Genomic DNA, 49861 nt, shown 5'->3' with positions numbered 1-49861 from the left:
TCAAAATAATATGGGTCGCGCAACCCCGCCTTTTAAGGCGAAATATTTTTGGAGGTTTGGTCAAATCCCCGACTTCCCCTCCTGGCTCCCCTCCTGGGAGGGGTTAGGGGTGGGTTGGTAGGGGTTAGGGGTGGGTTGGGAGGGGTTAGGGGTGGGTTAACTTCTGACTTTTGACTTCGTTAAAGCCTCACTATTAGGTCTTGTCTCCACTGCTCAAACAATTATGGCACAATCGTGTAATATAGAATCCGGTTATACAGTATATGTTTATAATTCTATCCACACTTCAATATTAAATTTCCCTATCCCCCCATCTCCCCATCTCCCTATCTCCCCATCCCCCCATCTCATATAATAAGTATTCAACCGGATTTGATATAATACCCTAAAATTTCTGTATATAATTTCTTACAATGCCAACTATTCCCTCTAAGTTTGATGTCCTAATTATTGGCTCTGGTGCAGCAGGACTTTATGCTGCTTTGTGTTTGCCTAACCACCTCCAAGTGGGCTTAATAACCAAAGATACTCTGAAAACAGGAGCAAGTAGCTGGGCACGAGGCATTGCTGCAGCGATCGATCCTGCTGATGCACCCCTGTCCCATTGGGAAGATACTCTCAAAGCTGGTGCAGGTCTTTGCGAACCAGAAGCAGTTAAACTTTTAACTGATAATGCTCCTGCAGCGATCGAGTCTCTTCTAGAGATGGGAGTAACTTTTGACCGCAATGGTGAGAAACTTGCCCAAGAGCTAGAAGCTGCACACTCACGCCCCCGTGTCCTCCATTCTGGTGAAACTACCGGAAAGGTGTTGATTGATACACTTACGTCTCAAGTTTTGGAACGCGAAAACATCCAGGTGTTTTCCCAGGCGTTTACCTTGAGTTTGTGGTTGAATGAAGTGACAGGGAGTTGTCAGGGGTTAAGTATCCTCAATCAGGGGTGTATACGCTGGATTAGATCTGCTGCAGTGGTCTTAGCTACTGGTGGCTGCGGTCAAGTTTTTTGCCATACCACAAACCCTACAGTCATTACTGGAGATGGTATTGCTCTGGCTTGGCGTGCAGGAGCTTTAATTCGAGACCCGGAGTTTTTCCAATTTCATCCGACAGCGTTAACAGTAAGCGGAATTCCCCGGTTCTTAGTTACTGAGATTGTGCGAGGGGAAGGAGCGCATTTAGTCGATTCCCAAGGAAAGCGTTTTGCTTTTGATTATCATCCTAGTGGAGAATTGGCACCAAGGGATGTAGTCAGTAGGGCTATTTTCAGTCACTTACAGAAAACGAAACCCGATCCTTATTGTGTTTACCTGGATTTGCGACCGATAAAAGCCGAAAGGATGCGAGAGCGTTTTCCTAGTATTATTCAAGCGTGTCAACAGTGGGGGATTGATTTATTTACACAACCTATTCCTATCGCTCCTGTGGCTCATTATTTTATGGGGGGAATTGCTACGAATTTGGAGAGTTGTACCTCGATCGACGGCCTATATGCTATCGGTGAGACTGCGAGTACAGGGGTGCATGGTGCTAATCGTTTAGCAAGTAATTCTCTACTAGAATGTATTGTTTTTGCTGGTCAATTGTCTCAGTTAACGGTTAACTCGAAGATTAATGGTGATGACGATCCTGGATATTCGTCTCTCCCTGTGAAGAGGGAACAACAGGATTGGGATAACGAGATGGAGAAAGTTAACTCTATCAGAGAAAATTTACCCAAACTTATGTGGGAAAGTGCTGGTATTTCTCGCTCTCAAGCAATACTTGGAGATGGAATATCACAACTGAATATTTGGCGTTCTCAACTAACTGATTTGAATATTATGGGATATTTACTCAAGGCGACACCCAACCAAACAGTGCAATTAAATTCCGATCGGGCTGAACAAAACCTGAGGTTGGCTGCGGAAACTCTCAATTTGACTGATGTTGCTTATTTAATCTTGAAAAGTGCTGCTTGGCGCACCGAAAGTAGAGGCGGACATTACCGCAGCGATTATTCTCAAACCTCTGATGATTGGCAATTGCATACTTTGATTCAGGGAGATTATTGGGGTAAGTCCGCTAAGATTTCTAATTATATCATGTCCGGTTAGAATAGTTATAAATAAGTGGGTAGGGAGTAGGGAAAATATGGTTTTTTTCATAACTTTAGACTTTGACCAAAATCAAATCTTCTTCCTTCTTACCAAATAATTAAGCTTTAAAGCCTCTTTTTATTCAATCCTATCTGTTTTCAAGGAGACGTAATTATTAATTATTAATTATTAATTATTAATTGTTTAATACCTCATAAATTCAGGACTACCAAAAATTAATGCTGCCCTCAATTCAGGAGAACTATTTTCAATTACTGTACGAGTTTGAGCAGAAAAGTTATTACCCAAAGTAGCCATTAATTTTTCCGCACTAATAGGTTTACCTCTACCCAATAAACCACCAGATAAAGGTACGGCTAAACTACTACGTCGAATCATTGTATCTGAGCTTAACCATGCTTCTTTTGTATTTTTATAACCGTCGGGAGTAACACAACCATAAAGAGGCATTCCTAACTGGTCTAAAATGCCATTAATAGGTCGAAAATTATCAACTTCATTACCAATAGCTCTCATGGCAGAAGCTACAAAATGATAAGGATTTTTAAACTTACTATTATGTGTTTCTACTTGCCAAAATTCTGAACTGTTGAAGAGAGTTTTTAATACTTCAGAAATATCTCCTTCACTCTCTAAAAAAATCTGAGCTAAATTTTGAACTAAAGATTCTGGCGGTTGGTCTAACACAAAAGTTTGAGCTAATTTATAACTAATATGTTTAGCTGTGGCAGGATGGTTAGCCAAAATATCTAAAGCAATTTCACCTTCAGCCATACCATTTTCTTTAATTGTTTGTCCGAGAAAAAGTTTATCTTCCGGTTCGTGACGTTTTTCATCAAAATAAAATCCATCTAAATCTTCAGCTCTTTTAACATTAGGAGGTAAACCCCAACCAGTAAAAATTTTTGCTAAAGCAATAATATCATCTTGACTATAGCCTCCATCCACACCTAAAGTATGTAATTCTAATAATTCTCTAGCATAATTTTCATTTATTTTTCCCCGATGACTCCGCCAATTATCCAAATAAATTAACATGGCTGGATGATGAGCAGTAGCACCTAATAATTCTCTAAATTTTCCCAAAACATGAGGTCTAATTGCCTGTTGTTCATAGGAGCTGAAATATAAACGATTTAATCCTTGACGACCAAAAATATTAAAGTGATTGTACCAAAAATCTACCATAACTTCTTCTAAGTGACGCGGACTTTCTAGAGTGCGGAGAAAACGTCCTTTACTAGCTTGTAAAAAAATCTTTTGTTCAAAGCGTCTTTTGATTCTATTTAATCCTCTTTGGTCTAATTTTAATTCTTTTCCTGTTTGTTGAAGTTTTTGTAATTCTGTGATTATTTCACCAGGTTTGAAAGGCAATGTATCGAGATATTCTAGTTTTTGAGTTAATACTTTTGGATAGGGAATAGAATTAGGTTTGAGTTGAGATTGAATATAGACCTCAATACTAATATTTTTAATCTGTTCAACTTGTCCTGGAGTCGGTCCGAAACTGAGGCGATTAATTAGGTGTAGAATTTTAGTATCAGTCATTCTAGTTATCAGTTATTAGTCCAGTAGGTCGGGTAGAACGAAGTGTTAGGGTCGCTTATCCTACGGATAAACCCAACAAAACCTTTTGGTGCTGCATTGTCCGGCAATGTTTGTTGCGAGAACAGTGGGAGCATCTTGCTCCCGTGCCAAGCATTCCTTTTTCCTGTATACCATTACTATGCAGAATTACCAACCTTTTTATGGTTGGGTTTCGTTCCTCAACCCAACCTACAGGAAGCTTATTAGAAAAGAACATTACTTAGAACTCAAGCATTTCAACCCTGCATCTTCAGGTTTTGAATACTTATAAGGAATAAATACGAAGCGATCGCTATTCGTCTTCGTTGGACAAGAAACAACTCGAACTAATTCCAAGGGTAGTTTTTGGCGATCGCCAGTTCCTGGTTTAAATTCAATTTTTCCTGTTACCCCCTCAACATGGAAAGTTTTATCTGCTAACGTTTTCTGAATTCCCCAACGAGTAGGTTGTTGCCGAATTCCTTCAAGGAGAACCCGAGCTGCGTCATAGCTCAAAGCTGTACGACCGCTAACAGGACCTCCCCAAAGCTGCTCAGTGGTCTGAGAAAAATCAGATTTTGGATTACTTAGAGGATGCCAATTAATAGTGACAATAAGTTTTTCCATGAGTTGGGGTTGAGCTATCTTCAGGGTTTTCGGACTGTAAATTGAGGAATCACCAACTATCCAGTTTTGACCACCATTTTCTTTGATGATTTCCAGAGCATTAGCAAAAGAATCAGTCACTTGCCCATCTGGGATGAGAACAATAGCTGAATTACCATATTTTCTGACTTTTTGGATAGCATTTTTAGCATTAAAATCAGACCGAGAAATATCAAATGAATCAATGACATATCCTCCTTTTTCCGAGAGTTTTCGTTTAAAATGTTTTTTATAATCACTAGAATAGGCACTAGCAGGGTTATAAAAAATCGTAGCTTTGTTTTGATTAATTTTATTCATCAAGACATCAACCATTGCTTCTGCTCGGAGATTGTTAGTTGCGGTAATTCGGAAGAAAAATGGTCTAAGTTTTTGTGTGAGTTCAGAAGTGGCCGCACCAGGAGAAACTGATACGAATTGATTTTGGTTATATATATCTACAGTTGCCATCGTCATCTCACTGGTCCAAGAAGCAATAACACCTCGAATCTCTGACCGTTTGACTATTGTATTGGCAACCTTATTTGCCTGAGTCTCTAAGTTAGCATCATTAGCAATGATAATTTTTAAACCTTTTCCATTCAAGCTTTTCGAGTCTAGAAAATTTGCACCCGGTAAAGTCAAATTAGAGTATTTATTCTCATTGAATAAACTCAAGTTAACTTCCATTTGCGCTTGAGCTACTCCCCGCAAGAGTTCTTCAGCGACTTCTGCATTACTCACCTGTCCTGTTTCATCCTGTAAAACTGGAACTACAACTGCAATAGTATAGAAATTAGCTTCTGTCGCTTCTAAAAGAGCATTATTGAGATAAATTAAAGTTTCTGGGTCTCTTCGATCTGTCTTCCAACTTTGCTGAAGATTTTGAACTGCCTCTTGATAAATATTTTTGGTGATCAAACAACCCCTCCATTGTTCTCGAATATGACCGTTCCAAATAGGTAGAAAATAATTCCAGGGTTTTTGGCATTGGGCAACTGCATCCACACCCCTTTGTTTGTCTCGTGGTTGAAATAGTTTGACCAGAATTTCCTCACCTTTACTAATGTTATCTCCAAGCATTTCAGGTTGAGGATAAAACCAACGACAAATTCCCAAAACACCAGCGATCGCCAAGAAAAACAGAATTATGTACTTAGGTTTTATTGGAGATTTGCCTGGATGTTTTTTAGGTTGAGGCCAATATAGTTCAGGTGTAGCAGGATTTTGGATGAGTACAGGTAGTCTAGATGCTCTTGGATAAAACAATTCATTGGGAATAGGAATTTCCAGTTGTTTTAAATGCCTCCGTGCTTCTCGAACAGAGGCGTGGAGAGGTCTACCTTGGGTAAATTCTTCCAGGAAATATTGTAAAAAACGCCGTGCTACTAAATCGGGAACAGGTTCTCGCATCACAATTATATGGGGAATATCAAAATCAGCTAAATATTCAGCAAGACCCAGTCCATCACAGGAATTAAAAATTGCCAGCTTGACTTTTGAAGCGGCTTTCCTCAGAGCTTCTTTTAAAAGATTGATTGGTAAATCTTGACCACGATCGACATGAATATTCCGAGCGGAACTATGTCCTGCATAAAAAATAATATCCCAATTTCCCAGCCAAAGAGTATCAAATAGTTCTTGAGGAGTCAGAGAATTTCCTCTCGCTGGAATAGAGGTAATTTTTGCCCCGTGTTGTTGTAAGTTTTCAATGAGTTCCCGATCTTGTTGCAGTTGTAATTCCCCCTCATTGCTACCAAAAATTGCCAGAAGATGAATCGGTTTCTCCAAGGTTTCTGTTGGTCGATTATATTTAGATAAAAGGGCAAATTCTGCTTGGGGTAAAAAATATGATTTCTCAAATAAATCCCAATAATCCCAGGATAACTTACGCAGATAAGGATTTGATGTATCGATGATCACTCGAACTGATTCATTTGGAGTTCCATCTTTGAGTTGTCCTATAATTCGCGCTGTTATAGCTCCAAAGATAGGTTGTCCTAACCAATTTCTTACATTAGATTCTAGGGCGCGAGTGGCATTTTGACAGCCTTCTAAACTGGAGATGTTGGTAGTTTGCCCCTCTTGCATTTCTATCGCTCGGTCTCCCCCCAACTCAGTATAAATGTTTCTCCATTCATCATAAACTATAGGAAAATCTGGGTTAGGGGGCAATTGAGGACACTTGCGTTCTGTGGCAATGATTCTACCATCTTGCCAAAACTCCAGGATAACAGGAAAACCTAATTCAAAACTCCCTTCTTCTATTTTGATAACAACTTGTCTAGCCATTATGATTAATTCATTGCTTTAGTTTTAATATTATATTCGGTTAAATAGATATCTCCAAAAATTTGCTCTTTGTAGGTTGGGTTGAGGACACGTTAGCGCCAGCTTATATCATGTCCGGTTGAATACTTATTATTAAGATAGTAGGGGAGCGGGGGAGTAGGGGAGTAGGGGAGTAGAGAACCCACCTCTAACCCCTCCCCTCCTGGGAGGGGAAGAAAGGAGGAATACATAGAAAATATTGGAGAAAAGTATTGATAATTTCAGTATTTCTTTGGTACTGTCGGTACCCGGAGTCCTGTAAATAATACTGATGCTACCTGATTAAATATAATGCACTTATCAAAAAAAACATTAGTTATAATTCCCACAGTCCAACCCTGCATCTTCAGATTTTGAATACTTCTCAGGAATAAATATGACGCGTTCCTTATCCTGAACCGTTGGACAAGAAACAATCTTAACTAACTCCAGGGGTTGTATTTTGCGATCGCCTTTCCCCTCTTCAAATGTAATTTCTCCTGTTACCCCCTCAACACGGAAATTTTTGTCTGCCAACGTCTTCTTAATTTCCCGACGATGTTTTTCCCCATTTTCCTCAATCCCTTTGATTAGCACCTGAGCAGCATCATAACTCAAAGCTGTGCGACCACTGACAGACCCTTCCCAAAGCTTCTTGGTGGTTTGAGAAAAATAAGAATCTGGATTGCTTAAAGAATGCCAAGGAACAATTACAATCAGTTTTTCTACGAGTTGAAGTTGAGCAATATTCAGGGTTTTAGGGCTATAAACCGACCAATTACCTACCATCAAGTTTTGACCGCGATTTTCTTTAATAATTTCCAGAGCATTACCGAGAGCATCAGTCACTTGACCATCAGGAATTAAAGCAATTACTAATTCTCCATAGTTACTAAGTCTTTTGATAGCATTTTCAGCATTAAAATCAAGCTGATTAATATGAGAAATATCAGGGTCATCAATGATGTTTTTTTGTTTTCCTCCTTTTTTTACAAATTCTTCTTCAAATCGTTTTTTGTAATCACCGGAGTACTCACTATCAGGATTATAAAAAACTGCTACTCTGTTTTGATTAAACTTATCCATCAAGACATCAACCATTTTTTCTGATTGCCGTCTGTTGGTGATGTTAGTTCGGAAGAAAAATTTTCGAGGTTTTTCTGTGAGTATAGAAGTACTTGCACCAGGGGAAACCATTACTAATTCATGTTGGTTATAGATATCTACAGTTGCCGTCGTTGTCTCACTGGTCCAATGACCAACAACCCCAAGAATCTCTGATCGTTTCGCTATTGTATTAGCAACTTTCTTGGCTTGCTCTTTATTGTTAGCATCATTAGCAATAATTACTTTTAAACCTTTTCCATTCAACCTCTTTGGCGTTAGAAAACCTTTACCTGGTAAGGTGAAATTAGATAATTCTTCCGATAAACTCAAGTTAACTTCTGTTTGCGCTTGAGCTACTCCCCGCAACATCTCTTGAGCAATGTCTGCATTACGAGCCAAAACTGGAACCGCAACTGCAATAGTATCGTACCCAACACCCGTCGCTTCTAAAATTGCATTATTGAGATATATTAAAGTTTCTGGATCTCTTCGTTCGTCATTCCAGCTTTTCTGAAAATCTTGAGCTGCTACCAAATAACTTTTGTTCTTGAATTTTTCTACACCATTTTTTTTGTATGTTTGTTGAGATAGTTTTACCAGAATTTCCTCACCTTCACTGATGTTATCTTTTTTACCGATGTTGTCTTTACTTGGTTCAAGTGTAATGGTTGGTTCAGGTGTACTAGGTGGTTTAGGATTGATTGTTTTACCAATTACCAAAAAAACCATCAAACCGATAAGCATACAAGAAAACAGAACTATTATCTGCATTATCCGCCTGCGTCTTCTTCGCAACTGCCGTAGAAGTTCCGCTTCAGGTTGCGGTGGAGGTTCAGCTTCAGGTTGCGCTAGAGGTTCCGCTTCAGGTTCAGGCCAATAGAGTTCAGGTGCAGTAGGGTTTTGAATTAGTACAGGCAGTTTAGATGCTCTTGGATGATACACTCCATCTGAATTAGAAAATTCCAGTTCTTCCAAACATTCCCGTGCTTCTCTAACAGCAGCGTGAAGAGGTTGCCCTTGGGTAAATTCTTTCAGGAAAAATTGTAAAAAACTCCGTGCTACTAGATCGGGAACAGGTTCTCGCATCACAATCATATTGGGAATATCAAAATCAGCTAAATATTCACCAATATCCAGTCCATCACAGGAATTAAAAATTGCCAGCTTTACTGTTGGGGCTGCTTTCCTGAAAGCTCCTCTTAAAGCATCAATTGGTACATTTAAGGTAGGATTAACATTCACAGTCCGATCAGAACTGTGCCCGGCATAAAAAATAGTATCCCAATTTCCTCGTCGAATAGTTTTATATAGTTCTTGATAAGTCAGAGAATCTCCTCTGGCTGGAATAGAGGTAATTTTTGCCCCATCTCTTTCTAAATTTTCAATCAGTTTCCGGTCTTGCTCCAGTTGTAAACCCCCTCGATCGCTCCCAAAAATTGCCAGAATACGAATAGGTTTTTGCCACGTTGTTATTGGTGGATTATGCTGAGATAAGAGGGTAAATTCTGCCTGGGGTAAATATGGTTTCTCAAATAAGTCCCAATAATCCCATGATAACCTATGCAGATAAGGATTTGATGTATCAATGATAACTCGTACCGATTCACTAGGAGTAAGATTCTGAAACTTTCCAACAATGCGCCCTCGAATATCTCCAAATGCAGCTGCTCCCAACCAATTTCTTTCGTTAGATTCTAGGTTTCGAGTAGCATTTTCACACTCTTCTAAACTGGCGACGTTGGTAACTTGGCCTTCGTTTATCTCTATCACCCGTTCTCCCAATCCCAACCTAGTATAAATGCTTCTCCATTCATCATAAATTCTAGGAAAATCTGGGTTACGGGGCAATGGATGACATTTGCGGTTTCTGGCAATGACTCTATCATTTTCCCAAAACTCTAGGGAAACAGGAAAACCTGATTCAAAACTGCCTTCTTCTATTGTGATAACAACTTGTTTAACCATTATTCTTAATTCATTGTTTTAGTTTTAATATTATATTTGTTTTCAATAGTTAATAACCAAAAATTGGCTCTTTGTAGGTTGGGTTGAGGACAGGAAACCCAACACCTAATCTTAGTTCCACAAAAATATCATAATTGTAAAACTTTTAAGATGGTGTTGCTGAATTAAGGAATGAATATAAGTGGGGTGGGTATCCTGCACATCCGAAAATTTAACGAAGTCAGAAGTTATTTTTGTAACGGGAATTTGATATCATGTCCGGTTGAATAATTAGATTTTGGTGGAACGAAAGCAGAAAGTAGGAGGCAGGAGGCAGAAGGTTTTTTCCTATTGTCACCTGAATTTTATACACAAACTATGCTACCGGACATGATATGACAAAAATATTTCGCCTTAATAAGGTGGGGTTTTAGACCCGTATTATTTTGATAAAAAATGGGCAAGATGCCCATTCCACAAAATATCACAAGTAAGCATTCAGCGGTCAGCTATCAGCTATCAGCTATGAGTTATTAGCTCATTATCGCACCGAAGGAGGAATTAGTCTCCAAGGAGTGATATCATGTCTGGTAGCATCGTTTGTGTATAGAATTAGGTGAAAATTGCGGGAAACCCTTCTGCCTCCTGCCTCCTGCCTTACCTCCTCCAAAGTGTAAGTATTCAGCCGGACATGATATGAAATATGTTTGCTTCCGCATTCCGCACTGAAAGAAAAAGGTTTTCCGATCGCCTTAGTAATTTATTACGTTCAAAAGTTGATAGCTGAATGCTAATAGCTGAATGCTTACCATCACTTTTTTATTCAAATCATAAAGTGCTTTGTCACAGTCGCAGAATTAAGGTTAACTTGAAGACTAAAGCGATCGCCTGGATCGGCGGTAAATTTGAACTGAATATAATCATCTCGTTCTCTTGCACGAATTTCAAATAAAGATTGCCCCATTTCATCTAAACCAATGAGTTTTAAATTTGCTGGTAGAAAACGTTGGTCTTGAAGAGGATAAACTCTCGAAAGAACAGCAAATCTTTGGTTTGGTTTGGGTAAAATGGCTATCATTAGTGCCACCGGAACTCCTGCTAGTTGCATTCCTAGATCGATGGCGCGACGTACACCTGCTGCTGGATGACTAGGGTCAATTTCCCACAACAATTCGGCAATTTGCCAGCGTGTTTCTTCGTCTTCTGTTGTTTGTAAAATCTGTACGAGAGCTTTATTTACTTCTGTGTCTGATAGTTCAAATTGAGATAAATCTGCCTGTATTTTTTCTCTTGGTCTTTGAGTGATTTGGAATTGTTGAAGAAAATTTTGAACTACTTTGGGAGATAATTTTTTTGTTGTTTGATCTAAACTGAAAGCCATTTGTATAGTCGGTTTACGATTTCCTAGAAGTTCTTCTACTGGTTGCCAAGCTTCTGTTAAAATACCTTCTAACCAACTTGTTAATTTTTCCCAAGTTTTTGATTCAGCTAAGGTATTTTTTGGAAGTTTAATAGCTGCCGGACTCAAATATTTCAAATTCAAAATTAAGTGGCTGGAGTCATAATTTAGTTGAGTCAAAGAAAGTTGATAATTTCCTATTTCATTTTTTTGTAAAGACCGATTTTTGAATTGATCGTGCCGTATAAATCCAATTAAAATAGCTTCTTCTTCCTCTACTAATACCTGTATTAATACATAAAAATGGGCAGCAAAATCTGGAGAATAAATCATTTTCTCCGGAATTTCAATTCCTTCATTTACTATATTTTCATTTGTCAGTAAGCAAACTGTAAATCCATTGACTTGCAGAGGGCAAATTGGTTCCGAACTGATAATTTGATGAGGTGGCAAAGATTCAATTGGATTATCTAATGTTAAATGGCGATCGCTCAACCATTTTTTTAGTGCTAATAAACCCAATATGTTCACATAAGCTTGCCATTGTTGGGCTTCGTTATTAAAGCGATCGCTCAAAAGAGTTGCTTCCTGAAAATCTTCAGGTTCTAAATCAATAGTTTCTAAGTGCAATTGTCGGTAATACAGTCTGTTTATTTGCTTAGAATCAGAATGAATATTCATATTTATTCTCCAGGTTATTGTTATAATTTAAAATTTGATTTTTGCGATAATTGGGACAATAAATGTAGTTTTTTGACTATTTATTATTCTGTTAAATAGACTGACTATATTTAAGATAATAGCGCATTTTTTCAGCGAATAAACTTGTCATTCTTTGGTATTTCCTTGCTGTAGAAATTTCCTTGGCTGCCTCTATAAAAACGGTTTCATCTAAATAACGGCTTAATAGTTCAATTAAAGAATCAAAAACATTTGGATCTAAAACCCCTTGACTTGAATTTAACTCTGCTTGATTCAACAAAATTTGCAGCATTTTCTCCATTACCTCTTCTCTAATTTGCTTCAGCATTTGCTTAAGTTTTAAGATGCGACTAACTTGACATTGATTATTCATATTTAATTGTTTAGCTACTTCACTTTGAGATTTATTTTCACAATAAATTAGTCGTAAACTAGGCAAAAAATGAGGAGCAAATTCACTATACCAAGCACTTTTTTGTAGTTTCTGCAAACGTTGAGAAAGCACCCCCTCAATAGCATCCATAATAGCTTGATCGCGATGTTCGTCTAGAAATTCAAGTTCCATTGCTGAAGCATTAGAGGGTGGTGAAATCTCAGTTGGATTTAATATTTGTTCCTGTATAAACTGAGCAATAGTTTTCAATTGCTCAAGTAGTTCATCTGAAGAATTATATACAACTCCCCTGGGAAAAAGGCGATCGCGCATTTCCTGAAGTTGAGACTCAGAAGGTTCAGGACATTTGCCCCTTGCACCCTGTTCTCGTCTGTCGCGCCGATATACTCCATGAAACACCTCTACCACATCTTGTTCTTGAGGTGAAAGAGCTTCCATTTGGTAACGCTTAATATCATTTAGTTTTCCCCAAGGAGTAGTTAAAGATAAACCAAATTCCACCCATAACGTTCGAGTTAGTTCTGGGTGGCGACGGGTGAGTAAATTAGTCCAATTCCAGAGTCCAGCTTTATCAGGATTGAACTTTCTTAAAATGTGCGCCCAAAAATAGGGGTAAGAAGACTGAGAGTTTTCCCTAACTTCCTGAAAACTCTTGATTTTACCATCATCAGTGAGTACCAGGTACAACAAGTCTAAGTGAGAAAAACCATAGCGATCGCCAAATTGTTGAGCCAATTTTTGACAAGCATCAACAATGCCATGAGAAATATAGCAGCGCAAAGAAAGTCCTGCTGTTATGCTGCATTCCTTAGAAGAGGCCGAATTTTGAGATAGAAAGTGAGATAGCAAAGTAGCTTGAATTTTTCGGTCATCTTGGGAGGAGAGTTCTTTGAGTTCAGCAATAGACGGAAACCAGATTTGAAATTGTTGCTGAACAGACAATAGTACCTCCTCTCGATATCCTCTGTGAGAACCAGACACATCATAACTAGCTAAATCAATTTTGCATAATGTCCAGTAGTTATTGGTGAGAACCATTTTTCATCCTCCTATATTCCTCACACACTCAGGACTTACGCACGAACACTAAATCCAGTGAGGGCGAATGCCATTCGCCCCTACATATCGCGTTTTCAAGGTTAATTTGCGTAAGTCCTGACACTATTATTCAACCTTATTCAATTAGTATTAATGCTTATCAGCACTCACAATACGTTTTCCTAAAGGTTCTATTTTACTCTAGTCTCTGATGATTTGAACTTATGCACCTTTTAGGAATATTTTACCGAATAATTAAGGTAAAAATCCTTTCCTTTAAAGGAGAAACAATGAATTAATTTTCCTTTTATTCAATCCTATCCGTTTTAGGGAGAGGTAATTATCAATTATCCACTATCAATTATTGAAATAACCTGCATAAGTTCACCTTGATGGAAGCTAGTAGTTAATGAACAGACCACATCAATTAAGGTGAAACACGATGATGAAAATAGGTGAAATTTTAATCCGAAGACAATTAATTTCGCAAGTTCAACTAAACCAAGCAATAGACCTTCATACTTCATTGCATATGAAACTAGGAGAACTTTTAATGTTCCAAGGTTTGATTCAACCACAAAATTTAGAAGAAGCTTTAAAGGAACAATATTGGCGACAAAATGGTTATTGGATAATTGACTAAGCATCAATTTCAGATTAATAATCTCTCTACTTATCAAGAAATAATTCTGATTTTTCCAGACTTATTTATCTCTATAAATATTGTATTTATACAAAGATTGCGGAGATAAATACACTGAATTTTATTTTGTCTTGATTTGCAACCAAAGTTTTCACTTCGACTAAGGAAAAGAAAAAATGAATGAACTACCAGTTTTGATAGAACCATACTCTCAGAAAAAATCCCGATTTAAACTACGGAAAATATTAACTTTTTTAGTAGCAATATTGATTGGTTTATCTCCAGCATTACAAACCATTGCTCAGGGAACTACTCCTTTTTACTGGGATTTTATCAATGTTGAAATAGATGTGCAAAAAAATGGAGATATGCTGGTCAGTGAAACCCATAAATATGTCTTCACCCAACCCCATACAAACCAAAGATATCGATATATTCCACTAGATAAAGTAGATAAAATTACCGATGTTACAGTTTGGGAAAATCAGGAACAGATTCCTAGTCAAACTGGAATCAAAAATAACCAGATATGGATTAAATGGCAACATAAACTCAATGCTCCTGAAGCTCATACTTTTGTCTTAAAATATCGGGTTATTGGTGGTTTACATATTAATGATAGTGGAGAGAAAGTTTACTGGAAAGCAATATTTGCTAACCGGAGTGCTGTTATTAAGAATGCCAAAATAATAGTCCGACTGCCAGAAGTTTTATCAGAAAAAATTCAAACATATAAAAGTTTTGGATTTCCTGCAAAAGCTCGAAAAATTAATTCAACAACTGTGGAATTTGTAGCTAAAAAAGCGATTCCACCACAACAAGAAATAGAAGTTATGGTGCTATTTCCTCATAATATTCTTGATGTTTCAAAACCCAATTGGCAGCGTACTCAAGCAATTAGTTCTATTTTTTCAGGATTAGCATTATTAGGCTCAATACTTAATATGTATAAGGTATATTTTGGGATATTTCTAATAATTTTAATCATCGCTATTTGTTTTCCTAGTAATCGGAGGAGTCGTAGGGGTAGTGGCAGCTACAGTAGGGGTAGTGGTGGCTACGGTGGCGGTGACTATGGTGGCTACGGTGGCGGCTATGGTGGTGGTGGCTACGGTGGCGGTGACGGTGGTGGCTATGGTGGCGGTGACGGTGGTGGCGGTGACGGTGGTGGTGGTGGTGGTGGTGAATAGTATCAGTTTAACCATTAGGACTACTACCCATTAACCTTACTATATAACGAAATGTTGATGCACCTCACAACCTTGAGATTGCTTCCTTCCACTCCATTCCAGTCGCAATGACGTAGTTGTAAGTTTTCCCACCTCGCTACTTAGCTATTCTCAAGATGGCCATAACTACCGCCCCCCACTAATACTAAATCTGCGGCGTTGCACAATCAGGAATGATTTCGGCGCTCCACGGGGACGCGGGGACGCGGGGACATGGAGGCACGGGGATTATGGTTGATCCTCTCTGACAAAATCATCCCGCAATTATGCAATGCCCTTTCCTCAATAATATATGTACAGTTGAAAATCTACTATCATTCTTTAATGTGCAACCCCACTTCTCAAATTTAGTTCGTGTTACGAATGTAGGGGCGAATGGCCATTCGCCCCTACTTCTGACTTCAGCTATAACCACCTTTTTCAGAGACCAAAACACCATTCAGGAAAATATCAGCTAACCCCTCTGCCATTTCCTGCATTGCTTGGGGAGAAGCATCAGGTTCTAATAATGTTTTTTGGCTAAAACCTGCGATCGCAAACATTCCTAAAAATACCCGTGCCACAAGTTTCGGATTCATCTGACGATATACACCCCGCTCCATTGCTGTTGCAAAAAAAGCCTCCGCCACGTCCGTCATTTTTTCAATAACTTCCGATTGAATTTTATCTCTCAATTCTGGATGAAACTGTGCTTCCAAAAAACAGACTTTCATCATATCTGCATTGCGACTCATATTTAACATCCGGCGACGCATCACTTGTGCTACAGCTTTGTAACTAGACATCTCACTCAATTCTGTTAATAAATCTGTGAGAATTTCCACCCAACCCTGCGTAGCTAACTCAATCAAAATCGCTTTTTTATTAGTAAAATGACGAAACAAAGTACCCTCTGCAACTCCTGCCTTTTTCGCCAAATCTCGAATCGTAGTACCATCATATCCAGATTTAGCAAACAATTTTTGAGCTGCTTGTAATATCTTAGTTCGTGTCTGTATTTCCGAAGTTGGCAACTGAGTTAAAACTTTCATAATAGTTAAAACTTTTATGTTATTTTAACCAGTTGTAGCTTAATGATTTGGCAATTTAAGCATTAATTAACAAAGATTTTATGTATATTTAGTTGTTGGGAACAAAGAATAGGTTTAAGAGGTATAGTAGTTTTTATTTGAGATGTAAATCTATAGTGCTACGCCCTAGGAAATAGGGAATAGCGGGTTTTTTCCTGCGGAATCTGTCAGGAAACAGGATTGAAAAATGTCTTAACCATTCTTGTACTTCTATAGATTAAGGTCTTTTTTCAGAAAATGCTGGATTGAGTAGCTGATATCCTTGTCTTTGCTACTATTTAATAAGGATTAAATTTTTATTTCCAAATATTTATGCAAACTTTCTTACCAACTTGGTGTAAAAAAATAATTACTGCCAGCTTTGAATTGGCCCAACTAAAAAAGCGATCGCTCAAATTATGTCTTTGCTTAATTACCATAAGTTTGTTTTGGTTTGGGCTTCCCGCAAATATGGCCTTAGCACGGGAATCTACTCCGGACCAAAAAATATCAATTAAGCCTTACCTAGACCGAGTAATCAAAAAAGTCACAGAATTTCGCCTCGACAATGGCATGAAATTCATCGTATTGGAAAGACATAATGCCCCAGTTATATCTTTTTCTATTTATGCTGATGTTGGTGGGGCAAACGAACCAGACGGTCAAACAGGTGTGGCCCATTACCTAGAACATTTAGCTTTTAAAGGTACAAAAAAAATCGGTACAAAAGATTATCAAGCCGAAAAACAAGCTCTAGAAAAACTAGATAAGATATTTGCAGAAATTCAAACAGCTAGTGCTAATCAAAAAACCGAACAACTCACCCAACTTTTAGCAGAATTTGAAGCAGCTCAAAAGCAAGCATCTCAATATGTAAATCAAAATGAATTCTCCAAAATAGTCCAACAAGCAGGAGGAGTAGGAATGAATGCTGGTACCTCAGCAGACTACACCCAATACTTCTACAGTTTACCTGCCAATAAACTAGAATTATGGATGTCCTTAGAGTCAGAAAGATTTTTGGAACCAGTATTTAGAGAATTTTATAAAGAAAAACAGGTAATTCTAGAAGAAAGGCGATCGCGCACAGAAAATTCACCCGTTGCCCAATTGTTGGAAAAATTTTTAAGTAAAGCTTTCCAAGTTCATCCTTACCGTCGCCCTGTTATTGGTTATCAAGAAGATATCGAAAATTTAACCAGAGAAAATGTGCGCGACTTTTTTGATACTCATTATGTTCCCAGTAACTTAACAGTAGCAATAGTTGGAGATGTCGAACCCAAAGAGGTGAAAAAATTAGCAAAAATTTATTTCGGTCGCTACGAAACTAAAGAAAAACCACCACAAATTAATATTGTCGAACCTCCCCAAACTGAATTAGGGGAAGTAACGATGAAGTTGCAATCTCAACCTTGGTATATAGAAGGTTATCACCGACCTGCAACCAATCATCCCGACAATGCAATTTATCAAATGATGACTAGCATCTTGAGCGATGGTCGTACTTCTCGCCTCTATCAGTCATTAGTTGAGAAACAGCGAATAGCTCTCGTAGCAAGAGGAGCAGGTGGTTATCCAGGAGATAAATATCCACATCTGATGCTATTTTATGCTATGACTGCTCCCAATAGTAATGTAGATGAAGTTGGAGCAGCTTTGCAGACAGAAATTGAAAAATTGAAAACAGAGCCAGTTTCTCAGCAAGAGTTAGAAAGGGTGAAAACTCAAGCACGGGCAGGTTTATTGCGCTCTCTTGACTCTAATACAGGAATGGCTTCTGCTCTCTTGAGCTACGAAGTTAAAACTGGTTCGTGGCAAAATCTGTTTAAAGAATTAGATGCCATTAATGCAGTAACTACAGAAGATATTCTGCGTGTAGCTCAAAAAACTTTCGTTGCCGAAAACCGTACTATTGGCAGACTGCTTCCCCAGTAAAGAGTAGAGAAATTGTATGCAGTCTCTCTACAAATACAGGACTTACGCATAACCGCCATATGTAGGGGCGAATGGCATTCGCCCCCTATTCCCTATTCCCTATTCCCTATTCCCTATTCCCTATTCCCTATTCCCTATTCCCTATTCCCTATTCCCTATTCCCTATTCCCTTTCATACCAAAACAAACAATGCTTTCTAAATACAAAAGAAAAATTACTAGATCCAAAATTTTCATCACAGCATTTTTAGCCGTAGTAATGCTGTTAGCTATTTTAGGGCAAATACCAGCCATAGCTCTAACTCCAGCCAAACATTATACCGAACTGGAATTTCCCCCACTACCAGAATTAGAACTACCAGAGTACACTCGCTTTCAACTTGACAATGGCATCGTTGTCTATCTTATGGAAGACCATGAATTACCCCTAATAGGTGGCAGAGCAATATTCCGAACAGGTTCAAGATTTGAACCCGAAGATAAAGCAGGGTTAGCAGACTTAACTGGGACTGTCATGCGTACAGGTGGAACAACTCAACATTCCCCTGAAAAAATCAATCAAATACTCGAACAAAAAGCAGCAGTAGTAGAAACAGGCATCGGTGGTACTGCTGGTATTGCCAGGTTCAGTTGCCTGACTGAAGACTTGACAGAAGTATTTGGATTATTTACCGAAGTAATTCGCGAACCCGTATTTGCTCCAGCAAAACTAGAGTTTGCCAAACAACAATGGCAAGGTGCAATTGCTCGTCGGAATGACGATCCTGAATCTATTGTTGGTCGTGAGTTCCAAAAATTGATTTATGGGACAGAAAGTCCTTATGCTCGAACTGTTGAATATGAAACCCTCAACAACATTTCCCAGGAAGATTTAATTGATTTCTATGCTAAATATTTCCATCCTGAGAATATGATTTTGGGAGTAGTAGGAGATTTTCAGACCAAACAGATGCGATCGCTCATCAAAGAGCAATTTGGCAACTGGCAACCAAGCATTAAAGCAGTAAAACCTCCTCTACCAAATGTTAGTCAAGCTCAAGTCGGTGATCTGTTTTTTATTGACCAACCTCAGCTAACTCAAAGTTATGTACAAATGGGTCACTTAGGCGGAAAATTAGATAATCCTGATTATACAGCTTTGAGCGTGATGAATGCGGTACTTAATGGTTTGGGGGGACGCTTGTTTAATAATATTCGATCGCGTCAAGGTTTAGCTTATTCAGTTTCTGCTTATTGGAGTCCTAACTATGATTATCCAGGAGTATTCATCGCTGGAGGTGAAACTCGTTCGGATGCGACTGTGCCATTTATCACATCTGTGAATGAAGAAATTGAACGTATTCGTACTCAACCTATTACAAAAGAGGAACTCACCCATGCCAAAGATTCAACTCTCAATTCATTTATTTTCAACTTTCAAGATCCAGCTCAAACTTTATCCCGTTTGATGAGATATGAATATTATGATTATCCCCAAGATTTCATTTTCCGTTATCGTCAGGAAATAGAAAATATTACTGTTGAGGATGTGCAAAGAGTAGCTCAAAAATATTTGCAACCAGATAAAATTGTAACTTTAGTTGTGGGCAACAAAGAAGCAATTCAACCACCTCTGAGTAGTCTCGGAAACGATCTTAAAATTACTTCAATAGATATCACAATTCCAGAACCTAGTTAATTGAAGTAGTAGTCAGTAGGTTGGGTTAAGCGTCCGAGCGCAACCAAGCATCAACCAAGATCATACTTTGATATTTAGAAGGGCGATCGCCCTACCTCAGAAAAACTGACATCATCTTGGGTTTCTCTGCGCTCAACCCAACCTACAAAACTTTATGGAATATCGTCGGGTAAAAACACCAGGAGCAACTTATTTTTTCACAGTAGTCAGTAGGTTTGGTGAAGCGTCCGAGCGCAACCCAACATCAACCAAAATCATACTTTGATATTTAGAATGGCGATCGCCCTACCTCAGAAAAACTGACATCATCTTGGGTTTCTCTGCGCTCAACCCAACCTACAAAACTTTATGGAATATCGTCGGGCAAAAATATCAGGAGCAACTTATTTTTTCACAGTAGTCAGTAGGTTTGGTGAAGCGTCCGAGCGCAACCCAACATCAACCAAAATCATACTTTGATATTTAGAAGGGCGATCGCCCTACCTCAGAAAATTTGTTCACATCCTACAAACCTAGGCAACAGCTAACTTCTCAGAAGTAGAAACAAACGCAGCAAAATCCATTGTCAGTATGTTCATCGCCAACGCTATTGGTAATTTCAGCACCTGCCTTAAGGACTTTCCACTCGGCAACAAAGCAAATAACATGGAAATCGTAATTGCAGGTTATGAAATAGTGCTAAAAGTCTTTACCCGTGAGAGTAACCGGAAAAATTGGGCAAAAACTCAAAACAATCTGGGCATTGTCTACAATAATAGAATTAGAGGCGACCGGGCAGAAAATCTGGAAAATGCTATTGCTACATATCATTTGGCTTTGGAAGTTCATACCAAAAAAGATTTACCGACAGACTGGGAAAAAACTCAAAACAATCTGGGCATTGTCTACAATAATAGAATTAGAGGCGACCGGGCAGAGAATCTGGAAAATTCTATCGCTGCATATCATCTGGCTTTGGAAGTTATCACCAAAAAAGATTTACCGACAGACTGGGCAACGACTCAAAATAATCTAGGTATTGTCTACTTTAACAGAATGGGCAGTGGATGATTTCGCGACAGCACTATTTTGTTTGTTTTATTATCAACATCGGCAAAACCCCGAATACACCCGCCCGCAGGCATTACACAAAGCTCAAACTGATTGGCGCAACTTGACAGGAAAACAACTTAATGATATGTATCGGCAGCAACTAGAGGCGCATTTGCAGAATATTGAGACAGAGGAGAATAAAAAACGGGTTGGGCAAATGAAATTTAACCTGGCGTTGTTATGTGACGAAGAGTATCCCTTTATTAACCCTTATTATTGGGCTGGTTTTGTTTCCGGTGGTTTACAGTAAGCTGTTTGCAGCAAAAAAGGTGGAAATTTGCCTCCAGATTCACTATCTCCCCACATTCCCCTACTGCTCTCAGGAGGGGTGGCTCCCCACATTCCCCTCCTGGGAGGGGGAGGGGCGAGGGGTGGGTCCGCACACTCCCTATTAGGATGATAGTCTTTGAGGGGTATACCCATGCGATCGCAATCCCTGAGTGTAAGAAAATCCATAGGGTACTTGCCCCACAGGTATTTCCTCCTTAGTTGTGTAACTCCATTTTTTCAAGTTTTCGATCCATCTCCAAATCTTAAGTTTTTCTCTGGTTTTGATGTACAACTACTGTTAAAACTTTATTTGCGTAGTCATCATAATTTTTTGTCTTGACAAATATAGGTAATTATGATTTCATATAAATTCATATAGTAGTCATCGCAGGCTTTTGGTTTAGGCAACTATTTACATAAGCCACAATCCAAACTGAATGAAAATAACAAAGCTCTGCCAAAACTAAAAGTCAAGATTTAACTGCTCAACAACAAGCAATTCAAAATCAGTATTTAAGCGCTATGAAAAATTTAAGTAATATCAGGGAAAAATTAAATCCTATCAATAACAACAGTCAGGCGACAAGATTTTCACCTCCTCTCCCAGAACACCAAGAATTTTTGAAGGCTTTAGAAAAGCGTATTGCTGAGTCTACAGAATTTTTCATTGGCTATCCACTCAATCTTAATTTTGATTACACCCCTCTGATACCTTTCTTTCAATATCTAATCAATAATTTAGGCGATCCGTGGGAGTCTGGATACTGGTATATTCAAAACAAAGATATTGAGCAACAATGTATTTCTTGGTTAGCTGAACTTTATCATTTAGAAGCAGAGTGGGGATACGTTACCAGTTGTGGTACGGAAGGAAATATCTATGGTATATTTTTAGGTCGAGAGTTACTCCCGGATGCTATTCTCTACTCTTCTAAAGATACTCATTATTCCATTGCCAAAGCTGCCTGTATGTTGAAAATACCTCATGTAGTTATTAACTCTCAACCTAATGGGGAAATAGATTACGAACATCTCAAACAAGAAATATCAAAACGAACAAATCATAGCGTTATTCTTAATCTTAATTTAGGCACTACCATGAAAGGAGCAGTGGATCGAATAGAGCCAACAGTTGATATTTTAGAAAAGCTAAAAATTCCTTTTTATATTCATTGCGATGGTGCATTAGGAGGAATGTTATTGCCTTTCATAGAAACAGCACCAAAAATTAGTTTTCAGGATTATCCCATTGGTAGTATTGCTGTTAGTGGTCATAAATTTTTTGGTTCTCCTATTCCTTATGGAATTGTTTTAACTCGTAAAATTTATACTGACCAAATTAAACATCAAATTGAATATATTGGCTGTAATGATACAACTATTACAGGTTCTCGTAGTGGACTTGCTTGCTTATTTCTTTGGTATGCTATTATGACCAGAGGTCAACAGTTTGCTGGAGAAGTTTCGACTTGTTTAGAAAATGCTCGGTATTTGTATAAACGTCTAGAAGAGATTGGATACAAACCTTTTTTAAATGATTTTTCAACTACGGTTGTATTTGATAAGCCATCAATCAAGATTTGTCAGAAGTGGCAATTAGCTACTCAGGGTTCTTTAGCTCATATTGTTGTAATGCAACATCTTTCTAAAATAAAAATTGACTTATTTATCGACGATTTGTTAGCTTAATTTATATTATGAAATATACTGTATCAGTTAACTGATTCAATATCTGTATTTATAGCAGTTTTCATATTTCATAGAATACAAAAATTTTGGTTTAAAGGCACTTATGCTGAGGGCATAAGTTTTGTAGTCAATATGAGTGAAAACCGCTATAAGCTGAAATTATCAAAATAATATGGGTCGCGCGACCCCGCCTTTTAAGGCGCAATATTTTTGGAGACTTGCTTAAATACCCTACTTCCCCTCCTGGGAGGGGTTAGGGGTGGGTTAACTTCTGACTTCTGACTTCTGACTTCTGACTTCGTTAAATTAACCTCCACTCAAAGCGCGAGCGATCGCTTCTTCAGACAATTCTTCAATATTACTCAAAACCACCTTTGCTCCTGCCTCCAAAAGTTTTCTACTATAAGTCTCTCGCCTTATCTGACTTTCCTGTACATGGGGAGGCAACACACCCACCCCTGTCCAATTTCTCGACGGCATTGCTAGACGAGCATTCTCCACTGTATACATATCTCCCACTGTATCGCCAGCATAAATCACAGGTAGATTTTCAGCTAAACCATGCTGTTTTTCCAATGTCTCCAATACCGCAAACAACCCCGTGGGGTCAGGTTTTCCCGGTGCATCCTCCATTGCCACAACTACAGGGGAACTCAACCCTAACTTACCCTCCAAAACATAAGCAACTTCAGCCCGCATTGCCCCACTAAAAAATCCCCAAGAAAATCCTGCTGCGGTCAGTCTCTGAAAATAACCAGAACTTACCAACAACGGTTCCGCACAAATATAACCAGTCCAATTATCTTCATTGGGACCCCGATAACGAGACTGAAAAAAAGCCACTAACTTTTGATAATCTAAACCAACATCCTCCCTTTTTTGACCTTGGCCTTCAAAATACCGATAAATTAACTCTTGCGAAGCCTCCCAGTCATTATTCCAAACACCCTCGGATTTGAGTTGGTCAATATCTGTCAAAGTGGGGCAAAAAGCGCCGGATGTAAAATGCTCTACCGTATCCACGATCGCCTGTCGATAAGACCCTCCCACATTCCGAATTACACCATCAATATCAAAAACTAAAATTGCTTTGTCCATCACTTAATTTCCATGGTACGATTAAATATTGTGCAAAGTTTTAAAATTAGCCTAATATTGGCTCTGGAGGTAAATTGTCCAAATTTATACTGAAAGTAGTTTGGTTAGATGATAATGTAGCACTTGCAGTAGATCAAGTGGTAGGAAATGGTACTAGCCCCTTAACTTGTTACTTTTTCTGGCCTCGTAATGATGCTTGGGAAGAATTAAGAAAAGAAATAGAAGGCAAACATTGGATTAATGAATCAGACCGGATCGATCTTCTGAATAAAGCGACTGAGATAATTAACTACTGGCAAGAAGAGGGAAGAAGACGGCCATTTACAGAAGTTCAATCAAAATTTCCAGAAATAGTTCTTGGAGGCACTAATTAATTGGCGTTGCTGAATACTGGAATGATTTCGGCGCTCCACGGGGACACGGGGACACGGGGACACGGGGACACGGGGACACGGAGATTATGGTTTCTGCTCTCTGACAAAATCATCCCGCAATTATGCAATGCCATTAATTTAAGTAGGGAGTAGTGTCGCCACGCGGAAGTTAAAAGTCATAAAGTTAAAAGTCAATCATTTTTGATTTCTAGAAGAATCCCGCGTTGTTGCGTAAGCGCAACGTCGGGAGTATGTCAATACTCTCGATCCTTTATACTTATTACTTTACTTTATACTTATTACTTTAGACTTCTTGCAAAAGTGTTAATTAAATCAATTCAAAACTATGAAATAAAGAATTTCATCTCCCTATTCCCTATTCCCTGACTTCTAATTGTACTAGACTATCAAAAAATTAACTAAAGCAGAATCTGCTGATGAACCAGGAACAGACATTATCCATAAATGACCAACTGCCACTTGTAACTTCTCCAGATATTCTGAAAAAAGCTGTTATATATAAGCTTGATAGCCATATTTCAGGACGTGGTGAGTTGGCATTTCCATGTCTGCCTGGTATGCTTGAACATTACATAAATATTGTAGAAAGCTTGTTTTCTCACCTGGGTAGACCAATGCCCAAGGAAAGACAACTACAATTGCGTCAAATGATAGAAAGGAAGTTGGCAGAGGGGTTTAATGTTTCCACAACTTCAATATTAGTTATTCAGTATGAATTAGTGAAGCCTCCCAAAAAAGGCATGGCTTGCCAAGTAACTGTTCGTAGTCCAACTTTAGAGGAACAGTATGAGTCTTGGGTAGAGAAGAGAAAGCCTCCCTTGTTTGGTTCTTACCCTGATGCTAGAGTATTAGCAACTGTGGCAGAATTTGGTGAAAATATTTCATTAAAAATCTTAGATGTGGGTGGGGGAACGGGTAGGAATGCTTTACCTTTGGCGCGAAAAGGTCATGATGTAGATGTTTTAGAGTTAACGCCTGCTTTTATTGAACAGTTGCAAACGGCGATCGCTACAGAAAATTTATCTATGAATGTGGTTAAGGGAGATATTCTTGACCCACTGACACGAATGCAGCCAGCTTTTTATCAGTTGGCGATCGCTACAGAAGTAGTCTCTCATTTTCGCGATGTAGAGCAACTGCGGTTATTTCTGGCAAAAATGTCTGATTTTATTTGTCCTGGTGGTATGCTTCTGTTCAATATATTTTTAACCGTAGATGGATATGTACCGGATGAGTTAGTCCGAGAGATGGGGCAGTTATCTTGGTCGAGTTTGTTCACTGCTAAGGAGTTTGCCACAGCGATGCAGGGTTTACCCTTGGCGATCGTTTCTAATGAGTTAGTTATAGAATATGAACGTCAACATCTGCCTCAAACAGCTTGGCCTCCTACAAGTTGGTTTGAAAGTTGGGCTACTGGTAGAGATATATTTCCTCTAGCTAATGGTAGACCACCTGTAGAGTTGAGGTGGATATTATGTCGGCGGATGTAGTCAAGATTTAGTAGTTTTGAAGAGGTAGGTGAAACTGTACAAATACTATAATCTTATTGTTTGAAATGAACTGCAATTTCTGTTCTATACTCACTAACAAAATCAGGAAAGAGCGCAGACATATCAAAAGATTAAAATTCAGAAGGGTGCCAGATTTTTCCTTATTTATTCTTCCTTCTTCCTTCTGCGATAGGACTTCATCTCAAAAAGAATTTCAGGGTAAAAAAAAAATAGCCCCCTCTCCTTGAGGAAGCTTAAACTAATTACAACACACAAACCAATAAAATAATAATTAACGAATTCAGTTAATACTTAATTTATTTATATATATACTAACAGCTATTTCAGTATTTTTACATAAAGATACGGTAAAGATACTGAAAAGTTTTATGAAGATTTTGTAAAGACACAGCATATTTATAACTTTTGTCTTGGAAGTAATGCCAAACGCAATAAAGAGTCAAGATTTAAAGGGGATTTGATATAAGGGAAAAGAAACAAAGGAAAACAAAGATAATACTTTAGGACATTCCTCCGTTCCCTGTTACCTTACAACCAAAATTTGTAGTGCTATATTATTTTTTAATTTTCTTTTTGCTAAATTATTTTTGATAATTAGTCTCAGGTTTCCGAGACTTCTTAATTACTATATATTTAAAATTGCAATCTGCAACAGATGAACCTATGTTTCAACAAACAGTCTGGATAGCAAGGCACGGAAACCGCATCGACTTCGTAAACCCCGAATGGTTTAACACTGCTGAAAGACCATACGATCCTCATCTGTCGGATGATGGTGTCATTCAAGCCAAACAACTGGCAAACCGTTTAGTTGGGGAAAATATCACTCAAATTTTTTCCTCTCCCTTTCTGCGAACCGTACAAACTGCCAATGAAGTAGCATCCATTCTTGATTTACCTATTAAATTAGATTGGGGCCTGTGTGAATGGTTAAATCCAGAATGGATGCCTGCTATGCCAGAAACTCTATCCCTAGAAATAATGGCCAAAACTTACAACAGAATCGATCTTTCTTACAATGCAGGGACTCCCCAATATCCTGAAACTTGGGAAGCTTGTATGAAGCGCGCCGGAGAAACTACTCAAAGTATAGTGGCACAGTTTCCCACAGAAAATATTTTATTACTGGGGCATGGAGCTTCAGTTATTGGCATTGCTGCAGGGTTAGTAGGTGAAATTGCTAAGGTGGAAATCAAAGCCTCTCTTTGTTGTTTAGTTAAAATTGTTCGTGAACAACAACAATGGGTTATGGAATTAAGTGGCGATACTTCTCATCTAGAGAATATAGAAACTAATATCAGATTTGTTTAACCTTATAGGTGAGTTTTGAGGAAAGCCTTCAACAATTAATAATTAATAATTAGGGTTTGCTGAAAAAGTCTTTTTGCCCTTGGCAGGGAGTAGGGAGTAGGGAGTAGGGAGTAGTGAATACTCAAGAAGAATCAGGAGTTGTAGAGGACGTACAAAGGAAAAATTATCCCAAAATTGTTCTGCCTATATACTTACGCCAATACTCACTTTTTGAGCTTTATAGGGCAAAAACCTGGTACTTTTTCACTACTCAAAAAGGCCAAAACCAATATAAGTCAATGCTTTGGTATTTAATCAGCAAGCCCTAATTAATAATTAACAATTACCTCTTCTTGAAAACGGATAGAATTGACTCAAAGAAAAAATTTTTCTCTCTTGGTCGATTGGATATGGTTAGGAAACCCATCCATCCCTCGACCGCTTGTTTCTCCTTTAAAGGAGAGGTTTTAAACCTTAATTATTCGGTAAAAAGCGTTAAAATACAATTTAGATAGAAGTTTGATAACTATTTTACCAAAAAATGACGTCTAAAGCCTCCCCTTTTAAGGGGATGAAAAAATATTCAGTTCAGTATTTCAAGCCTCCGGCTTTAGTGGTCGGTACTGATAACTGATAACTGATAACTGAAATGGCCAGGATTTTTCTGTCTGTAAATAGTTATCAACATTATTGATGAGAATGTATTTTTTTGACGCTATTTGATTTTATGGCAGGACACAGTAAATGGGCGAATATTAAACGCCAAAAAGCTAGAGTTGATGCCGTTAAAGGCAAGGTTTTCGCTAAAATTTCTCGTCAGATCATTGTTGCTGCTCGTAGTGGGGCAGATCCGGCGGGTAATTTTCAGTTGCGTACAGCAATAGATAAGGCAAAGGTGGCAGGTATTCCTAATGATAATATCGAGCGGGCGATCGCTAAAGGTTCTGGTCAGTTTAATGATGGTAATGAACTTGAAGAGATTCGTTATGAAGGCTATGGGCCAGGTGGTGTAGCGATTCTGATTGAGGGACTTACAGATAATCGTAACCGTACAGCAGCAGACCTCAGAAGTGCGTTTACGAAAAATGGAGGTAATCTTGGTGAGACTGGTTGCGTCAGTTGGATGTTTGATCACAAGGGTGTGGTAGCTATTACAGGTTCTGTTGATGAGGATGAATTATTGGAAGCATCTGTTGAAGGAGAAGCGGAATATTATGAAATGATTTCTGAAGAAGATTTTCAAGGTGCAGAGGTATTTACTGAAACTACTAATTTGGAAAATCTTAGTCAGATGCTACGAGGTAAAGGCTTTGATGTGAGTGAGGTTGAGTTTCGGTGGATTGCTAGTAATACTGTTGAGGTGACAGATCCAGAACAGGCGCGATCGCTCCTGAAGTTAATGGATGCTCTTGACGATCTTGATGATGTACAGAATGTGACAGCTAATTTTGATATAGCAAATGAACTTATTTCTGCTGCTTTAGTTTAGATTATTTTTTCCCAGATAATTCTGGGAACGATCGAACTATGATTAATATCATGTCCGATTGAATACTAACATTTTGGAGTAAGGAAGGAAAGAAAAGAAGAGAGAAAGTTTTTTTAGAACTGATTATCCAGACGTGAGATAAAAGTTTAAATTTTCATGGGAGGTAAGATGGTTTCTCAACTAGAATCTGAAAATAAATCAACTATTATTTACCCAGAAAGTGATGGTAAACCCATGGCAGATCATACTAAACAATTTCGTTGGATAACTCTTATTCATGGTAATTTAAGCTGGTTATTTGCCAATGATGAAATGGTGTTTGTGGCAGGAGATTTACTTTGGTATCCGGTAGAAGGAAATCCCAAAATTACTCAAGCTCCTGATGTGATGGTGATTTTTGGAGTGCCAAAAGGCGATCGAGGTTCCTATAAACAATGGGAGGAAAATAATATTGCTCCCCAGGTAGTATTTGACATTTTATCTCCTAGCAATACTCAAAAAGACAGGTTCAGTCACAGAAGAGGTGATTGATGGTGTTGCTAGTGAGTTTCCTCGGATCAATGATGGCTTGATTGGTCGAAAAATGCGTTACGTTTATGCTTCACGGGTGGCAGGATACATGAAGCCAAAGCCACTCTTTGATGGGGTCATCAAGCACGATTTAGAAAATGATACCACTCAAACCCATGAACTGGGTAGAGGAAGGTTTTGTGGGGAGACTACCTTTGCATCGCTACCGTAACCTCAAAAAAACACGCACTCAAAAAAGGGCAGACCGAATTGAAGCCTTAGCCAAGCAATTATCTCTTTCCAATTCCAATAACGTCAATGGTATCATCAATTTTCCCAATTCCACAGAGATTCTTGAACTACCAGTGCAGCCATTTGTTGATCCAGACCCCTTTCAGGAGCTGACATTTCCAAATATCATAGCAGCCAAACGAGCTATTGCTGATTTTCTCGGATATCCTCAGAACAGATGGCAGATATAGATGAAATTTTAGCTTAAACTCTTCAGAGAAAAGAAGTCATGGGTAAAATTAGAGAATATTTTCAGACTTCACAGGAGCATCAAAATGCGCAGTGAAGTAATGAACTTCTTTAAATTGAAACAGACATTTGATTATTTGGGTTACTTTGAAACACCAGAAAATACTCAACTGATTGAAAATCTTAAACAAGATTTGAGTCAAGGAGGATTAATTGTAGTATCAGGAATTGTAGGCAGTGGAAAAACAACATTATTACTCCATATTCAAAAAGAATTATAACTTGCAGGTCAAGTAATTGTTTCTCGTTCCTTATCACTGGAGTTTAGACTAACTATAGCAGTGTATTCTGGCAGATTTAGACATTATTTTTTGTAAACCTTTTGGCTTACGGCACTTTGAGCTGGAAGCTGTAAATACCAGAGCGAGCAGCGCTGTACCCCCAAAATCACACCGTACAGTCTAGTATAATCTTATGTGCGATCGCGACATTTACCAGCAAAACAGAACAACAAGCAGTAATTCGCCCTATGTTAAGATTGTTGAAGAAATATCAACGAATTTTAGTAGGAGATAGAGAGTTTTGCGCTCCGCAAAGCTCCGCTAACATAATATTCATTGATCATATTGGTTGAAAAATTATCGTCAAAAACATCTATATTTTGCATTTAGACAAAGAAAAACAACTCAAATCAAGGGTGGTACTAAGTATTATCAAGTACAACAATTAAAAGTAAATGTCGGCTCAAAAAAATTATTATTAAATCAAAAAATAACTCAAATCAAGCAAGTTTGCCTCCGAAATTTATTGATATATAAAAAGCGCCAAAGAAACCAGAAAAATATATTAGAAACCTGGTACATTATTAGTAATTTATCTTCCGATACAGAAAATTAATAAAGTATATAGTCAAAGAATGGGAATTGAGGCCATGTTCAAAGATTGTCAAAGTGGAGGTTACAATCTTGAAGGTGCAAAAGCAAATGAAACTAGATTAAATAATTTAATTTTACTGATAGCTATTTCTTACACAATTAGTTCATTTAAAGGGGGAAAATCAAAAATAAAGGTATTCAAAAATATATATAAAGAAGGAATGAAAGAGGCAGGATAGAGAGAAGAAACAGTAGCTTTTGGCTTGGATTATCTGGCATTCCTTGGACATTATCTGATGATTTCATCCAAGAATGGGTAGAAAACTTAATGAGGTGAAAATCTCATAAATCACCCTATTATCGAAAAGTAATTAAAGCGATGTTAAAGATTAATACGCTGTACAATCTTTGATTTTTTATGATTAATTAAAATTAATAAGAGTGACTTTTTTTCTAATATTGTTGGCGATTTTACTTGAACTTTTATTCAATACGGATGGGGGGTGTGGTGCGCTACAGAGTAACGCAACGCTCCGCGAACGCACCACACCCCCCATCTATTCTCAAGCCAGCGTTCCCTTGATGTGGAAGTATTCTTCAGTTTCAAAACGCAAAATTTTCTCTACATATAGCTTTCAACTAGCTTGTCACCCCGTGAGATCAGAAACTCAAAATAATCTTCTAATTGCATTTGTTACTCCTTGCCTAAATTTGAACAAAACCCAGCAACTATTTGCCATAATAGCATAAAAGTGATCGCCACGCTTTGCAGTATGTGATTCCAGTGGGAGCATCTTGCTCCCGTGCTAGATTCTTTGTTCCTGTATACCATTACTATGCAGGACTACCCCATAGGGTAAGCAAACATTGAGCAATAGATCAAAACTTGCCAACCCTACAAAATAATCTAAAATATTTACACTTTTTGTGTATCCTGACTTCCAGCTCCAAATCATAATTTTTAGGCATTTTTGTAAACCATTCCTAACAAATTATTTTTGATTTGTTTTTCCATACTTTCGATTTCAATTAATGATTCTACTTCTTGGACAATATCTTTTCGGTAGAGGAAGTCTTGAAATGCAGCATGATATATGCTATAAACTGGTTTTCCTTCTGTTTGATAAATTCGCAGAAATTGTGCCCACTCATCCAGGATTTCTTGAACTATTAAGGAAATTTCTCCACTAAATTTGGCTAACATTCTGCAGGATACTGGTTTACGAGTTTTTGTTAAGAAATATATGACTTTTAACTTAGTAACAGGCAATGGTTTGACATTCATTTTCATTCGATGCCAGTGTTGATCGTAATATTTCTCTAAACCTTGAGGTAAACTTTCTAAGTTAATATCTCTATAGTTGCCTTGCTCAATATCATCAAGTACATATTTTAAGTACATGAAATTATTTTCACTATTGTTGGCTATAGATTCGACAAATTCTTCTAATGTTAAGCCTCTTTGTTTAATCCATTCCTTCACTGCCGATCGCTTTGTACGCAGACGAATAAATAGTTTGATATCTTCTAGACTTTCATTGGGATAAATCATTAAGTCAAAAATTTTCTGCGGTGCCGAAATGACTAATGGTAGTGGGTCAGACCTCTTAGTCAGCAGAAAATAAACTCCATTGGGTAAGTTAGCTGGTAAGTAAAGCACATTAGCTGCCCCACTTTGACTACTTAAATCGACTTCATCTAAAGCATCAACTGCTATTATGAGTTTTTCTCTTGGTGTTAGTTGGGCACTAATTTCGTTTAGTAGTTTTGATAGAAAGTTACCATTGCTAGTGTTATCCGGATGTAATGGTAGTTCATAAGGCAAATTATAGCCTTCAATTAACTGGGTACAGATACTTTTAAGAAAATCTTCAGCCCTAGTTCTACCTTCTGATAATAAGTTGAAATAAGCAACACAACCAGTGCGACGTACATATTCGGCAATGATTGTACTTTTGCCTACTCCTGGGTCTGCTTCGATGATAAAATATCCTTTAGATTGGTTATGGATGAAATCTTCAATGGCATCGAAGACAAAACCTCGTCCGAGAAAGCCTTCCGTTTTATCTGCTATTAATGCAGCAAAGTCAGCAGGTATTACCTGGCATTGTTGCATCTGTTTACGCAACAGTAATATTAACTGTTCTAAGTGAGTATTAGCTCCACCAATACCAGAAATAATTTTGTCTATATCTTGACGGTAGTCACCAACAAATTTATCTACTCTTTTCTCTATTTTGTTGGTGACATCAACAAGACAACTGATATCTTCACCTGCTGTTGCTAGCATATCGTGTACTAAGGCTTGAAACACTGTGCTTTCTGTTCTCAGCTCGTGGCGAAATTGATGGACTGTAATTGATACTAATTTAGTTTCCACTAGCACAAATAATTCTTTTGGAGCGTGTTTGAGCCACTTATCTTTGCTTTGCAGTCTAGACATCACGACTTTTACTATTGCTTCTTCTTCTCTACCTTGAGGTAGATGAGTTATTCTTTGCTTGTGTGTTTGCACTAAATCTAGTATCATTAGTGCATCTTTCTCCATTTCTGTTAGTCTACTTTCAATTTCAGCTTTATCTTGCTTCCATTGGGGTAGTTGTTGAGATTCTTTACGAATTACCTGTAAAGCCTTACAATATGAAGTTACTAATGCTGTCTGTATTACCTGATTCTTTTCATCAGCTTTTTTTGCTGCCCACTTACTTACCCAATGCCATGTGACACTGGTTGCTTGTTCAAGTCCTGCACCCGCAAAAAGGGTTAATATCTCTATGAGCATAGTTTAGTACCCTTGACTTATACCATATTTAGTGATATGTAATAATTTTAATAGCATAGCTTAACCTCTATACTTACCACAATTTGATATTTTTGAAAATAGTTATCGTCACAATTATGGTTTTTTAGTCCAATTAAATTCTCTTTTTTAATTCATCTATTGTTGCTGGGATCGAGCTATAGTTTGATTTTTTATTTTTTTTACCTCCTCAAAAAAACAGATATATTTACGATAATAAAAATTACAGGATGTTTCATCTCAGTGAGTTACATCTGTGGGTGGGCAAGATACCCACACTTTATCGTTAATATTTGTACCTTATATACTACCTAATACCAAATCTCAAAAAGTTTGCTATATATCTTTTTAATGAGGAGATAGGGAGTAGTGAGATGGTAATCAAACATAGCATTACTATTCATAAATGGTATAATCTGCTATATTTGCTCTAGATTCAAGTTTTTGTAATTAGACACCGCAAGCCAATCAATTAACCTTCGATTTAATCTTTGTAGGGATATTTTATGGAATACCTCTACATTATTTTTAATCCCTATGTCTATTGTGGCTAATTTAGCTAGCGAAATAATTTTTTTACGATTATATGGTTCTTCTGAAGATATGCGATCGCTATTATCTTTATTTCTGAAAATCAACTTTTAGATGAAAATTAGTAACATAAAAAAAAATATAAATCAACTCTATTATACATGATTATTTAATTTTATGAGTAGTACAATGTTCACGTTAATAATTAAAATATTACTTTCTAACTCTAATAGCCTAATACCTCATTTAGAAGTAATTGATAATTTCTGGATAATAATTGATTTTATTTTTGATTTTTGTATTATAAATCATTCAATAGAGAAAAGCTACTAGAGGCTAAATATAGCAGTCGAAGGAAAGGACGCGGACAGATCAAAAGCGTAAAACTCAGACAACACAAGATTTTTCCTTCTTCTTTCTTCCTTCTTCCTTCTTCTTTCTTCCTTCTTCCTTCTTCCTTCTTCCTTCTTCCTTCTGCTATAAGTGCCTTATGTGCCAATCAGTGCAACAATAGTATTGATTCAGAATTAATACTATTAGCAAGTTAATGGACATTATCGAATTTTTGCAATTGAGTGCAGGTGAATGGTTTTCCCAACGCACAATTCACAATTTAGTTTCCGGGGAGTTGCAAGCAGGCAAATCAGAAGTAAATGTTGAGATACTAGAAAAGACAAACCCCACAGTAATCAAGTTGTGCGAACAACATCAAACTGACCCAAGTGTAGCTCAATTACTAGGGGTGCAGATTAACTGGAATGGTACTATCAACCGAGAGCAAGTGAAAGATGTAGGTGCAACAATGTTGATAGTTATTCCTAATTCTGACGACCCCCAGCAAGGAAGATTATTACAAAGTAAAGGAAATGGTGAGAATGCAAATATCAGTGGTCGATATATTATGGGAAGTGATGATGTTTTAACATTGGTTACTGAGTCGGAAGATTTATATGCAGAGGAACGTTTCTGGTATCTGATGCCTAATTTACGGTTACGCACCAGTGTAGTTAAAAGACCATTAGGTTTTACTTTGGCTTCTTTTTGCTCAGAAATTCGCCGTGTAAAAAAATAAACTGCATCGCATTGGTTGCTCGATCGCCAGAAAACATCTGCAAAGAAGAATCTGCAGGGGTGAGTTATTGCTGTATCTTATATCATGTCCGCTTGAATACTTATACTTTGGTCGAAGGAAGGCAGAGGGCAGAGGGCAGCTATGTTGTTTGCGTAGCATGACCTAGGAAAGGGTTTTTTCCAATTGTGACTTAATTCTATACACGCTCCGATGCTACCGGACATGATATTACTTGATAAACTCACCCTAAATGTTATATCATGTCCGTTTAATTAGTTATATGAAATACAAAAAATTGTGCAAATATACCAATCTCCCCATCTCCCCATCTCCCCATCTCCCCATCTTCGTCATCTCCATCTTCTCATCAATCATCTGTAGCAAGTATTAACCTATTTCCAATTACTCTTCTGTACTTTCTATTTTCTGCGATGCTTCTGTCTATTTAACTTGATCGGGTTTGCTCTGATTCGATCGCGATGCTTGACTATTTTTGATAAATGCTTTTAGTTTAGTATAAAAATCAGTGTGTTTAATCTTAGACTGATTTGTTTGTACTGGGATATGCTCTACTAAGTCTTGAGCTGTATTTTTTGAGCTTGCCTTGAAGGGGTTTGAGGATGGATGGACTGATGTAGATGTAGAATACTCAGGAGGTTTGGGTTCAGATAAACTAGGAGGTGTCTCTGGTGGTAAATATTGAATATCTATCTGAGATGTTAAATTTGTGAGAATATTTTTAGTAATAATATTTTGAAATTCAGAATTGAAATGATAGACAGGTTGACCACGACGTTCCCATTGTGTCAATATTTGCTCAACACAGACAGCTTTGTAACGTCCAAGATATAGTGCCTCAACCACTGCTAAGGAAAGCCACTCTATTTTATACTTATTGTGCCAACGAGTAATAAGTTGCTTAGAAGTCTCATCGGCGAGGTCAAAATCATACTTGTTTAATAGAGCCTCTGCTAAAGCAGATATTGATGACTGTTCTGTCATTGGCCTTTGATTTTTTGCTAATAGATAATACCATTTTTCTGAATTATTGAGAGATATTCAATAAGAGTGGAGAATGGGAAACAAATAGAGTGAAAGAAGTTATTGAAGTAGTACTCAGCAATCATCAATCAGCAATCAGCTTCTCAAGGTGTATAATGGGGGATACTCAAGAGAAGCCGCTCCGCGTCTACAAACTCCCAAAAAAGCGCACCACTAATTTTTCAAATATAGTGGAGGACTTAAACCCTTGAATTTTCAGCGCTCCAGCTAAATGCTGTTTGCGGAGCATTCAGGAACGTCCAAGCTGATAGCTAGTTAATTTACTTTCTCATATTATGAGCAAGATTGATAATTAGTATCATATTATCTCCTAATCAACGCATGAGCGATCAAATATAAGATTTTTGAGTTTTGACTTATATGAAACGGAGACAATTCTCCTTATCCTTATAAGTACCTATCTTGAATTTATACTTATTAGGTATTTAAGCAAACATAATATTAATTGGGTACTACCGCTCAAAATGCTAAATTACTCACATATAATATCACAAATGTTAAAAGTTAAAAACATTTTTTTCTCTCACTAATACTATTTCACTTTAAATATGTCATTTTATGGTCATTTAATTAGCTATCAAAAAACTTTTTCTTCTCTGTTACCTGTGCCATATTATTATGGATTTTTTACCCCTCTCTATTTCTTATTTATTCATTGTAGCAAGATTTTATGAGATTTATATAAGTAAGAATAAATCAAGTTAAAACTTGCGCTCAATTTTCAAAGGTTGACCGGGAGAAAGTTTTTTAATCTCAGTTGTTAAATCATGCCAAGGTTGTAATTGATTAATTTGAAAAGTGCGGCTCATTACAACATAAATAGAGGTCTGGTCAGAAGCAATAGCTGCACTAATTACATCCCACCAAGACTTAGCAAAAAGTTCGTCTGTAATGTACCAAATTCCATCTTCATACTTAAAGTGGCGAGTGAAGTGGAAAGGTGCATTTTGTTTGCCAGTAATCAGAATTTTTTGTAATGTTTTCCGAATCAAATTGGGGAAAAAACGCCCAAAAGTTAACATAACAAACCTGAGAATGATTAACTTAAAAGGTGACATTTGAGTTTGTTTCGCCCAACCCATATTACCAGAAATAACCAATTCATCCTGAGATATTTTTACATCATAATCACCACTTAAATGACTAACTGCATTTAAAATTTTATTCCTTTTTTTAACTTGGAGTGATAAATGAGTATCAGAAACAACTAATTTTTGGTCGCGAAATAGCTTAAAAACACCACCTTTTTTCGTACTTACATATAATTCTGTTCCTGGTCTGCGTTTGATCAAAATTTGAGCTTCTTTTAACCAAAGACTAGCAATATCACGATTCACATCAGTAGGTCTTTCTGTAATAAAATCTCGCCATGCTAAGAAATAATTCCAGGTATGATGACCAATAATATGATCGTCAGCATAACAAGGAGCTAGACCATTTTTTAAGCCTACTAAAAATTGGTCGTTAATAGACAAAGCAGCAGGCAACCATTTACCTATTAATTCAAATCCGTGGGGAAAAAAGTTATAGGTATTGCGACTAGCATATTCTCCTCCGAAGGAACCATCAGGATGAATAAATTGAGCGGCTAATTCTACTGCTGTAGTAATAGAATTTTTGAGTTTTTCACTGGGGTTTAATTCATAAATTCTGGCTAAACAAGATATAGTTAAAGTATGATAACCAGGGTCAAAACCAGAGTATTCTGTAAACCATCCTTCCTGACTCTGCCAACTTAATAATCTTTCCAGACGAGCTGCTTTAGTTTTCTCCCATTTTGAGGTTTCTAATAGTTTACTCAACAACTCTAAAGACAATACAATTAATGCTTCATGGTTAGCTAAATTGCCACTTTCATAATGATTTACTAACCAATCTGTTCGTTTTTCAAAAAAACTGAGTACTTCATAGTTATTTAATCCTAATATTTGATAACTTTCAATACTAGCTAATAAGGAAAAAGCTGTTGCTCCACTAGCTCTTTCAAAAGGGAAATAATCATCACAAGAACCATCAGGGTGAGCAGTGTGGGCAGCATATAAGATGCCTGCTTCTGCCCATTTATATATCATTTCTTGCAAATAAAATTGATTATTAGGAATATCTAAGCTATAGGCTAAGGCTAAAGGTAAGACGAATTCTTGAGCCATGCCACTAGGAAAATCTATAATTTTGTAATGCCAAAAATTGCGGTCGAAACAACCATAGGTAGGACTATGATAATTGCGGTCTAGTAAGGTCAATATTTTTGGGATTTGAGCGAGTGCTTCTCTAGCAAATAAATCTCTCATCTGTTCTTTTTCAGTGTCAGTTATAGTATTTTTATTAGAGGATAAATTAGATTCTTTCTTTAATAGATCGGTTTGACTAGTTGTAGATGAGTGATAATCTTGCATAGTTATATTTTTACTACTTTATAAAGTAGGGAATAGGGAACAGGGAATAGGGAATATGTTTTTAGGGGAAAAACATGAAAAATTATTTTTTGAATGACTTTTACAACTCTAGTTTATAGTAAAAAAAGGGAAAGTTTATTTTATGTATATGTCTAAGTTATTTGTTTGAATAAAAGTTAATTTGAGCGGGATTAAAAATAAAATTTAATTTATTATCATGTTTTACTATATTTCACCAACCTAATAAGAGCTATACTTAGCGAGTATTTATTATTTTTACCGAAGAATTAAGCTTTAAACTCTCTCCCTTAAAATGAGAAAACAAGAAAAAAACATTTGAATCAATCCTCTTGTTTTAAAGAAAAAGTAACTGTTAATTATTAATTATTAATTATTCATTATTCATTGTGAAACTCTTCCTTCTTTTGAAAATCTTGCTTTCGCATTCTTACCTGAATTTCTTCCATAATTCTGCGATTTGCTGCCATTAAATCTGCTATTAAACCTAATAACCATAATTGAAATCCGACTAAGATTAAAATTGTTGCTAAAATCAAAGTTGGAACCCTAGTTTTTTCATATCCACTAAAAAAGAAAAATAACCAACGGATACCAGAAATTACCCCAAAACTAAATGGTATACTTCCTAACATTAGAAAAAAACGTAGGGGTTTGTAAAGCAGAAAAATTCTGAGGATAGTAAAGAGCGATCGCAACACATAAGTAGGGGTACTTCTTACCAGTCGGGAAGGTCGTAATACATTATTTGTTCTGATGGGAACAGATGTTATTGCCATACCTTTTTGCCCTGCTTGAATAATTGTTTCTAGGGTGTAAGTATAAGCATTAAAAACATTAAGTTGTATAGCAGCTTCTCGACTAAAAGCACGAAACCCACTAGGTGCATCAGGAATATTTGTATTACTAGCTATTCTTACTACCCAACTGCCTAATTTTTGTAGTAGTTTTTTACTACGAGAAAAGTGTTTAGTTTGCCAAATTGGTCTCTCTCCAACTACAATTTCTGCCTGATCCCAAATAATAGGTTGAATTAAGTAAGGGATATCATCGGCACAATATTGATTATCAGCATCAGTATTTACAATAATATCTGCCCCTGCTTTTAGACTAGCTTCTAGACCTGCCATAAATGCTTTTGCTAAACCTTGGTTAGTGGGGAAATTCACAATATGGTCTACCCCATATTCTTTAGCAACTTCAACTGTTCGATCTTGACTACCATCATTGATGATTAACCATTCGATAATGTCTACTCCTACTAACTGTCTGGGCAAAGCAGCAAGAGTTACTCCTAAAGACTCTTCTTCGTTGTAACAAGGAATTTGAATAATTAATTTTGTCATTAGATGGATATTTCAATAATTAATAATTAATAATTAATAATTTACAATTACCTCTTCTTTTCAAACAGAGAATTGACTCAAAGGAAAGTTTTTTCTTCTCTTGGTCTATTGGATATGGCTAGTGCCGCTACGCGGAAGTCAGAAGTCAGAAGTCAGAAGTCAGAAGTATTGATTGGTAAGGATTTTAGGGTTTTGTAACTGGTCAGTTATTTCCGCCATTCTGCACTAGGTTTCCTCAGCATCCCACCCTACGGGAAACTCTGCTCACGACTACTGTTTCTCCTTTAAACGAGAGGCTTTAAACCTTAATTATTCGGTAAAAGGTTGTTAAGAGCAACTGGCCATCAAATATAGCGTTTTGCAATAGATTATCATCACTTTGTCTCTAAAGTATGAATTACTGTGGCAATAGCAATAACTTTGATAATATTGGCCAAGTTGAATATAGATTAGGGTTTACCGAATCTAATCTAAAAGTACTGATATATAAAAGCAAGTGCCTTTTTGGAGCGAAAAAAAGTGCCTACTTTTCAGGTTGAGTGACCAAAAAGTTAGGACTTTGGGCAGACAAACACAGAAAGATACAGGTACAATTACAATGGATAATTAACAATTGATAATTGATAATTAATTCCCAAAGGTTTAAAGCCTCTCATCAGCAAGGAGAAAAAAAATCAGATATGGGCAGTTCTATTTCTTTGGGTCAAAAGTCCATTTTTAATCACAAATTAAAAGCCTCTGTCCCCGTGTCTCTGCGTCCCCGTGTCTCTGCGTCCCCGCGTCCCCGTGTCTATCGAGAATGAAACAGTCCTGACTTTTCCCTGTTCCCTGCTGCCTAAAACAAAAATTAATCAACTTGATTCAAATTTTTTGGTTCTAAATTGAAAATTTTACGGAAACAATGTGCCTTCAAAAGAAGTATACATAAATAAGGTTAAATATTGAGGTATGAAATTTTCCTAAAAATTGGCTAATTTTGAACTCATAATTGTATTGTGGAAAAATATTTCTACTTAACTTACCCTACAATAATGTTTAATAAAATATTAAACACAGCTTAATCAAAAAATGGTAAGGGCAAAATTTTGAGTTCTCAAATTCCTCTAGAAATGAGCAAATAAAAATGTAGTTTTTTCTCTACAGCAAATCTTTATATTCTTTGTGGCATTTTTTCTTTAAATATTATGTTTACAAATAAAATTAGGATGCTACAATAATGATTAATATTTCAATTAGTTAAAAATTTTTCATCAGGGTAAGCATTTATTTCAAATAGAGAAACAATATGTCTACTAGACCAAGGTAATTGTGTCTATAAAAAAACTCTGAGGAAAAAATCATGAATCAACAAAATATTTCTAGTTATGTTGGTCTCGTTCAATCTTTATTAGTTTGCCCTAATGGTGATGAAAATAAAATTTTGCAAGCTAATCAAAACTTGATAGACCATAAATTAGTTCAAGTAATGAAACAAATAGCACAAATGAACAACAAAATGGGTAATTTGAATGCTCAATGGTTGCAAAATTTGGCGATAATGTTAGAGACTAACTTAGAATATGCTTCTCAACCTGTAAATAAGGAAATATATCGAAATTTCCTCATGCAAATTTTACAAGTAATCTCAGAGAATGAAGAAAAACCTGAGATGGTGTATTCTGTACTAGAATATAATCAAGATAAGCTGAATCAAAATTTCGTCACAGTTCTACGAACTTGGCCTGGAGAAAATCTCCAAAAAATGGAACCTCAATTAGCACAAAGTATTGCTCTAGATATTGTTAATTTCAGTAATCTGATTTTACAGTTTCCTTTTGGTAATCAAAGTAATAATGTAGAAATAGCAATTGCAGGCTATGAAAATGCTCTACAAGTTTTACCCCGTCAACAATTTCCCATAACTTGGTCAACTATCCAAAATAATTTGGGTACTAGCTACCACAAACGCACTGTCGGAAACCCAGAAGAAAATATAGAATTGGCGATCGCTTGCTATTATCAAGCACTTCAAGTTAGGACTTACTCTACATTACCTGAAGCATGGGCAAGCACTCAGAATAATCTTGGTAATGCCTATCAACAACGTAGCATGGGGAAAAGAATAGAAAACTTAGAGAATGCGATTAATTGTTATCAGAAAGCTTTAAAAGTCAGAACTCTAGAACAGCTACCTCAAGAATGGGCGAGTATTCAAAATAATTTGGGTAGCGCTTACCACGATCGTATGGCAGGAGAGCAACAGGAAAATATTGAACAGGCGATCGCTTGTTATAATTTAGCTCTCAAAGTACGTACTCGCGAACAGTTTCCTACAGACTGGGCAACTACTCAAAATAATCTGGGAAATGCTTATCTCGACAGGATAACAGGAGATAGACAAGATAATCTCGAACAGGCGATCGCTTGTTTTGTTAGAGCGCAAGAGGTTTATACTAAGGAAAGTTATCCTCTCTACTGGGAAATAATTTTCAATAATTTAGGTATGGTTTACAATGAACAGAATTTGAGAAAGGTAGGTTGAGCAACAATTAATAATTAATAATTAATAATTAATAATTACTTCTCCTTGAAAAAAAGAGGATTGACGCTTAAGGGAAATTTTGTCTTTTTTCTGCTTTAAAGGAGAGGTTTTAAACCTTAATTATTCGGTAACGCATTATTAATTTAGTTGTTGTTGCGCTGTTGAGGTTTTGAACGTCTCAGTTGAGGTTTGAAACCTCTAAAATCTTTCTTTTTATTTTTAACTTTTTGTTGCGTTAAACTTAAATCACAATATATTTTTTGGAAATAATTAAAATACTAATTCAGGAGATACAAATATGTCAGAAAATACTGGAGATAAAGTTGTTGATATCAATGAAAATCATGGTGTAGGTATTGGTGTAGGTACCAACATTGGAAAAATTGACAACTTCAAGTCTGCTCATACCATTAATGAATTTCAGCAGCAAAATTTAGCAGAAGCAGCAAAAGATATTCAAGAAATACTAGAGCAACTAGATGAAACTTATCAATCGGATACAACGGCGGGTAGAATGAAAATTGCTACGGAAGTAATTACACAAATTGATAATAATCCAACTAAGGCAGAAAGAATATTTAATGCTATAAAAGCTGGTGGAGTTGCTGCTGTTGAACAATTACTTAATCACCCTGCTAGTAGTTTTATTATTGGAGCGTTGGAAGATTGGCAAAAGAATAAACAAATTAAATAAAATCAGGACTTACTCAAAAGATGAGATGAAATTATAGATCATTTGTAGGGGTTAACGGCCGTTAACTCTTACTATCTTTGGTGGTTATGCGTAAGTCCTAAAAATGCCAAATTCTAAATTAAAACAGATACAAATATGTCAGAAAATACTGGAGATAAAAAGGTTGTTGATATCAATAAAAATTATGGTGTAGGTATTGGTGTAGGTGTCAATAAGGGAAAAATTGAACACTTCAAGTCTGCTCATACAATAAATGAAACTAATTATTTTGACACAAAAACAAAAGGACTGCCAAGGAAGGGGAAGCCAGCAAATTTTCCTAATAATCTGAATAAACTACGCACTGGTGCTGTCAAATTTGTCGGTAGAGATGGAGACCTCAAAACTTTACATGACCAACTTCAGGAAAAAGAGCGAGTTTCTATCACCGCAGTAGTCACGGGGATGGCAGGAGTAGGCAAGACAGAATTGGCACTCCAGTACGCTCTCTTATCTAAAAAGGAGTTGACTTATCCTGGTGGCATTTGCTGGGTAGGGGTTCGGGAAAGGAGTGTTGTAGAACAGTTATTAGATTTTGCCGAGACTCAACTAGGGCTATTTCCGGCAGAAGATTGGACTTTGAAACAGTATCTTGACTACTGTTGGTCAAACTGGCAACCTGCGGGAGATGTTCTTATTATTTTGGATGATGTGGATAAGTATGAGGAAATTGAAGGTTATTTACCCCCACAGGAAAAACGTTTCAAATTGCTAATTACTACCCGCAGATATTGGTTGTCAGAATCATTTGAAAATTTGCGTTTGGAAGTATTGGATGAGGGTGCTGCCTTGGAGTTGTTGGCGACGTTAATTGGTGAGTCTCGCGTGGCAGAGCAAAGAGAAGAGGCAAAACAACTCTGTGAGTGGTTGGGATATTTACCTTTGGGGTTGGAATTGGTGGGACGTTTTCTCAAGAGGCGATCTGGGTGGAAGTTGGAAAGAATGATACGGGAGTTGGAGAAACAAGCTTTAGATTTGCCTGCGCTACAGAAGCGATCGGGAGAAATGACGGCGGAAAGAGGAGTGAAAGCTGCTTTGGAATTAAGTTGGCGGGAGTTGGATGAGAGAGCTAGGTATTTGGGTTGTTTCTTGAGTATGTTTGCTTTAGCTCCTATACCTTGGAGTTTAGTGGAACAGTGTTTGTCTGGAGGTGAAAGTCAGGAGGAGGAAATTATAAGTGCTTGGGAGGATGTTAGGGAAGATAGTTTGTTAGATTTAAACTTGATTCAACAGACTGCGGAGGAAACTTATCAATTACATCAATTGGTACGTCGATATTTCCTAGACAAGTTGGAGAAGATGGAAGAAGTGGATGAGTTGAGGTATCAGTTTTGTTGGGGTATTCTGGTGGAAGCAGAAAAAATTCCTGAGACTCCAGTAAAAGCAGAGATAGAAGAACTAACCTTGTCTATTCCTCACTTGGCTGAGACAGCAACTGAGATGCAACAGTCGGTTGGGGATGAAGATTTGGTCTGGCTGTTCGCCCGCCTTGGCAGATTTTATGCAGGTCAAGGGTTATATGGACTAGCCGAATCTTGGCATAAGCAATGCTTGGATATTACTCGCAGTCGTTTGGGAGTTGAGCATACTGATGTTGCCACCAGTATCAACAATCTGGCAAATCTCTACAACTTCCAAGGGCGATATACAGAAGCAGAACCTTTGTATTTAGAAGCACTGGAGATGAGAAAGCAATTGCTAGGCTCTTCACACCCATCTGTTGCCACCAGTATCAACAATCTGGCACAACTCTACAACTCCCAAGGGCGATACACAGAAGCAGAACCTTTGTTCCTAGAAGCATTGGAGATGTATAAGCAATTGCTAGGCTCTTCACATCCATCTGTTGCTACAAGTCTCAACAATCTGGCAAATCTCTACAACTCCCAAGGGCGATACACAGAAGCAGAACCTTTGTTCCTAGAAGCATTGGAGATGTATAAGCAATTGCTAGGCTCTTCACATCCATCTGTTGCTACAAGTCTCAACAATCTGGCAAATCTCTACAATTCCCAAGGGCGATACACAGAAGCAGAACCTTTGTACTTAGAAGCATTGGAGATGAGAAAGCAATTGCTAGGCTCTTCACATCCTGATGTTGCCATGAGTCTCAACAATCTGGCACAATTATATTACTTTCAAGGGCAATACACAGAAGCAGAACCTTTGTATTTAGAAGCACTGGAGATGTATAAGCAATTGCTAGGCTCTTCACATCCTGATGTTGCCATGAGTCTCAACAATCTGGCAAGTCTCTACTCTAACCAAGGGCAATACACAGAAGCAGAACCTTTGTATTTAGAAGCATTGGAGATGAGAAAGCAATTGCTAGGCTCTTCACATCCTGATGTTGCCATGAGTCTCAACAATCTGGCAAGTCTCTACTCTAACCAAGGGCGATACACAGAAGCAGAACCTTTGTACTTAGAAGCATTGGAGATGTATAAGAAATTGCTAGGCTCTTCACATCCTGATGTTGCTACAAGTCTCAATAATCTGGCACAACTATACAACTCTCAAGGGCGATACACAGAAGCAGAACCTTTGTTTCTAGAAGCATTGGAGATAACAAAGCAACTGCTAGGCTCTTCACATCCTGATATTGCCAGAAGTCTCAATAATCTGGCACTACTCTACTTTAACCAAAGGCGATACACAGAAGCAGAACCTTTGTATTTAGAAGCACTGGGGATGTATAAGCAACTGCCAGGCTCTTCACATCCTCTTATTGCCACCATTCTCAACAATCTGGCACAACTATACAACTCCCAAGGGCGATACACAGAGACAGAACCTTTGTATTTAGAAGCACTGGGGATGTATAAGCAACTGCTAGGCTCTTCACATCCATCTGTTGCTACAAGTCTCAACAATCTGGCACAACTATACAACTCCCAAGGGCGATACACAGAAGCAGAACCTTTGTATTTAGAAGCATTGGAGATAACAAAGCAACTGCTAGGCTCTTCACATCCTGATGTTGCTACAAGTCTCAACAATCTGGCACTACTCTACTTTAACCAAAGGCGATACACAGAAGCAGAACCTTTGTTTCTAGAAGCATTGGAGATAACAAAGCAACTGCCAGGCTCTTCACATCCTCTTATTGCCACCATTCTCAACAATCTGGCACTACTCTACTTTAACCAAAGGCGATACACAGAGACAGAACCTTTGTATTTAGAAGCACTGGGGATGTATAAGCAACTGCTAGGCTCTTCACATCCTGATGTTGCTACAAGTCTCAACAATCTGGCACAACTATACAACTCCCAAGGGCGATACACAGAAGCAGAACCTTTGTTTCTAGAAGCATTGGAGATAACAAAGCAACTGCTAGGCTCTTCACATCCTGATGTTGCCAGAAGTCTCAATAATCTGGCACTACTCTACTCTAACCAAAGGCGATACACAGAAGCAGAATTTTTGTTCTTGGAAGCTTTAGAAATTACAAAGCAACTGCTAGGAGAAGAGCATCCCAATACTCAAACTGTTCAGAGAAACTATCAATATTTTTTAAGCAAGTTCTCAGGGAAAACTGACAAGAGGAATTATCTGATGAAAGAAATTTGCAGACTATATCAGAAATGGAGAAATCATCTTGAGAAGATTATTGGAATTAGGTGATTTCAAATCAATTTTCTCTGAGGTAAATAGGCGATTTTCAACCCTTCCCTCCTGACTCCTGATGAAGAGATGATCGCTCTTTTCAACTATAGTTATGATATAATATAACAGTAAAAATAGCAGAGTCAAACCCAATGATAGCTAACCAAAATCAATTCTATGTTTCTCCAGAAGACTATTTAGCAGGAGAGCGACAAAGTCCGATTAAACATGAGTATAGACGAGGCAAAATTTATGCAATGGTAGGGGCAAAGAAACCCCACATTGTTATTACTCATAATTTAGACAGATTATTAGGCAATCATCTTCTTGATAATGACTGTCTTGTACTTCCTTTGGATATTAAAGTTCGACTAGAAGAAGCTAATTGTTATTATTATCCTGATGTAGCAGTAACTTGTGATGAACGGGATTTAAGTTCAACTGAAGACTTTATTCGTTATCCGTCTTTAATCATAGAAATTTTATCTCCAAGCACAGCTAAATTTGATAGAGGAGGCAAATTTACCGATTATCAAACAGCTACAAGTTTACAAGAATATGTATTAGTTAGTCAGTCTGAGATGACTATAGAATGTTTTCGTAAAAACGAACAAGGAATTTGGATTTCTCAAACTTATAGCAGGGGAGAAAAAGTCAATTTTGCCAGTGTAGATTTTAATTGCCAGATTGAATTAATCTATCAAAAAGTTCCTGGTATAGCCAAGATAGATAAGGATTAAAATCCTAAGCTAATAGCTAAAGTCATCTCAATATGACTGTATTATTTATTAAGAATATTTATCTGATGAAATAAGTTTGCAAATAATATCAGAGATGGAGAAATCATCTTTAGAGAATAGTTGAATAATGGTAATTTAAAATCAATTTTCTCTGAGGGAAATAGGCGATCGCCAACTCTTCCCTCCTGACTCCTTATTCAGAGGTGATCGCTCTTTCCAACTATAGTTATGATATAATATAACAGTAAAAATAGCAGAGAAAAACCCAATGATAGCTAACCAAAATCAATTCTATGTTTCTCCAGAAGACTATTTAGCAGGAGAACAACAAAGTCCGATTAAACATGAGTATAGACAAGGCCAAATTTATGCAATGGTAGGGGCAAAGAAACCCCACATTCTTATTGCTAGTAATTTAGTAACAGAACTAAATATTCATCTGCGCGATAATGACTGTTTTGTACTTCCTTTGGATATTAAAGTTCGACTAGAAGAAGCTAACTGTTATTATTATCCTGATATAGCAGTAACTTGTGATGAAAGAGATTTAAGTTCACCTGAAGATTTTATTCTTTATCCTTTTTTAATCATAGAAATTTTGTCTCCAAGCACAGCTAAATTTGATAGAGGAGGCAAATTTACCGATTATCAAACGGCTACAAGTTTACAAGAATATGTATTAGTTAGTCAGTCTGAGATGAGAGTAGAATGTTTTCGGAAAAATGAACAAGGAATTTGGATTTCTCAAACTTATAGCAGGGGAGAAAAAGTTAATTTTGCTAGTGTAAATTTTAATTGTCAGATTGAATTAATCTATCAAAAAGTTCCTGGTATAGCCAAGATAGACAAGGATTAAAATCCTAAGCTAATAGCTAAAGTCATCTCAATATGACTGTATTATTTATTAAGAATATTTATCTGATGAAATAAGTTTGCAAATAATATCAGAGATGGAGAAATCATCTTTAGAGAATAGTTGAATAATGGTAATTTAAAATCAATTTTCTCTAAGGGAAATAGGGGATCACTTTGGCTTTCTCCTCTTCCCACACTCTGCTTTTTTCAGTAAACCCTATTGTTGGGTTTATCCTAACGGATAAGCTGGCGCTAACGTTCCTCAACCCAACCTACGCTTGATTAACTGATAACTCAAATTGGCGATCGCTAACTTTTCTGACAATTATTCCCCTAAAAACACATCCTCATAAATTAAATCTATAGGAAAACTCAAATTAACACTTTTCAACTCAATATTATCCCCTTCCAAATAAGAATAAAACTCCCAAACTCCCTTTTCATTCAACCGAAAACATTCAACCATCATTTCATTAGCACTCACCAAAACATATTCTTTCAAAGTAGAAATGCGACGATAATTTTGAAACTTTTTTCCTCTGTCAAAAGATTCTGTTCCTGGAGATAAAACCTCAATAATTAAACAAGGATATTTAATCACTTTTGTTGCCTTTTTATCTCGTTCATCACAACTGACCATTACATCAGGATAAAAAAATGGTCCTTGTTCAGATATTTCCACTTTTGCATCTGCCACTAAGACTTTACAACCTTTCCCGCGCAAATGATTTTTTAATGCTGTTGTCAGATTAGCAATAATCTCACTGTGAGGAATAGTACCCCCAGTCATGGCTATAATTTCACCGTCAATATATTCATATTTAATCGGTTGTTTTTCTTCCCATTCCAAATATTCTTGGGGAGTCATTTCAGTTATCAGTTATCAGTACCTCGTGGAATAAGGAGGCTTGGCATAAGGAGTATTCTCTCTTTTTCTCCCCTTAAAAGGGCGAGGCTTTAGAGCACAATTTTTCGGTAATATATTGATAATTTTTAATTGCAATCATAATTAATGGATAATGAAAACTATCTCTAATTATCAATTTTGGCGTTGTGATTCTGGGTATGATTTTGCCCCCCTAGCCCCCCAATTTTGGGGGGGAATAAAAGTCTAAAATCCCCCTTTTTATCCCCCTCCCGTCCCCCTTGGAAAGGGGGAAGCCAGATGTTGCTGCGCTTTTGAACGATGGGGGATGCGCGGGGGCTTGACCATAACCAAAAAATCGCGCATTCATACTTCAATTCAGCAACGCCCAATTTTGTTTATTAAACATAGCTAAAATCATATAATATAACAGTCTAAATAGCAAACTAAAACCCAATGATAGCTAACCAAAATTAATTCTATGTTTCTCCAGAAGACTATTTAGCTGGAGAGCGACAAAGTCCGATTAAACATGAGTATAGACGAGGCAAAATTTATGCAAGAGTAGGGGTTTCTTTACCCCATGTTATTATTGCTAGTAATTTAGGCGCATTATTAGGGAATTATCTTCTGGATAATGACTGTCTTGTACTTAATTCCGATATTAAAATTCGACTAGAAGAAGCTAATTGTTATTATTATCCCGATCTGGTAGTAACTTATGATGAATGGGATTTAAGTTCAAATGAAGACTTTATTCTTTATCCTTTTTTAATCATAGAAATTTTGTCTCCAAGCACAGCTAAATTTGATAGAGGAGGCAAATTTACCGATTATCAAACGGCTACAAGTTTACAAGAATATGTATTAGTTAGTCAGT

The 49861-nt window shown here is 37.1% G+C and carries 38 protein-coding genes and 2 pseudogenes; 25 read left to right on the top strand and 15 right to left on the bottom strand.

Annotated features, from left to right (window positions below; translation table 11 throughout):
• Positions 1-413: 413 nt before the first annotated feature.
• The gene (nadB, locus tag F6K15_RS24145; protein WP_293065371.1) at positions 414-2093 is read left to right on the top strand and encodes an L-aspartate oxidase; all 1680 of its coding nucleotides are present in this window, start codon (positions 414-416) and stop codon (positions 2091-2093) included.
• A 186-nt stretch (positions 2094-2279) separates the two neighbouring features.
• Here nadB and F6K15_RS24140 read toward each other — a convergent pair whose 3' ends face one another.
• The 6 genes from F6K15_RS24140 to F6K15_RS24115 form a co-directional block, all read right to left on the bottom strand.
• Entirely contained in the window at positions 2280-3644 is a 1365-nt protein-coding gene (locus F6K15_RS24140) for a DUF1800 domain-containing protein (RefSeq protein WP_293065369.1), read from the bottom strand.
• Between the two features lie 55 nt (positions 3645-3699).
• Positions 3700-3900 (bottom strand): hypothetical protein, encoded by a 201-nt coding sequence (locus F6K15_RS24135; protein WP_293065367.1) that lies wholly within the window; start codon positions 3898-3900, stop codon positions 3700-3702.
• Positions 3900-6599 carry an ABC transporter substrate-binding protein gene (locus F6K15_RS24130; RefSeq protein WP_293065365.1) on the bottom strand — a complete coding sequence of 900 codons (2700 nt, stop codon included), beginning with the start codon at positions 6597-6599 and terminating at the stop codon, positions 3900-3902. Before F6K15_RS24130 ends, F6K15_RS24135 begins: the two co-directional genes overlap by 1 nt.
• Before the next feature lie 351 nt (positions 6600-6950).
• Positions 6951-9689: an ABC transporter substrate-binding protein gene (locus tag F6K15_RS24125; RefSeq protein WP_293065362.1), complete on the bottom strand. Its 2739-nt coding sequence runs from the start codon at positions 9687-9689 to the stop codon at positions 6951-6953.
• Between the two features lie 802 nt (positions 9690-10491).
• Complete coding sequence (locus F6K15_RS24120; protein ID WP_293065359.1) at positions 10492-11748, bottom strand: DUF1822 family protein; 1257 nt, start codon at positions 11746-11748, stop codon at positions 10492-10494.
• A gap of 91 nt (positions 11749-11839) precedes the next feature.
• Positions 11840-13201 (bottom strand): hypothetical protein, encoded by a 1362-nt coding sequence (locus F6K15_RS24115; RefSeq protein ID WP_293065356.1) that lies wholly within the window; start codon positions 13199-13201, stop codon positions 11840-11842.
• A 442-nt stretch (positions 13202-13643) separates the two neighbouring features.
• On the opposite strand from F6K15_RS24115, the gene F6K15_RS24110 reads away from it, so the two are divergent.
• Together F6K15_RS24110 and F6K15_RS24105 are read left to right on the top strand one after the other, a co-directional pair.
• Positions 13644-13844 carry a hypothetical protein gene (locus F6K15_RS24110; protein WP_293065353.1) on the top strand — a complete coding sequence of 67 codons (201 nt, stop codon included), beginning with the start codon at positions 13644-13646 and terminating at the stop codon, positions 13842-13844.
• 176 nt (positions 13845-14020) lie between these two features.
• Positions 14021-15034, top strand: a complete 1014-nt coding sequence (locus tag F6K15_RS24105) for a DUF2207 domain-containing protein (protein WP_293065350.1) — start codon at positions 14021-14023, stop codon at positions 15032-15034.
• A 440-nt stretch (positions 15035-15474) separates the two neighbouring features.
• On the opposite strand, the gene F6K15_RS24100 is transcribed toward F6K15_RS24105, so the two are convergent.
• Positions 15475-16104: a TetR/AcrR family transcriptional regulator gene (locus tag F6K15_RS24100; RefSeq protein ID WP_293065347.1), complete on the bottom strand. Its 630-nt coding sequence runs from the start codon at positions 16102-16104 to the stop codon at positions 15475-15477.
• Between the two features lie 351 nt (positions 16105-16455).
• Here F6K15_RS24100 and F6K15_RS24095 point away from each other — a divergent pair, with 351 nt between their 5' ends.
• The 4 genes from F6K15_RS24095 (at position 16456) to F6K15_RS24080 (ending at position 21076) form a co-directional block, all read left to right on the top strand.
• On the top strand, positions 16456-18057 hold the full coding sequence (locus F6K15_RS24095) for a M16 family metallopeptidase (protein WP_375341087.1): 1602 nt from the start codon (positions 16456-16458) through the stop codon (positions 18055-18057).
• A gap of 258 nt (positions 18058-18315) precedes the next feature.
• On the top strand, positions 18316-19734 hold the full coding sequence (locus F6K15_RS24090) for a M16 family metallopeptidase (protein WP_375341088.1): 1419 nt from the start codon (positions 18316-18318) through the stop codon (positions 19732-19734).
• 645 nt (positions 19735-20379) lie between these two features.
• Positions 20380-20784: a tetratricopeptide repeat protein gene (locus F6K15_RS24085; protein WP_293065342.1), complete on the top strand. Its 405-nt coding sequence runs from the start codon at positions 20380-20382 to the stop codon at positions 20782-20784.
• The gene (locus F6K15_RS24080; RefSeq protein WP_293065339.1) at positions 20753-21076 is read left to right on the top strand and encodes a CHAT domain-containing protein; all 324 of its coding nucleotides are present in this window, start codon (positions 20753-20755) and stop codon (positions 21074-21076) included. The genes F6K15_RS24085 and F6K15_RS24080 overlap by 32 nt, the downstream gene beginning before the upstream one ends.
• On the opposite strand, the gene F6K15_RS24075 is transcribed toward F6K15_RS24080, so the two are convergent.
• Positions 21040-21282 carry a hypothetical protein gene (locus tag F6K15_RS24075; RefSeq protein WP_293065336.1) on the bottom strand — a complete coding sequence of 81 codons (243 nt, stop codon included), beginning with the start codon at positions 21280-21282 and terminating at the stop codon, positions 21040-21042. The two genes, F6K15_RS24080 and F6K15_RS24075, sit on opposite strands and share 37 nt — an antisense overlap.
• Positions 21283-21618: 336 nt before the next feature.
• Here F6K15_RS24075 and F6K15_RS24070 point away from each other — a divergent pair, with 336 nt between their 5' ends.
• Positions 21619-22785: a histidine decarboxylase gene (locus F6K15_RS24070; protein ID WP_293065334.1), complete on the top strand. Its 1167-nt coding sequence runs from the start codon at positions 21619-21621 to the stop codon at positions 22783-22785.
• Between the two features lie 306 nt (positions 22786-23091).
• Here F6K15_RS24070 and F6K15_RS24065 read toward each other — a convergent pair whose 3' ends face one another.
• The gene (locus tag F6K15_RS24065) at positions 23092-23883 is read right to left on the bottom strand and encodes a TIGR01548 family HAD-type hydrolase (RefSeq protein WP_293065331.1); all 792 of its coding nucleotides are present in this window, start codon (positions 23881-23883) and stop codon (positions 23092-23094) included.
• 74 nt (positions 23884-23957) lie between these two features.
• Here F6K15_RS24065 and F6K15_RS24060 point away from each other — a divergent pair, with 74 nt between their 5' ends.
• The 10 genes and pseudogenes from F6K15_RS24060 to F6K15_RS24015 all read left to right on the top strand — a co-directional run bounded on the left by F6K15_RS24060 (position 23958) and on the right by F6K15_RS24015 (position 30672).
• Positions 23958-24257, top strand: coding sequence for a 30S ribosomal protein PSRP-3 (locus F6K15_RS24060; RefSeq protein ID WP_293065329.1), 300 nt, complete (start codon positions 23958-23960; stop codon positions 24255-24257).
• 437 nt (positions 24258-24694) lie between these two features.
• Entirely contained in the window at positions 24695-25768 is a 1074-nt protein-coding gene (locus F6K15_RS24055) for a bifunctional 2-polyprenyl-6-hydroxyphenol methylase/3-demethylubiquinol 3-O-methyltransferase UbiG (protein ID WP_293065327.1), read from the top strand.
• Between the two features lie 684 nt (positions 25769-26452).
• Complete coding sequence (locus F6K15_RS24050) at positions 26453-27100, top strand: histidine phosphatase family protein (protein ID WP_293065377.1); 648 nt, start codon at positions 26453-26455, stop codon at positions 27098-27100.
• Between the two features lie 706 nt (positions 27101-27806).
• Positions 27807-28568 (top strand): YebC/PmpR family DNA-binding transcriptional regulator, encoded by a 762-nt coding sequence (locus F6K15_RS24045; RefSeq protein WP_293065324.1) that lies wholly within the window; start codon positions 27807-27809, stop codon positions 28566-28568.
• Between the two features lie 168 nt (positions 28569-28736).
• Positions 28737-29072, top strand: a pseudogene (locus F6K15_RS24040) (Uma2 family endonuclease); the annotation flags it as partial.
• 19 nt (positions 29073-29091) lie between these two features.
• A complete protein-coding gene (locus F6K15_RS24035) occupies positions 29092-29310 on the top strand; it encodes a carotenoid oxygenase family protein (protein WP_293065375.1) in 219 nt (72 codons plus the stop codon).
• A complete protein-coding gene (locus F6K15_RS24030; RefSeq protein WP_293065321.1) occupies positions 29279-29560 on the top strand; it encodes a hypothetical protein in 282 nt (93 codons plus the stop codon). The genes F6K15_RS24035 and F6K15_RS24030 overlap by 32 nt, the downstream gene beginning before the upstream one ends.
• Before the next feature lie 84 nt (positions 29561-29644).
• Complete coding sequence (locus F6K15_RS24025; RefSeq protein WP_293065319.1) at positions 29645-29839, top strand: hypothetical protein; 195 nt, start codon at positions 29645-29647, stop codon at positions 29837-29839.
• 349 nt (positions 29840-30188) lie between these two features.
• Positions 30189-30455, top strand: coding sequence for a hypothetical protein (locus F6K15_RS24020; RefSeq protein ID WP_293065317.1), 267 nt, complete (start codon positions 30189-30191; stop codon positions 30453-30455).
• A gap of 19 nt (positions 30456-30474) precedes the next feature.
• Positions 30475-30672: a hypothetical protein gene (locus F6K15_RS24015; protein WP_293065316.1), complete on the top strand. Its 198-nt coding sequence runs from the start codon at positions 30475-30477 to the stop codon at positions 30670-30672.
• A 722-nt stretch (positions 30673-31394) separates the two neighbouring features.
• Here the strand turns inward: F6K15_RS24015 and F6K15_RS24010 are convergent.
• Both F6K15_RS24010 and F6K15_RS24005 read right to left on the bottom strand, forming a co-directional pair.
• Positions 31395-33215, bottom strand: a complete 1821-nt coding sequence (locus F6K15_RS24010; protein ID WP_293065313.1) for a hypothetical protein — start codon at positions 33213-33215, stop codon at positions 31395-31397.
• 850 nt (positions 33216-34065) lie between these two features.
• The gene (locus F6K15_RS24005) at positions 34066-34263 is read right to left on the bottom strand and encodes a hypothetical protein (protein WP_293065311.1); all 198 of its coding nucleotides are present in this window, start codon (positions 34261-34263) and stop codon (positions 34066-34068) included.
• A 48-nt stretch (positions 34264-34311) separates the two neighbouring features.
• Between F6K15_RS24005 and F6K15_RS24000 the strand changes: the two genes are divergently transcribed.
• Complete coding sequence (locus F6K15_RS24000) at positions 34312-34836, top strand: phycobiliprotein lyase (protein WP_293065308.1); 525 nt, start codon at positions 34312-34314, stop codon at positions 34834-34836.
• Between the two features lie 441 nt (positions 34837-35277).
• Here F6K15_RS24000 and F6K15_RS23995 read toward each other — a convergent pair whose 3' ends face one another.
• The 3 genes from F6K15_RS23995 to F6K15_RS23985 all read right to left on the bottom strand — a co-directional run bounded on the left by F6K15_RS23995 (position 35278) and on the right by F6K15_RS23985 (position 39658).
• Positions 35278-35838: a hypothetical protein gene (locus tag F6K15_RS23995; protein ID WP_293065305.1), complete on the bottom strand. Its 561-nt coding sequence runs from the start codon at positions 35836-35838 to the stop codon at positions 35278-35280.
• Between the two features lie 761 nt (positions 35839-36599).
• Positions 36600-38189, bottom strand: coding sequence for a hypothetical protein (locus F6K15_RS23990; protein WP_293065373.1), 1590 nt, complete (start codon positions 38187-38189; stop codon positions 36600-36602).
• Positions 38190-38692: 503 nt separating this feature from the next.
• On the bottom strand, positions 38693-39658 hold the full coding sequence (locus tag F6K15_RS23985; RefSeq protein ID WP_293065303.1) for a glycosyltransferase family 2 protein: 966 nt from the start codon (positions 39656-39658) through the stop codon (positions 38693-38695).
• Between the two features lie 1339 nt (positions 39659-40997).
• Here F6K15_RS23985 and F6K15_RS23980 point away from each other — a divergent pair.
• From F6K15_RS23980 to F6K15_RS23960, 5 genes are all read left to right on the top strand, one after another.
• Positions 40998-42179: a tetratricopeptide repeat protein gene (locus tag F6K15_RS23980; protein WP_293065300.1), complete on the top strand. Its 1182-nt coding sequence runs from the start codon at positions 40998-41000 to the stop codon at positions 42177-42179.
• A gap of 298 nt (positions 42180-42477) precedes the next feature.
• Positions 42478-42873 carry a hypothetical protein gene (locus F6K15_RS23975; RefSeq protein WP_293065298.1) on the top strand — a complete coding sequence of 132 codons (396 nt, stop codon included), beginning with the start codon at positions 42478-42480 and terminating at the stop codon, positions 42871-42873.
• A 135-nt stretch (positions 42874-43008) separates the two neighbouring features.
• Entirely contained in the window at positions 43009-46539 is a 3531-nt protein-coding gene (locus F6K15_RS23970; RefSeq protein ID WP_293065295.1) for a tetratricopeptide repeat protein, read from the top strand.
• Positions 46540-46673: 134 nt separating this feature from the next.
• Positions 46674-47261 (top strand): Uma2 family endonuclease, encoded by a 588-nt coding sequence (locus F6K15_RS23965; RefSeq protein ID WP_293065292.1) that lies wholly within the window; start codon positions 46674-46676, stop codon positions 47259-47261.
• 268 nt (positions 47262-47529) lie between these two features.
• A complete protein-coding gene (locus tag F6K15_RS23960; RefSeq protein ID WP_293065289.1) occupies positions 47530-48117 on the top strand; it encodes a Uma2 family endonuclease in 588 nt (195 codons plus the stop codon).
• Between the two features lie 324 nt (positions 48118-48441).
• On the opposite strand, the gene F6K15_RS23955 is transcribed toward F6K15_RS23960, so the two are convergent.
• A complete protein-coding gene (locus F6K15_RS23955; RefSeq protein ID WP_293065286.1) occupies positions 48442-48984 on the bottom strand; it encodes a Uma2 family endonuclease in 543 nt (180 codons plus the stop codon).
• Between the two features lie 501 nt (positions 48985-49485).
• Between F6K15_RS23955 and F6K15_RS23950 the strand changes: the two are divergent.
• Positions 49486-49861: pseudogene (locus tag F6K15_RS23950) on the top strand (Uma2 family endonuclease); the annotation flags it as partial.

The sequence above is a fragment of the Okeania sp. SIO2B3 genome (genome assembly GCF_010672525.1).
Taxonomy (GTDB): domain Bacteria; phylum Cyanobacteriota; class Cyanobacteriia; order Cyanobacteriales; family Microcoleaceae; genus Okeania.
This window is presented reverse-complemented; position numbering and strand designations above follow the sequence as displayed.

Bases quoted from the DNA above. Each gene is read 5' to 3' on its own strand.
- F6K15_RS24045 (WP_293065324.1), top strand. From the start codon at position 27,807: ATGGCAGGACACAGTAAATGGGCGAATATTAAACGCCAAAAAGCTAGA.
- F6K15_RS24050 (WP_293065377.1), top strand. From the start codon at position 26,453: ATGTTTCAACAAACAGTCTGGATAGCAAGGCACGGAAACCGCATCGAC.
- F6K15_RS24090 (WP_375341088.1), top strand. From the start codon at position 18,316: ATGCTGTTAGCTATTTTAGGGCAAATACCAGCCATAGCTCTAACTCCA.
- F6K15_RS23960 (WP_293065289.1), top strand. From the start codon at position 47,530: ATGATAGCTAACCAAAATCAATTCTATGTTTCTCCAGAAGACTATTTA.
- F6K15_RS23975 (WP_293065298.1), top strand. From the start codon at position 42,478: ATGTCAGAAAATACTGGAGATAAAGTTGTTGATATCAATGAAAATCAT.
- F6K15_RS24130 (WP_293065365.1), bottom strand. From the start codon at position 6,599: ATGGCTAGACAAGTTGTTATCAAAATAGAAGAAGGGAGTTTTGAATTA.
- F6K15_RS23980 (WP_293065300.1), top strand. From the start codon at position 40,998: ATGAATCAACAAAATATTTCTAGTTATGTTGGTCTCGTTCAATCTTTA.
- F6K15_RS24065 (WP_293065331.1), bottom strand. From the start codon at position 23,883: ATGGACAAAGCAATTTTAGTTTTTGATATTGATGGTGTAATTCGGAAT.
- F6K15_RS24115 (WP_293065356.1), bottom strand. From the start codon at position 13,201: ATGGTTCTCACCAATAACTACTGGACATTATGCAAAATTGATTTAGCT.
- F6K15_RS24110 (WP_293065353.1), top strand. From the start codon at position 13,644: ATGATGAAAATAGGTGAAATTTTAATCCGAAGACAATTAATTTCGCAA.
- F6K15_RS23955 (WP_293065286.1), bottom strand. From the start codon at position 48,984: ATGACTCCCCAAGAATATTTGGAATGGGAAGAAAAACAACCGATTAAA.
- F6K15_RS24140 (WP_293065369.1), bottom strand. From the start codon at position 3,644: ATGACTGATACTAAAATTCTACACCTAATTAATCGCCTCAGTTTCGGA.
- F6K15_RS24000 (WP_293065308.1), top strand. From the start codon at position 34,312: ATGGACATTATCGAATTTTTGCAATTGAGTGCAGGTGAATGGTTTTCC.
- F6K15_RS24015 (WP_293065316.1), top strand. From the start codon at position 30,475: ATGGGAATTGAGGCCATGTTCAAAGATTGTCAAAGTGGAGGTTACAAT.
- F6K15_RS23970 (WP_293065295.1), top strand. From the start codon at position 43,009: ATGTCAGAAAATACTGGAGATAAAAAGGTTGTTGATATCAATAAAAAT.
- F6K15_RS24125 (WP_293065362.1), bottom strand. From the start codon at position 9,689: ATGGTTAAACAAGTTGTTATCACAATAGAAGAAGGCAGTTTTGAATCA.
- F6K15_RS24135 (WP_293065367.1), bottom strand. From the start codon at position 3,900: ATGTTCTTTTCTAATAAGCTTCCTGTAGGTTGGGTTGAGGAACGAAAC.
- F6K15_RS24055 (WP_293065327.1), top strand. From the start codon at position 24,695: ATGAACCAGGAACAGACATTATCCATAAATGACCAACTGCCACTTGTA.
- F6K15_RS24120 (WP_293065359.1), bottom strand. From the start codon at position 11,748: ATGAATATTCATTCTGATTCTAAGCAAATAAACAGACTGTATTACCGA.
- F6K15_RS24095 (WP_375341087.1), top strand. From the start codon at position 16,456: ATGCAAACTTTCTTACCAACTTGGTGTAAAAAAATAATTACTGCCAGC.
- F6K15_RS24105 (WP_293065350.1), top strand. From the start codon at position 14,021: ATGAATGAACTACCAGTTTTGATAGAACCATACTCTCAGAAAAAATCC.
- F6K15_RS24025 (WP_293065319.1), top strand. From the start codon at position 29,645: ATGCGCAGTGAAGTAATGAACTTCTTTAAATTGAAACAGACATTTGAT.
- F6K15_RS24075 (WP_293065336.1), bottom strand. From the start codon at position 21,282: ATGGATTTTCTTACACTCAGGGATTGCGATCGCATGGGTATACCCCTC.
- F6K15_RS23965 (WP_293065292.1), top strand. From the start codon at position 46,674: ATGATAGCTAACCAAAATCAATTCTATGTTTCTCCAGAAGACTATTTA.
- F6K15_RS23995 (WP_293065305.1), bottom strand. From the start codon at position 35,838: ATGACAGAACAGTCATCAATATCTGCTTTAGCAGAGGCTCTATTAAAC.
- F6K15_RS24085 (WP_293065342.1), top strand. From the start codon at position 20,380: ATGGAAATCGTAATTGCAGGTTATGAAATAGTGCTAAAAGTCTTTACC.
- F6K15_RS23985 (WP_293065303.1), bottom strand. From the start codon at position 39,658: ATGACAAAATTAATTATTCAAATTCCTTGTTACAACGAAGAAGAGTCT.
- F6K15_RS24070 (WP_293065334.1), top strand. From the start codon at position 21,619: ATGAAAAATTTAAGTAATATCAGGGAAAAATTAAATCCTATCAATAAC.
- F6K15_RS24100 (WP_293065347.1), bottom strand. From the start codon at position 16,104: ATGAAAGTTTTAACTCAGTTGCCAACTTCGGAAATACAGACACGAACT.
- F6K15_RS23990 (WP_293065373.1), bottom strand. From the start codon at position 38,189: ATGAGAGATTTATTTGCTAGAGAAGCACTCGCTCAAATCCCAAAAATA.
- F6K15_RS24010 (WP_293065313.1), bottom strand. From the start codon at position 33,215: ATGCTCATAGAGATATTAACCCTTTTTGCGGGTGCAGGACTTGAACAA.
- nadB (WP_293065371.1), top strand. From the start codon at position 414: ATGCCAACTATTCCCTCTAAGTTTGATGTCCTAATTATTGGCTCTGGT.